General features: G+C 72.6%; 43 protein-coding genes, 1 tRNA gene and 1 other RNA gene (2 of these 45 running past the window's edge). 11 read left to right on the forward strand and 34 right to left on the reverse strand.

What is annotated here, in order from left to right; translation table 11 throughout:
* The 3 genes from ACGFNH_RS27935 to hppD all read right to left on the reverse strand — a co-directional run.
* On the reverse strand, positions 1–411 hold the 5' portion of the coding sequence (locus ACGFNH_RS27935) for a WS/DGAT domain-containing protein (protein ID WP_393658299.1). The gene continues 1047 nt to the left of window position 1, outside the view; the window shows 411 of its 1458 coding nt (coding positions 1–411); the start codon lies at positions 409–411; the stop codon falls past the left edge of the window.
* 151 nt (positions 412–562) lie between these two features.
* On the reverse strand, positions 563–1807 hold the full coding sequence (locus ACGFNH_RS27940) for a glycosyltransferase (RefSeq protein ID WP_393658301.1): 1245 nt from the start codon (positions 1805–1807) through the stop codon (positions 563–565).
* A 148-nt stretch (positions 1808–1955) separates the two neighbouring features.
* Positions 1956–3101 (reverse strand): 4-hydroxyphenylpyruvate dioxygenase, encoded by a 1146-nt coding sequence (gene hppD / locus ACGFNH_RS27945; RefSeq protein WP_393658303.1) that lies wholly within the window; start codon positions 3099–3101, stop codon positions 1956–1958.
* A 123-nt stretch (positions 3102–3224) separates the two neighbouring features.
* Here hppD and ACGFNH_RS27950 point away from each other — a divergent pair, with 123 nt between their 5' ends.
* Complete coding sequence (locus ACGFNH_RS27950; RefSeq protein WP_393658305.1) at positions 3225–3746, forward strand: Lrp/AsnC family transcriptional regulator; 522 nt, start codon at positions 3225–3227, stop codon at positions 3744–3746.
* A gap of 150 nt (positions 3747–3896) precedes the next feature.
* Here ACGFNH_RS27950 and ACGFNH_RS27955 read toward each other — a convergent pair whose 3' ends face one another.
* Positions 3897–4739 (reverse strand): PDZ domain-containing protein, encoded by an 843-nt coding sequence (locus ACGFNH_RS27955; RefSeq protein WP_393658307.1) that lies wholly within the window; start codon positions 4737–4739, stop codon positions 3897–3899.
* A 23-nt stretch (positions 4740–4762) separates the two neighbouring features.
* Positions 4763–5404: an IclR family transcriptional regulator gene (locus tag ACGFNH_RS27960; RefSeq protein ID WP_393658309.1), complete on the reverse strand. Its 642-nt coding sequence runs from the start codon at positions 5402–5404 to the stop codon at positions 4763–4765.
* Positions 5405–5763: 359 nt separating this feature from the next.
* Between ACGFNH_RS27960 and ACGFNH_RS27965 the strand changes: the two genes are divergently transcribed.
* Positions 5764–6570, forward strand: a complete 807-nt coding sequence (locus ACGFNH_RS27965) for an alpha/beta fold hydrolase (RefSeq protein ID WP_393658311.1) — start codon at positions 5764–5766, stop codon at positions 6568–6570.
* The gene (locus ACGFNH_RS27970) at positions 6567–7817 is read left to right on the forward strand and encodes a SpoIIE family protein phosphatase (protein ID WP_393658313.1); all 1251 of its coding nucleotides are present in this window, start codon (positions 6567–6569) and stop codon (positions 7815–7817) included. Before ACGFNH_RS27965 ends, ACGFNH_RS27970 begins: the two co-directional genes overlap by 4 nt.
* A gap of 30 nt (positions 7818–7847) precedes the next feature.
* On the opposite strand, the gene ACGFNH_RS27975 is transcribed toward ACGFNH_RS27970, so the two are convergent.
* From ACGFNH_RS27975 to ACGFNH_RS27995, 5 genes are all read right to left on the reverse strand, one after another.
* Positions 7848–9632 (reverse strand): DEAD/DEAH box helicase, encoded by a 1785-nt coding sequence (locus tag ACGFNH_RS27975; protein WP_393658315.1) that lies wholly within the window; start codon positions 9630–9632, stop codon positions 7848–7850.
* A 213-nt stretch (positions 9633–9845) separates the two neighbouring features.
* A complete protein-coding gene (locus ACGFNH_RS27980; RefSeq protein ID WP_393658317.1) occupies positions 9846–11513 on the reverse strand; it encodes an MFS transporter in 1668 nt (555 codons plus the stop codon).
* 358 nt (positions 11514–11871) lie between these two features.
* Positions 11872–12951, reverse strand: a complete 1080-nt coding sequence (locus ACGFNH_RS27985; RefSeq protein WP_393658319.1) for a YeiH family protein — start codon at positions 12949–12951, stop codon at positions 11872–11874.
* Positions 12951–13544: a cysteine dioxygenase gene (locus ACGFNH_RS27990; RefSeq protein WP_393658321.1), complete on the reverse strand. Its 594-nt coding sequence runs from the start codon at positions 13542–13544 to the stop codon at positions 12951–12953. The genes ACGFNH_RS27985 and ACGFNH_RS27990 overlap by 1 nt, the downstream gene beginning before the upstream one ends.
* Positions 13545–13644: 100 nt before the next feature.
* Positions 13645–14550, reverse strand: coding sequence for a LysR family transcriptional regulator (locus ACGFNH_RS27995; RefSeq protein ID WP_393658323.1), 906 nt, complete (start codon positions 14548–14550; stop codon positions 13645–13647).
* A 241-nt stretch (positions 14551–14791) separates the two neighbouring features.
* Here ACGFNH_RS27995 and ACGFNH_RS28000 point away from each other — a divergent pair.
* Positions 14792–14866: transfer RNA gene (locus tag ACGFNH_RS28000), tRNA-Cys, on the forward strand.
* Positions 14867–15330: 464 nt separating this feature from the next.
* On the forward strand, positions 15331–16311 hold the full coding sequence (locus ACGFNH_RS28005; protein ID WP_393658324.1) for an alpha/beta fold hydrolase: 981 nt from the start codon (positions 15331–15333) through the stop codon (positions 16309–16311).
* Between the two features lie 78 nt (positions 16312–16389).
* Here ACGFNH_RS28005 and ACGFNH_RS28010 read toward each other — a convergent pair whose 3' ends face one another.
* From ACGFNH_RS28010 to ACGFNH_RS28040, 7 genes are all read right to left on the reverse strand, one after another.
* Positions 16390–17283, reverse strand: a complete 894-nt coding sequence (locus ACGFNH_RS28010) for a hypothetical protein (protein ID WP_393658326.1) — start codon at positions 17281–17283, stop codon at positions 16390–16392.
* 302 nt (positions 17284–17585) lie between these two features.
* Positions 17586–19922, reverse strand: a complete 2337-nt coding sequence (locus tag ACGFNH_RS28015; protein WP_393658328.1) for a xanthine dehydrogenase family protein molybdopterin-binding subunit — start codon at positions 19920–19922, stop codon at positions 17586–17588.
* A gap of 193 nt (positions 19923–20115) precedes the next feature.
* Entirely contained in the window at positions 20116–22458 is a 2343-nt protein-coding gene (locus tag ACGFNH_RS28020) for a 2Fe-2S iron-sulfur cluster-binding protein (RefSeq protein ID WP_393658330.1), read from the reverse strand.
* A gap of 91 nt (positions 22459–22549) precedes the next feature.
* Positions 22550–23467, reverse strand: a complete 918-nt coding sequence (locus ACGFNH_RS28025) for an FAD binding domain-containing protein (protein WP_393658332.1) — start codon at positions 23465–23467, stop codon at positions 22550–22552.
* 263 nt (positions 23468–23730) lie between these two features.
* Positions 23731–25527 carry a beta-N-acetylhexosaminidase gene (locus ACGFNH_RS28030; RefSeq protein WP_393658334.1) on the reverse strand — a complete coding sequence of 599 codons (1797 nt, stop codon included), beginning with the start codon at positions 25525–25527 and terminating at the stop codon, positions 23731–23733.
* Between the two features lie 473 nt (positions 25528–26000).
* Entirely contained in the window at positions 26001–26309 is a 309-nt protein-coding gene (locus tag ACGFNH_RS28035; protein ID WP_393658336.1) for a DUF3039 domain-containing protein, read from the reverse strand.
* Positions 26310–26324: 15 nt separating this feature from the next.
* Positions 26325–27683: an MFS transporter gene (locus ACGFNH_RS28040; RefSeq protein WP_393658338.1), complete on the reverse strand. Its 1359-nt coding sequence runs from the start codon at positions 27681–27683 to the stop codon at positions 26325–26327.
* A 71-nt stretch (positions 27684–27754) separates the two neighbouring features.
* Between ACGFNH_RS28040 and ACGFNH_RS28045 the strand changes: the two genes are divergently transcribed.
* The gene (locus ACGFNH_RS28045; protein ID WP_393658340.1) at positions 27755–28882 is read left to right on the forward strand and encodes a GlxA family transcriptional regulator; all 1128 of its coding nucleotides are present in this window, start codon (positions 27755–27757) and stop codon (positions 28880–28882) included.
* On the opposite strand, the gene ACGFNH_RS28050 is transcribed toward ACGFNH_RS28045, so the two are convergent.
* Positions 28879–29457, reverse strand: coding sequence for a YqgE/AlgH family protein (locus ACGFNH_RS28050; RefSeq protein ID WP_393658342.1), 579 nt, complete (start codon positions 29455–29457; stop codon positions 28879–28881). The two genes, ACGFNH_RS28045 and ACGFNH_RS28050, sit on opposite strands and share 4 nt — an antisense overlap.
* 241 nt (positions 29458–29698) lie before the next feature.
* Here ACGFNH_RS28050 and murA point away from each other — a divergent pair, with 241 nt between their 5' ends.
* On the forward strand, positions 29699–31036 hold the full coding sequence (murA, locus tag ACGFNH_RS28055) for a UDP-N-acetylglucosamine 1-carboxyvinyltransferase (RefSeq protein ID WP_393658344.1): 1338 nt from the start codon (positions 29699–29701) through the stop codon (positions 31034–31036).
* A 224-nt stretch (positions 31037–31260) separates the two neighbouring features.
* Here the strand turns inward: murA and ACGFNH_RS28060 are convergent, their stop codons facing one another.
* The 7 genes from ACGFNH_RS28060 to ACGFNH_RS28090 all read right to left on the reverse strand — a co-directional run bounded on the left by ACGFNH_RS28060 (position 31261) and on the right by ACGFNH_RS28090 (position 40985).
* Positions 31261–31542, reverse strand: coding sequence for an HU family DNA-binding protein (locus ACGFNH_RS28060; protein ID WP_360849035.1), 282 nt, complete (start codon positions 31540–31542; stop codon positions 31261–31263).
* A gap of 323 nt (positions 31543–31865) precedes the next feature.
* Positions 31866–33299, reverse strand: a complete 1434-nt coding sequence (locus tag ACGFNH_RS28065) for an NAD-dependent malic enzyme (protein ID WP_393658347.1) — start codon at positions 33297–33299, stop codon at positions 31866–31868.
* 505 nt (positions 33300–33804) lie between these two features.
* Positions 33805–36135, reverse strand: a complete 2331-nt coding sequence (locus tag ACGFNH_RS28070) for a HelD family protein (protein ID WP_393658349.1) — start codon at positions 36133–36135, stop codon at positions 33805–33807.
* A gap of 178 nt (positions 36136–36313) precedes the next feature.
* A complete protein-coding gene (locus ACGFNH_RS28075) occupies positions 36314–37081 on the reverse strand; it encodes an anti-sigma factor family protein (RefSeq protein WP_393658351.1) in 768 nt (255 codons plus the stop codon).
* Positions 37078–37665, reverse strand: coding sequence for a sigma-70 family RNA polymerase sigma factor (locus tag ACGFNH_RS28080; RefSeq protein WP_393658353.1), 588 nt, complete (start codon positions 37663–37665; stop codon positions 37078–37080). The genes ACGFNH_RS28075 and ACGFNH_RS28080 overlap by 4 nt, the downstream gene beginning before the upstream one ends.
* 487 nt (positions 37666–38152) lie before the next feature.
* On the reverse strand, positions 38153–39343 hold the full coding sequence (locus ACGFNH_RS28085) for a uroporphyrinogen-III synthase (RefSeq protein ID WP_393658355.1): 1191 nt from the start codon (positions 39341–39343) through the stop codon (positions 38153–38155).
* A 259-nt stretch (positions 39344–39602) separates the two neighbouring features.
* Positions 39603–40985, reverse strand: coding sequence for a nitrate/nitrite transporter (locus ACGFNH_RS28090; RefSeq protein WP_393658357.1), 1383 nt, complete (start codon positions 40983–40985; stop codon positions 39603–39605).
* A gap of 205 nt (positions 40986–41190) precedes the next feature.
* Here ACGFNH_RS28090 and ACGFNH_RS28095 point away from each other — a divergent pair, with 205 nt between their 5' ends.
* The gene (locus ACGFNH_RS28095) at positions 41191–42444 is read left to right on the forward strand and encodes an MFS transporter (RefSeq protein WP_393658359.1); all 1254 of its coding nucleotides are present in this window, start codon (positions 41191–41193) and stop codon (positions 42442–42444) included.
* Positions 42445–42816: 372 nt separating this feature from the next.
* On the opposite strand, the gene ssrA is transcribed toward ACGFNH_RS28095, so the two are convergent.
* The 5 genes from ssrA to ftsE all read right to left on the reverse strand — a co-directional run bounded on the left by ssrA (position 42817) and on the right by ftsE (position 46796).
* Positions 42817–43203, reverse strand: a transfer-messenger RNA (tmRNA) gene (gene ssrA / locus ACGFNH_RS28100).
* Between the two features lie 178 nt (positions 43204–43381).
* Complete coding sequence (gene smpB / locus ACGFNH_RS28105; protein WP_393658361.1) at positions 43382–43861, reverse strand: SsrA-binding protein SmpB; 480 nt, start codon at positions 43859–43861, stop codon at positions 43382–43384.
* Positions 43862–43879: 18 nt separating this feature from the next.
* Positions 43880–45076 (reverse strand): S41 family peptidase, encoded by a 1197-nt coding sequence (locus tag ACGFNH_RS28110; RefSeq protein WP_393658363.1) that lies wholly within the window; start codon positions 45074–45076, stop codon positions 43880–43882.
* Positions 45077–45144: 68 nt separating this feature from the next.
* Positions 45145–46065: a permease-like cell division protein FtsX gene (gene ftsX, locus ACGFNH_RS28115; protein WP_393658365.1), complete on the reverse strand. Its 921-nt coding sequence runs from the start codon at positions 46063–46065 to the stop codon at positions 45145–45147.
* Between the two features lie 41 nt (positions 46066–46106).
* A complete protein-coding gene (gene ftsE / locus ACGFNH_RS28120; protein ID WP_393658367.1) occupies positions 46107–46796 on the reverse strand; it encodes a cell division ATP-binding protein FtsE in 690 nt (229 codons plus the stop codon).
* Positions 46797–47104: 308 nt separating this feature from the next.
* Between ftsE and ACGFNH_RS28125 the strand changes: the two genes are divergently transcribed.
* A complete protein-coding gene (locus ACGFNH_RS28125; RefSeq protein ID WP_393658369.1) occupies positions 47105–47305 on the forward strand; it encodes a hypothetical protein in 201 nt (66 codons plus the stop codon).
* Positions 47306–47431: 126 nt separating this feature from the next.
* Here the strand turns inward: ACGFNH_RS28125 and ACGFNH_RS28130 are convergent, their stop codons facing one another.
* On the reverse strand, positions 47432–48070 hold the full coding sequence (locus ACGFNH_RS28130; protein ID WP_393658371.1) for a hypothetical protein: 639 nt from the start codon (positions 48068–48070) through the stop codon (positions 47432–47434).
* A 321-nt stretch (positions 48071–48391) separates the two neighbouring features.
* Positions 48392–49498: a peptide chain release factor 2 gene (prfB, locus tag ACGFNH_RS28135; RefSeq protein WP_393658373.1), complete on the reverse strand. Its 1107-nt coding sequence runs from the start codon at positions 49496–49498 to the stop codon at positions 48392–48394.
* Between the two features lie 114 nt (positions 49499–49612).
* Between prfB and ACGFNH_RS28140 the strand changes: the two genes are divergently transcribed.
* The gene (locus ACGFNH_RS28140) at positions 49613–49807 is read left to right on the forward strand and encodes a hypothetical protein (protein WP_393658375.1); all 195 of its coding nucleotides are present in this window, start codon (positions 49613–49615) and stop codon (positions 49805–49807) included.
* Positions 49808–50140: 333 nt separating this feature from the next.
* On the opposite strand, the gene ACGFNH_RS28145 is transcribed toward ACGFNH_RS28140, so the two are convergent.
* Entirely contained in the window at positions 50141–51409 is a 1269-nt protein-coding gene (locus tag ACGFNH_RS28145; RefSeq protein WP_393658377.1) for a serine/threonine-protein kinase, read from the reverse strand.
* Between the two features lie 500 nt (positions 51410–51909).
* Complete coding sequence (locus ACGFNH_RS28150) at positions 51910–53622, reverse strand: serine/threonine-protein kinase (protein ID WP_393658379.1); 1713 nt, start codon at positions 53620–53622, stop codon at positions 51910–51912.
* 898 nt (positions 53623–54520) lie between these two features.
* Between ACGFNH_RS28150 and ACGFNH_RS28155 the strand changes: the two genes are divergently transcribed.
* Positions 54521–57671 carry the 5' portion of an FtsK/SpoIIIE domain-containing protein gene (locus tag ACGFNH_RS28155; protein WP_393658465.1) on the forward strand. Its footprint extends 737 nt past the window's final position, so only the first 3151 of its 3888 coding nucleotides appear in the window; the start codon lies at positions 54521–54523; the stop codon falls past the right edge of the window.

Genomic DNA, 57671 nt, shown 5'->3' on the forward strand with positions numbered 1-57671 from the left:
GGCGCCGTCAGGGGTGGCGCCGTCCGTCGCGGGGGCGGGCCGGGCGGGTGCGTGCTGCGCGGGGAGGCGGCACGGCACGGGGCCGGTGTGGTCGACCACATGGAGGCCGGGGTCGGGTGACCGCCGCGCGGACGTCCAGTGGGGCCAGGGGCGTTCGAGCGGAAGCGCGCGCAGCCGCGGGAGGCCGCACCAGCGCTCCCCTACGCGGGCGCGAAGCTCGCCGATCACGGGCGGCGGGCCGTGGAAGCGGGCGAGCATCCCGAAGGTCATGCAGATGGCGCCGTCGGCCTGGTGGCGGTACAGCCAGGCGTCGACGGGCGGCATGGGCAGGCCGGCGGTCCCCGGGCCGGCGTCCCGGTCCGCGTCACGGTCGGCGCTCCGATCGGCGCACCGGTCCGTGCTCCGGTCCATGCTCCGGTCCGTGCTCCGACCCCCGCCCTGAGCCGCGACGACCCCTTTCGCGCCTCGGTCCGCGTCCAGGTCCGCGCCCTTGGCCGCGGCTCCCCGGTGATCCGGCTCCCGCCCCGCATCCGGCGGCGCCGGACGGGCCGGGGCCGGGGGCTCAGCCGAGCCGGGCCGCGATCGCACGCGCCACCTGGCCGCTGCCGTCCTCGCGTCCGATCCGCGCCGCGAGGTCGGTGGCCCTCTCCCGGTACCCCGGATCGTCCGTCACCCGCCGCAGCGCGGCCGCCAGCCGCTCCGCGGAGAGCAGCGCATGGGGCAGGACGCCCGGGCTCACTCCGAGCCGTACGAGGCGCGAGGACCACCAGGGCTGATCGGTCAGGACCGGCACCGGGACCGCCGGGACTCCGGCCCGCAACCCGGCGGCCGTCGTCCCCGCCCCGGCGTGGTGCACGACGGCCGCCGTCCGCGGGAAGAGCCAACTGTGCGGCATGGCGCCGACCGTGATGACGTCGTCGTCGGCCACCGACAGCCCGGCCCGGCCCGACTGGACCACACCTCGCAGCCCCGCCCGCCGCATAGCGCGTACGGCGATGTCGCTCAACTCCTCGGCCGGTCGCGGCATCATGCTGCCGAAGCCGACGAACACCGGGGCGGGGCCGGCCTCGAGGAAGTCGGTGACCTCGGGCGGCGGGGTCCACTCGGGGCAGTCGTGGGGCCACCAGTAGCCGGTGACGTACAGCCCGGGCCGCCAGTCCGGCGGGCGCGGCACGACGGCGGGGCTGAAGCCGTGCCATACGGGCCACTGGATCCCGTTACGGCGCCGGCGGAGCTGCGCGGTGCCGCGGCGCGGCAACCCGAGCCGGGCGTGCAGGCGCCGGTTCGCCGCACCGTACAGGGCGTCGAAGCCCCGGTTGACCGCCGTGCCCAGGACGCGGTTGGCGCGGGATTCCGGGCGCAGACGCATCACGCAGGGCGGGAAGGCGGCCGTGGGCTCCTCCGGCTGGAGGAAGACCCCGGCGCTGGGGATGCGGTGGTAGTCGGCGACCACGGCGCCGATGGGGGCGGCGAGGGTGGAGAGCAGGATCAGGTCCGCCTTGTCGTCCACCGCCTCGATGATCCCGTCGACGAGGCCTGCCATGGCGCGGCGCGAGGCGTGGCCCATGTCGTACAGGCGCCGGGGCGAGGCGGGCGCCTGCCCCAACCGCCCGTGGGCGACCAGGAGTTCCTCGAACGGGTCGGCGGCCAGGGCGCGGGTGGCGAGGCCGCAGCAGCCGGCCGATTCGGTGTACCGGGCGTGGGTGACGAGCTCGACGCGGTGGCCCTCGGCGAGGAGGCGGTGACCGAGACCGGTGTAGGGCGCGACGGAGCCGTAGGTGCCCGCGGTGATGATCTGGATCCGCATACCGGGCCAACGACCCCGTACAGGCCCGGACACGATCGGTACGGCCCGACGGGTGTCGGGTCCCGTGCCGCGGCCCCGCGGCGTCCCGTCCCATGACGCGGCCCCACGGGAGATCCCGTGGGGCCGTGTCCGTGCGGGGCCGGGAGCCTCAGAGGTTGCCGCGCCGCTCCTGCTCGCGCTCGATGGCCTCGAAGAGCGCCTTGAAGTTGCCCTTGCCGAAGCCCATCGAGCCGTGCCTCTCGATCATCTCGAAGAAGACCGTCGGACGGTCCTGGACCGGCTTGGTGAAGATCTGCAGCAGATAGCCGTCCTCGTCGCGGTCGGCCAGGATCTTCAGCTCACGCAGCTCGTCGATCGGCACACGGGTGTCGCCGACCCACTCGCCGAGGGTGTCGTAGTACGAGTCGGGGACGTCGAGGAACTGGACGCCGGCGGCGCGCATCGCGCGGACCGTCGAGACGATGTCGTTGGTGGCGAGCGCGATGTGCTGTACGCCCGGTCCGCCGTAGAACTCCAGGTACTCGTCGATCTGCGACTTCTTCTTCGCGATCGCGGGCTCGTTGATCGGGAACTTCACCTTCTTGGTGCCGTCGGCGACGACCTTCGACATCAGCGCCGAGTACTCGGTCGCGATGTCGTCGCCCACGAACTCCTTCATGTTGGTGAAGCCCATGACCTTGTTGTAGAAGGCCACCCACTCGTTCATCTTCCCGAGCTCGACATTGCCCACGCAGTGGTCGATCGCCTGGAAGGTGCGCTTCTCACGCGGGGCCACCATCGGGGCGGCGGCCTGGAAGCCGGGGAGGTACGGGCCGTCGTAGCCGGAGCGCTCGACGAGGGTGTGCCGGGTCTGCCCGTACGTGGCGATGGCGGCGAGCACGACCGTGCCGTGCTCGTCGCCGACCTCGTGCGGCTCCTCCAGGCCGGTGGCGCCGTGCGCGGTGGCGTACGCGTACGCGGCCCGGGCGTCCGGGACCTCCAGGGCCAGGTCGACGACGCCGTCGCCGTGCTCGGCCACATGACCGGCGAGGAACCGGCCGCGCTCGCTCACGGGCTTGATGACGGAGGTCAGGACGAAGCGCGCGGAGCCGGACTCCAGCACGTAACTCGCGGTCTCCCGGCTGCCGTTCTCCGGTCCGGAGTAGGCGACGACCCGCATGCCGAACGCGGTGGAGTAGAAGTGGGCTGCCTGCTTGGCATTGCCGACGGCGAAGACGACCGCGTCCATCCCCTTGACCGGGAAGGGGTCGGCCTGCCGTGCGGTGTCCGGGGTGTGATGGATGGTCTCAGTCATGAAGCAAGGCTCCCCCCGGCTCACAAGGTGCGCAATAGTTGCGGGAAATGCTGCGCACTCTGCATAGCAATAACCCGTACGGTCGGGTCGTTCTGTACAGGATGACCATCGGAAGGCGGAAGCATGGGCATCGACGGGCTCGACGGGCGGCTGATCGAGCTGCTGGCGCGCGAACCGCGCATCGGCGTACTGGAGGCCTCACGGCGCCTCGGCGTCGCGCGCGGCACGGTGCAGGCGCGGCTGGACCGTCTCCAGGCGGGCGGGGTGATCCGCGGTTTCGGGCCGGACGTGGACCCGGCAGCGATCGGCTACCCGGTGACGGCGTTCGCGACGCTGGAGATCAAACAGGGCCAGGGCGCCGACGTCCGCTCACATCTGGCGGGCGTGCCCGAGGTGCTGGAGCTGCACACCACGACCGGCCACGGCGACATGCTGTGCCGCCTGGTGGCGCGCTCGAACGCCGATCTGCAGCGGGTGATCGACCGCGTCGTGGGGTTCGAGGGCATCGTGCGGGCCTCGACGGCGATCGTGATGGAGAACCCGGTGCCGCTGCGGATCATCCCGCTGGTCCGGCAGGCGTCGCAGGAGGACGGGGAGGGCCCTGAGGCGGATGCCGCGAGTCGGGCAGTGGCGGGATCCCCGTGAGCCGGCCCGGACCCGGCGCGTACGCCGGTGCTTCGCGGGACGCCGCGCTCATCCAGGGGTTGAGGGACCGCGCCGAAGCCGACACCGAACGCCCTCTGCTCCGGATCTACTGGTTCGACGGCGCCCCCGGCTCCGGGAGAGGGCCCTTCGTCAGCAACGCGGCACCCGGCCACCGTTGTTGAGCGCCTTCAGGGCGTCCACCGCGCCGTCGAGCGTGGTGACCGGCACCAGCCGGAGGCCGTCGGGCAGCTCCGCCTTGGCGTCGGCGCACTCGGCCTTCGGGACGAGGAAGATGCTCGCCCCGTCCCGCTTGGCGGCCTGGGTCTTCAGCGGTACGCCGCCCACCGCGCCGACCTTCCCGTCCGGGGAGATCGTGCCCGTGCCCGCGATCGACCGGCCGCCGGTCAGATCCCCGCCCGAGCCGTCGCCGTCGAGCTTGTCGACGATGCCGAGGGAGAAGAGCAGCCCGGCGCTCGGCCCGCCGACGTCGGCGAGGCGCAGCGTGACCTTCACATCGTCGGGCGAGCGGTGCAGAAGGCGCAGTGCGGCGGAGGTGGCGGTGGACTGGGACTTCCGGAACTCGCCGGCGTTGTACCGCTCGATCTCCTTGGTGGTGTCGCCCACCGGGTAGACGGCCTCGCGGGGCAGCACGGCCCGGTCGGTGGAGAACCAGCCGTCCGCGACGTCGGCGAAGCGTACGTCCGCGTCGGGCCCGGTCGCGGCGATCGTCGTCATCCGGAGCTGCCCGGACGTGCGACGGGTCTCCGCGCCGGAGACGCTGATGACGGACCTGCCGTCGTGGGAGCCCAGCACATCGGCGGTCATGCCGGGCTGCGCGATCGAGAACGGCAGCGGGGCGAGGCACGCCACGGCGAACAGGGCGACGACGGGGACTGCGCACAGGGCGAGGACGCGCGTACGGCGGGAGGACCACCCTCGCGCCGGGCGTGGGGTATCCCCTCCGCCGGTAGCGGGGGACGAAACGGCTGGCATGGAAGTGAATCTAGTCGACCGTCCTACCGCAGTGCGTCGGAGACCTCCTGGGCCGCCTCCACGACGCGCGGGCCGACCCGCTCCGGTACGGACTCCGCGAGCATGACCACCCCGACGCTGCCCTCGACGCCGGTCACGCCGCGCAGCGCCGCCGCGGCACCGCAGGCGCCCGCTTCCAGCTCGCCGTGCGTCAGGGCGAAGCCCGGATCGTCCTCCCCGTTGCGGCGGGCGACCAGGATCGCGCGACCCGCGGCGCCCCGGTCCAGGGCGTGCCGGAAACCGGGCCGGTAGGCCACGTGGTAGTCGGTCCAGGTCGGCTCGACCACGGCCACGGCCAGCGCCTCCGAGCCGTCGACGAGCGTGAGGTGCGCGGTGGCGCCCAGGTCCTCGGCGAGGGAGCGGAGCGCGGGCAGCGCCGCCTCGCGTACGAGCGGGTGCACCTGACGCCCCAGTTGCAGCACGCCGAGCCCGACGCGTGCGCGGCCGCCGAGGTCCCGGCGTACGAGTGCGTGCTGCTCCAGGGTGGCGAGCAACCGGTAGACCACGGTGCGGTTGACGCCCAGCTTGTTGGCGAGCTCGGTCACGGTCAGCCCGTGGTCCGTGTCGGCGAGCAGCTTGAGGACCTTCAGCCCTCGGTCGAGCGTTTGAGACGTCTCGGCGGTCACGACGCCCCTCCTCGTCTGTTTGACGGGCGGCTTCCCGCGGCGGTGCGCTGCCGGTCCCGGCGGCAGCGCGCGGAGAAGCCGCCGGTCGCATGGCACCGGCTGCGCTCCGCGGCGGCTCTGCCACGGGGCGTGTGTGTGGGGTAACGGGGAGGCTAGCGAGCTGGTCCGCTCAGCGGAAGGCTTCGTCCAGAATCCGGGCAGGACAGGGCTGGTTTATCCGTATTGCATGGGACACCGGCCCACTCGTTCGAGTGAAAGCCCGATCAGGGCGGGCCGACCGGGGAGCGCGTCCCGCTCGGCCGGAGGAGTGCGTCCGGCCGCGGGTCGCCAGGCTGGGCGGCCGGTGCAAGGATATTCGCATGGATGTCCGCACCAGGAACAATGTCACCGTCACCGGACGCCATGACGGTCCCACGGTGATGCTGGCCCATGGCTTCGGGTGCGACCAAAACCTCTGGCACCTGGTGGCACCGGAGGTCGCGGCAGTGAGCCGCGTCGTCCTCTTCGACTTCGTGGGGTCGGGCAGGTCGGATCCCGACGCCTGGAGCGCCGAGCGCTACGCGACGCTCGACGGCTACGCCGAGGACGTCCTCGAGATCTGCCGCGAGCTGGATCTGCACGACGTGATCTTCGTCGGCCACTCGGTGAGCGCCATGATCGGCGTTCTGGCCGTGACACGCGAACCGAAGCGGTTCTCCAAGCTGCTCCTGCTGGTGCCCTCCCCCCGCTACATCGACGACGACGAGTACCGGGGCGGCTTCACGCGCGCGGACATCGACGAGCTGCTGGAGTCCCTGGACAGCAACTATCTGGGCTGGTCGGCGACCATGGCTCCGGTGATCATGAACAATCCCGAGCGCCCCGAGCTGGGTGACGAGCTGGGCGACAGCCTGGCCCGCGTGGACCCGAAGAAGGCGGCCGTCTTCGCCCGCGCCACCTTCCTCTCCGACAACCGCGCCGACCTGGCCGGGGTCACCATCCCCACGCTCGTCGTCGAGAGCGCCATCGATGTCATCGCGCCGCGGGAAGTGGGGGCGTTCGTCCACGCCTCCATCCCGGGCAGCCGACTGGTGACCCTGGACTCCATGGGCCACTGCCCCCAGCTCAGCGATCCCGAGCAGACCGCCGAGGCGATCACATCCTTCGTCACCGAACCAGGCGAATGAGGCACTCAGAGCAACCCCCGGAACCGGAGAGCGCCGCGACGGGCGCGGCGGACGGTGCGAGTTCCGGCCACCGCCCCGACCTGCAAGAGGACCCCGCCGAGGAGTTGTACGAACACGCGCCGTGCGGCTTCCTCTCCACCGATCGGGACTGGCGGATCATCAAGGTCAACACGACCCTGCTCGACTGGCTCGGCTACGACCGCACCCAACTGGTGCGCCACCGCCGCTTTCCCGACCTGCTGACCGTCGGCGGCAAGCTCTACCACGAGACCCACTACGCGCCCCTGCTGCGGCTGCAGGGGCGGATCAGCGGGGTGGCCCTGGAGTTGCAGCGGGCCGACGGTACCCGGCTGCCGGTTCTGGCGACCTCGGTGGCCAAGACCGACGAGGAAGGCCGCCCCCTGCTGGTGCGCACGACGCTCTTCGAGGCCCACGACCGCCGGGGCTACGAACAGGAGTTGCTACGCGCCCGCCAGGAGGCAGAAGAAGAACGCGAGCGGTTGTTCCGCCTGGTCTCCACCCTGCAGAGCAGCCTGCTGCCCCCGGCCCTCCCCCGTGTCGCGGGTCTGGAGTCCGGCGCCCACTACCGGAACGCCTCCAGGGACCAGGTCGGAGGCGACTTCTACGACCTCTTCCCGCTCGGCGACAGCAGGTGGGGCTTCTTCCTCGGAGACGTCTCCGGCAAGGGCCCCGAAGCGGCGACCCTGACCTCCCTGATCCGCTACACCCTGCGTACAGCGGCCGTCTACGCGCCCGATGGGGTCAGTGTGCTCTCCTACCTCAACACCGTCCTGTACCAGGAGGACCGGGGCGATGAAAGCCCCAGCCACTGCACCGTGATCTACGGCGAACTCACGCAGGACGGCGACGGGTTCAGCATCGAACTCGCCAGTGGCGGGCACCCGCCCGCGCTGCTGCTGTGTGCCGACGGCACCGCCTCGTACCAATGGACCCCCGGCGGGCTGCTGGTGGGCGCCCTCCCGACAGCCGAGTTCTCCACCGCCCGCCTGCGCCTCGGGCCCGGGGACTGCCTCCTGCTGTACACGGACGGGCTGACCGAGGCCCGCACGGACCAGCGGGGTGCGCGCTACGGCGACGAAGCGCTCCTCTCGTTCGCCAGGGATCTGGCGCCCGCCCATGCGAAGTCGGCCATCGACGCGGTGTCCGATCTGCTCACGGCCTTCGGGAGCGGTCTGCAGGACGACTCGGCGGTGATGGCGCTGAGCGTCCCGCCGGACGTGCGGTGAGCCCTCGGGCGAAGTGCCCGCCGCCCCGCGTCACTTCATGCGCGTGGCCCACTCCTGGACCTTGGCGATCCGCTGGCGGAGCTGGCCCGCCGTCGCCTCCGCGCTGGGCGGGCCGCCGCAGACCCGGCGCAGCTCGGTGTGGATCACGCCGTGCGGCTTGCCGCTCTGGTGAACATAGGCGCCCACCAGGGAGTTGAGCTGTTTGCGCAGCTCCAGCAGCTCCTTGTGTGTGACCACCGGCCGCCGCTCCGCCGGCAGTTCGAGCAGATCGGCCTCCGTGTCCGGCTTCTTGCGGCTGTGCGCGATCTGCCGGGCCTGGCGCTTCTGCAGCAGCATCTGCACCTGGTCCGGTTCGAGGAGGCCCGGGATGCCGAGGTAGTCCTGCTCCTCCTCGCTGCCGGGGTGGGCCTGCATCCCGAACTCGGCGCCGTCGTACAGCACCCGGTCGAAGACCGCGTCCGACTCCAGCGCCTCGAAGGGCAGGGCGTCCTGCTCACCGGTGTCCTCGTCCTGCTGCTTCTCGGCCTCGGCGAGCTCCTTCTCGGACTCCGCGTACGGGTCCTCCTCCCCGTCCTTCTTCGGCTTGTCGAGGACGTGGTCGCGCTCGACCTCCATCTCGTTCGCGAAACCGAGCAGCATCGGGATGGTGGGGACGAAGACGGACGCGGTCTCACCGCGGCGCCGGGACCGTACGAAACGGCCCACCGCCTGCGCGAAGAACAGCGGTGTGGAGATGGTCGTGGCGTAGACGCCGACGGCGAGGCGCGGCACGTCCACGCCCTCCGACACCATCCGGACCGCGACCATCCACCGGTCCTCCGAGTGGCTGAAGTCGTCGATGCGCTGCGAGGCGCCGGTGTCGTCGGAGAGCACCACCGTCGGACCGGTGCCGGTGATCTCGCGGAGCAGCTTGGCGTACGCGCGGGCCGAGTCCTGGTCGGAGGCGATGACCAGGCCGCCCGCGTCCGGGATCGACTTGCGCACCTCGCCGAGACGCCGGTCGGCGGCGCGCAGCACATTGGGCATCCAGTCGCCGCGCGGGTCGAGGGCGGTGCGCCACGCCTGCGAGACGGCGTCCTTCGTCATCGGCTCGCCGAGCCGCGCCTCCAACTCGTCGCCCGCCTTGGTCCGCCAGCGCATGCTGCCGCTGTAGGAGAGAAAGATGACGGGCCGGACGACGCCGTCGGCGAGCGCGTTCCCGTAGCCGTACGTGTAGTCGGCGGCGGAGCGGCGGATGCCGTCGTTGCCCTCCTCGTACGCGACGAACGGGATCGGGTTGGTGTCCGAGCGGAAGGGCGTGCCGGTGAGGGCGAGACGGCGGGTCGCCGGCTCGAACGCCTCCAGGCACGCCTCGCCCCAGGACTTGGAGTCACCGGCGTGATGGATCTCGTCGAGGATGACGAGGGTCTTGCGCTGCTCGACGCGATTGCGGTGCAGCATCGGCCGTACGCCCACGCCCGCGTAGGTGACCGCGACACCGTGGTACTCGCGGCCCAGCGGCCCCGCGCTGTATTCCGGATCCAGCTTGATCCCTATCCGTGCCGCCGCCTCGGCCCACTGCTTCTTCAGATGCTCGGTCGGCGCGACGACGGTGACCTGCTGCACCACGTGGTGGTGCAGCAGCCAGGAGGCGAGGGTCAGCGCGAACGTGGTCTTGCCCGCGCCGGGCGTCGCCACCGCGAGGAAGTCCCGCGGCTGCTGCTCGATGTAGCGGTCCATCGCGCCCTGCTGCCAGGCACGCAGCTTGCCCGCCGTACCCCAGGGGGCACGGCCGGGGAAGGCGGGAGAGAGATGGTGCGAGGTGGTGGTACTCACGGTCTCCGGTCAGCACGGTCGGGAATCGGGGCCGCGTCAGCCTACCGGGGGTGGCCTTCACACCTGAGGGGTACGCCCCGGGACCACCCGTGGGTGCGATCGACCTCACACGACCAGGTACGACCTCGCAGGCCCTCGTACGAAATTCGCGGGGCCTCGTACCAAATCCGCGGGGCCTCGTACCAAATCCGCGGGGCGTGCGCACCGGCGCTGTCACGCGGCGGGCTGTTCGGCGGCCTTCCCCTGCCCGCCCGGCCGCAGCCTGGTGGTGACGAAGACACCGACCAGCCCCGTCAGCGCCATCGCGGCGAACACCGCCGCGAACGCGACCGGCCGGCCCCCCGCCGACGACGCCACCGCGTGCCCGCCTTCGGCGACCGAGCCGCCCCCGAGAGCCGCGAAGAGCACCCCGCTCCCGCCGACGAGGACGATGTTGCCGAGGGAGTCGGAGACCTGGAGCGCGGCCGAGTTGGTGCCCGCCTCCTCGGGACGCGACAGCCTCAGCAGCAGCACCGTGGCGCTGGCGATGGTCAGCCCCATGCCGAAGCCGCCGACCACCCACCACGGCGCGACGATCCACGCCGGGACCCCGTCGACGAGCGCGAGCGACACCCCGCCGACGGCGACCGCCGACAGGCTCGCCCCGAGCGTCATCAGCCGCTCCCGGTACGGCTCCAGGCGCGGCCTGCTCTGCACGTACGAGCCGCAGGACCACGCCAGTCCGGCACTGGTGAGCGAGAGCCCGGCCAGCGTCGCCGACAGCCCGCGCTCGGTGACCAGCATCAGCGGGACGAACGCCTGCGCGCCGAAGAACGATCCCGCGGCGATCCCGCGCAGCAGCACCACGGCCGGCAACCCGCGCCCCGCCCGGAAGGTGCCCGGCGGGAGGAGGCGTACGGCGCAGGGCACGAGCAGGGCGAGCCCGGCGGCGGCCGGGACGAGAGCGAGGAGGGCCACGTCCTGGCCCGCGTACTGCAACAGGCCCGCGCCGGCGGCGACACCGAGCGCCAGAAGGATGCGGCGGCGGTCCATCGCGGGGGTACGGACATCGGCCGGCAGCTTGCGCAGCGCGGGCAGCATCACGGCGAGCGGCGGGAGGACGAACACCGGAATCGCGAGGAACACCCAGCGCCAGCCGAGCTGTTCGGTGACCGTACCGGCGACGAGGGGGCCGACGATCAGCGGCAGCACCCAGGCCGCGCTGAACGCCGCCATGACCGAGGGCCGCAGCCGTTCGGGAAAACCGCGGCCGACGACCACGTACAGGGCGACGATGACCAGGCCCCCGCCCGCACCCTGGACGGCGCGGCCCGCGACGAAGGCCGGCATGGTCGGCGCGGCACCCGCTATCAGCAGGCCTGCCGTGAAGGCGCCGATGCCGGTGAACAGCGGGGCCAGGGGGCCGCTGCGGTCGCACCACTCGCCGGAGAGCGTCATGGCGAAGAGGCTGGCGGTGAAGAACGCGGAGAAGGCGAAACCGTAGGACTCGATGCCGTGGAGGGCCTGCGCGGCGACGGGCATGGCGGTGCCGATCGCGCTGGCCTCGAAGGCGATGAGGGAGACGACGGAGATGATGCCGAGCGTCAGCGCGCGGAAGCGCCGGCTCAGGACGCCGCCGTCGCCGTCGTCTTCGGCGTACGGGGCTGTGGTGGCGGCTGCGGTCGGGGGCTCGCCTCGCACGGCTTCGCGCCCGGTGTCGCGCCCTGTGTCGTAGGCGGTGTCGTAGGCGGTGTCGCGGCCGACTTCGGGGCCGGTGTCGTGGGCGGCAGCATCGCGGGCCGCGGGACCGGAGGCGGCGGTGCCGGGGATACCGGGCCCGTCGGTCAGCGGGGAGCCGGGAGAGGAACCGGGGCCGGCATCACACGGCTCGGGAGCGGTCATTGCGCCAGGGTAAGGGGCTTGGCGGGCCCTGGCACCTGTCGGGGGACAGAGCTGGACTCGTCCCTTGGTCCTGGTCCCGGAGACGGACCTCCTGGGTGCGGATGCCCGGGGGCCGGTGGGTGGGGGCGTCGCCCGTGGCTCGGCAGCCCCGAAGCGCGGGGCCCCGGCGTCCCGTTGGCACCTCGTCCCGGCGTACCGGTGTCACCGCGCTGCGGTGTTCGCGCGTGCCGGTGTCCCGGCGCAACGGTGTCCCCGCGCGCCGGTGTCTCCGCGTTCCGACGTACCGCATCCAGGCCGTACCGGTGTCACCGGCCCCCCGGCGTCGCGCCGTCCCCGCCCACGGGGACGCCGGAGTCCGCTACGAGCCCGTCGTCAGCAGCACACCCGCGTAGGACAGTCCGGCGATGACCACCCACGCACCGAGCCCCAGCGCCGCGACACGCACGCCCGTACGCGCCAGCGTGGGCAGGTGGACGGCGCTGCCGAGGGCGAACAGGGCGCAGGCCAGCAGGAGTTCCTGGGACACGGCCGCGGCGTCGAGCGCCGCCATCGACAGCACGCCCGTACTGCGCAGAGCGGCCGCCGCCAGGAAGCCGATGACGAACAGCGGCACGATCGGCGGCCGCCGCCGCTCCCCCGTCTCCCCGCCGTCCGCGGTACGGCGGCGGCGCCGGACCGCCAGCACCGTCCCCGCGACGAGCGGGGCGAGCAGCATCACCCGCATCAGCTTCACGAGCACCGCCTCGCCGAGGGCGCCCGCCCCTGCGGTCTGCGCGGTGGCCACGACCTGCCCGACGTCGTGCACGCCCGCCCCGACCCACCGCCCGAACTCCGCGTCGGTGAGCCCCAACGGGTGCTGCAGCAGCGGCAGTACGGCGATGGCGAGCGTGCCGCACAGCGTCACCAGCGCCACCGAGGTGGCCGCCTCCTCCTTGTCGCTGCCCCGCACCTCGCTCACCGCACCGATGGCGGAGGCACCGCAGATGGCGTACCCGGTGGCGATCAGCAGCGGCTGGTCGCCCTTCAGACCCAGGCGGCGGCCGAGCCACCAGGTGGCGGGGAGCGTGGCCGCGACGACGGCGAGCACCATCGCGACCGTGCCCCAGCCCAGGCCGAGGACGTCGGCAAGGCTGAGCTTCAGGCCCAGCAGGACGATGCCCAGGCGCATCAGTCGCTTGGCGGCCAGGGAGAGACCTGTCCTGGCGGCTCCGTGCACGAGGGCGCGTACGCCCGGCAGATGCGCCGCGGCCACGCCCAGCACGATCGCGGCCGTCAGCATCGGCACGGCGGGCACGAGCCGGTGCACGCACCAGGCGGCAGCGGCCCCCAGCACGGCGAGGCCGAGACCGGCGGCGCGGCCGGGGGTTCCCGCCAACGGTCCGGAGGCGGGAGTCGACGTCGCGAGTACGGGCGGCGCGGGCGGGTGGCCGGCCGCCATCACTCGCCGTCCGGCGAGGGGTACACCCGGCGGACGCTGGAACCGAGGCGGACGACGTCGGCCCCGTAGACATGGATCGAAATCGCCGTCGTCGTACCGGCGTTGCGCACCCGGTGGATGTCTCCCGGCGGGGCGAACCCGCAGACGGCGCCCGTGGGGTTGAGGACGTCCTCGGTGGCGACCAGGTGCGCGGTGGTGCCGTCGGGGACGAGCCGGTACCGCCGCTCGCTCTCCTCGCCCTCGTGGACACCGGTCACGCACCAGGACACGTGGTCGTGCACGGGCGTGCACTGGCCGGGCCGCCACACCAGGGCGACGACGGAGAAGCTGCCGTCGGTCTCGGCGTGCAGGACGTGCTGGCGGTAGCGGTCGGGGTGGTCCTCGCGCTGCTCGGCGGTGAGCAGTCCGGCCGTGCCGAGGAAGGGGGCTATGCGCTCGGCGACCAGATAGGCCGTCAGGTCCGGTGGCAGACCGCGCCCGACGGCCTCGCGTACACCGTCGACGAGTGCGTCGAGCCGCGGAGTCGTACGGCCGCCGCGGGCTCCGGGCCCTTCGGCGGGGGCGGAGCGCGTGGGGGTGGCGGAGGTGTTCATACGGGCAGCGTGCGACCGCCGGATCCATCACGTCCAACGACAGTTCGTTCACCCACCCCCAACTTCCGCTAATAGGTCGGGGGGATGAGAGTGCCCGTCGTCAGCAGCCCGTCCTGGCCGCCGCCACTGCTTTCAGTTCGTCGAGCACCAGCGCGGTGGCCGGGATCCTCAAGTGGTCGCGGAGCACGTACGCCGACACCTGCCGCCGGGTGTGCGGCTCCACCGCCCGCCCGGTGACCTTCTCGTGGCAGAGGAACGACAGCACCAGCGCCGGCATCATGGCGACACCGACACCCGCCGCGACCAGGCTCTGCACGACCAGGTTGTCGTCGGTGGTGAACGCGATGTCCGGGACGAAGCCCTCCTCCGCGCACGCGTGGAGGAAGTTGGCGCTGCAGCGCGGGCACCCCGCGATCCAGCGCTCCTCCCTCAGGTCCCGCAGATGGACCGACCGCCGCCGGGCCAGCGGGTGGCCTGTCGGCAGCAGCACCGTCAGCAGGTCCTCCATCAGCGGGATCTCGGCCAGTTCCTCGGGCACCTCCGCGTGCAGCCCGGGATAGGTGAAGGCCAGCGCGATGTCGCACTCCCCGCGCACCACCCGCCGCAGCGAGGCGGGCGGCTCGCCCTCCTGGAGCTCCAGATGTACCCCGGGGTGCTCGGCCGACAGCCGGGCCATGGCCTCCGGTATGAGGGTGGCGCCGGCGCTGGGAAACGCGCAGACCCGTACGCGCCCGGAGCGCAGCCGGGCGATCGCGCCCAGCTGGGCCTGCGCGGTGGCCAGGTTCTCGAGGATCACCTCGGCGTGCCGGGACAGCGCCTCCCCGGCCTCGGTGAGCTGCATCCGGCGGCCGACCCTGGTGAACAGCGGGGTGCCGACGGACCGTTCGAGCGCCTTCATCTGCTGGGTGATGGCCGGCTGTGTGTACCCGAGCGACCGCGCCGCCGCCGAGTACGATCCGGCCCGGACCACCTCGTGGAAGGTCTTGAGATGCCGGGAGTCGAACACCCTTGCATCATAAGCAGATTTTCGCGTACTCCAAGAATCCCTGTACCAGTGCTTTTGGGTCAGGTCCGGAAAGCGCTCCGTGCCCGTCTCCGGCACACCCCGTGCCCGTCCTCGGCCCGCATCCCCGGCCCCCGCGACGGGCGTTCGTGAACGGCGTATGGCAGTCGTATGGCGGCCCGGCCAGGCCTGTTGATGCCCGGCGCGCGGCCCGCTTACGGTCGGGGGAACGACGCAGCACCCCGGCCGTGTGCCCGAGTGGTTGAGGGACTCGCCTGCAAAGCGAGTTACGCGGGTTCGATTCCCGCCCCGGCCTCCAGCGCCTGGCTGGGCGGAACGACAGGAGCGGCATCCTGGTGGATGCCGCCTCTGTTGTGCATCCGTCTCAGTTCCCGTCCCGGTTCCCGTCTCGGTGCGGGGCCTCATCACCCAGCTCCCTGCGAACCTCTCGAAACGCTCCTGAGTGCCCTTTGCCCGAGCCCCCACGACACAGTTCAGTGGGGATTCGATGCAGGACAAGGCCCTGTCTCTTCCGGCCGATCCGCCCCAATCCCCTTCTGCGGGCTCCTTGATGGAGAGTCCTCAGCCCTGCCTCGCTCCGGTTCGTTGTGGGGGAAACCAGAGGGGCCGGATCTGTGCGGGTGTTGCGGATCGGCAAGGGATTTCGCGTGTGTCGTGCCGTCCGCCGCATGATTGCTGTTGCCGCTCTTTGCGTGGGGAGACTCCAACCGGTCCCGGCTGCTCGTCCGCACCGGCTCCACGCTCGATGCCCCAGGAGGATCCATGCCGCAGACATCCGCCGACCCGACCCACCGACTGGTGTCCTCACCGGCCGGCCGAACTCACCTGGTGGAGCAGGGCAGCGGGCCGCTGGTCCTGCTGGTGCACGGGTTTCCGGAGTCCTGGTATGCGTGGCGTCACCAGCTGCCGGTGCTGGCCGCCGCCGGCTACCGCGCGGTGGCCATCGATGTCCGCGGCTACGGGCGCTCCTCCAAGCCCCAGGCGATGGACGCCTACCGGATGTTCGACCTGGTGGAGGACAACGTCGCCGTAGTGCATGCCCTGGGCGAGGAATCCGCGACGGTCGTCGGGCACGACTGGGGCGCGACCATCGCCGCCACCTCCGCTCTGGTTCGGCCCGATGTGTTCCGCGCGGTCGGGCTCTTGAGCGTGCCCTACACCCCGCCCGGCGGCCCCAAGCCCAGTGACGTCTTCGCGCAGATGGGCGGCACGGAGGAGTTCTACGTCTCGTACTTCCAGCAGCCGGCTCGCGCCGAGGCGGAGATCGAGCCCGACGTCCGCGGCTGGCTCGCGGGCTTCTTCGCTGCCCTGTCCGCCGACACCATGCCCGGACCCGGTGCCCCGGACCCGCACTTCGTCAGCCGCGGCGGGGTGCTGCGCGACCGCTTCCCCACCGGCCGTCTGCCGGCTTGGCTCAGCGAGCATGACCTCGACGTCTATGCCGGGGAATTCGAACGGACCGGCATGACCGGGGCACTGAACCGCTACCGGAACATGGACCGGGACTGGGCGGACCTGGCCGACTTCGCCGGCGCCCCCATCACCCAGCCGTCGCTGTTCATCGGCGGCGGTCTGGATGCCTCCACCACGTGGCTGGAGGACGCGATCAAGGCTTACCCCACCACTCTGCCCGGCCTTGCCGCCTCGCACATCCTCGACGGCTGCGGCCACTTCATCCAGCAGGAACGCCCCGAGGAGACCAACCAGCTCCTGACCGACTGGCTCGCCTCCCTCACCACCTGACGCACGGCCGGGCGCGAAACGGGCCGTCCGGCCACGGACACACCGAAGAGGCGTCCTGCAAGGGGCCGCCCTGGGCGTTCACTTCGGGGTGCGGATGGAGTAGGTCGCGCCACCCGAAGCGCCCCGGTCACGGTCGAGCATCACGCGCAGGGTGGAGTCGGCGGCCGTCAGCCGGAAGCTGCCCGTACCGACCTCGCTCGCGCAGGGGATGCGTTCGGCCGCCTTCGCCGTGCCGGAAGCGCCGGAGATGGTCATGGTCCCCTTGCCCACGCAGGCGCCGTAGACAGTGATGAGCTGCCCCTTCTTCACATCGACGATCGAGCCGGGGATTCCCTCGCGCAGGCTGCCCCACGCCGTTCCCAGGCCCGACACGTCGTCCTCGTCCTCCGGGTCCGGCAGGACCGCATGCGCGCGGTCCGCCAGAAGGAGCTCCCGTGCCGTCGCGGCGTCGTCGCGGATCCCCTGGACGGCGAATCCCATGGCGCCCTTCGTACCGTGCGCGTCGGCGGTGATCTTCACACGGTTCCGTTGGACGGTGAAGACGAAGGGCTGCGGCCATGAGCCGTCGTCCGGGCAGCGCGTCTGCGCCGTCTCCGTCCGCCCGCCTCCGTCGACGGCCAGCGTGACCTTTCCGCCGCCGGTGCAGGCCACATCGACCTTCACGGACTGACCGGGCTTCACCTTGGCGTCGTACGCACCCCGCATCGTGCCCTGGCGCCGCGCGCCCACCTTCAGGCCGACCCGTTCCTCATCGGCGAAGACGCCCTCGGGATCCGGATTCCTGAGGACGGAGTCGACCAGTTCGACCTGCCGCTTCTCGAAGGCGGTGAGCTTCTTCGGCGGGCTGCTCGCCGGTGTCCCGCCATGGGGATCCTCGCTGCCGCTGCAGGCCGCCGCCCCGACCAGCATGCCGAGGGCGAGTGTTCCCGTGAGAAGGGCGGTACCCGCCCGCGAAGGCGTCTTGAGGTACACGGTTCGGTGTCTCCTTGATCCGCGGCCGCCTCCGCGATCCGCGGCCGCCCCGGAACACTAGGCGGGCCGGGGCCCCCACTTCATGGGCAACCCTTGCTCATCTTCCGGTCGGCACCGCACGAGGAGGGGTATGCGCAGGCGGGCGGTGCGGCTCCGGCTTCCGCCACGGGCTCCGGTTCACCCGAAGCTGTCCGCTTCCCGCCTCCGGACCGGCCGGTCCGGTGCCGTGCACGGGCCGAAGCTCGGCGCGCGCCGAGCGGCCGGTGCCCATGGGGCACCGGCCGGGATCGTCCTCTGCCCGCTCAGCGCGGAGGCATCGCCACCGCGGCCTGGGGCCGGATCGGGAGGCGGTTCACCGGACGTCCGGTGGCCGCGCGGACGGCAGCGGCGACCGCCGCCGGGGAGGTGACCACCGGCACCGCGCTCGCCGCCTTGGCTCCGAACGGCGCCACGACGTCGCGCTCCTCCACCAGCTTCACGATGCGGATGTCCGGTGCGTCCAGCGCGGTCGGCAGGGCGTAGCCGGTCAGGTCCGGGCGGCGGACCACGCCGCGCGAGGTCCTCAGGTTCTCGGTGAGGGCGGCGCCCAGCCCCTGGGTCACACCGGCTTCGATACGGGCGTTCAGCTGGCGCGGGTTGAGGACCCGGCCGACGTCCTGCGCCACGGCCATCTCCACCACGCGCACCGAGCCCAGTTCGATGTCGACGTCGACCACGGCCCGTACGGCGCAGAAGGCGAGGCCGACGAACGCGTCGCCCTGGCCCGTCTCGTCCAGCGGCTCGGTCGGGTGCGGCCGACACTGCGCCGTGGCCCACAGCTCCTTGCCGTCGAGCGTCTCGGCGACCGTCGTCGACAGCACCCCGTCGTACGAGGTGATCTTGCCGTCGGCGATCGACAGCAGCTCCGTGGACATCCCGAACTTGTGCGCCAGCGGCTGCAGCAGCTGCGTACGGACCATCTTGGCCGCGCGCTCCACCGCCCCGCCCGACACCCATGTGTGCCGCCCGTGGCAGGCCGGGCCCGCCGGGGGCTGGTCGGTGTCGACCGAGGCGACGTGCACCTCCTCGACGCCCAGCACGTCCTGGACGATCTGGCGGGCGAGGGTGGAGAAGCCCTGGCCGGTCTCGACGGCGGCACAGATCACCGTCGCCTCACCGCCGTTGACCTTCACCGTCGCCGTGGAGACCTCGTCCGCGCCCTCCGCGCCGAGCATGTGCACCATGCCGAGTGCGTAGCCGACGCCGCGCCGGACCGCGCCCGGGTCACCTGCTCCCTCGGGGCCACCGGGCAGCAGCCACTCCTCCTCGGGGGCGTCCTTGGGCAGCGGGGGCAGCGGCGCTTCCCGTACGGCGTCCAGGAGTTCGGCCACGGGCGCGGGGCAGGTCACGGTCTGGCCGGTGGGCAGCAGATCGCCGGTGGCCAGGACGTTGCGCCGCCGCAACTCCACCGGGTCCAGGCCCAGTTTGGCCGCCAGCTTGTCCATCTGGCCCTCGTACGCCGCGCACACCTGCAGTGCGCCCTCGCCGCGGACATGGCCGGAGGGCGGGTTGTTGGTACGCACCGCCCAGCCCTCGACGAAGGCGTGCGGCACGACATACGGGCCGGCGGCGAAGGCGACGGCGGCGGCGAGCGACTCGGCGGAGGAGTCCGCGTACGCGCCCGCGTCCAGCAGGATCTGCGCCTCCACCTTGACCAGGCGGCCCTCGGAGTCGGCGTGGTGGCGGTAGCGGAGCAGCGTCGGGTGGCGGTGCGCGTGGCCGAGGAAGGACTCCTCGCGGGTCGCGGCCAGCTTCACCGGGCAGCCGGTGCGCAGGGCCAGCAGCCCCAGCGGCAGTTGCATGCCCGCGTCCTCGCGGTCGGCCATGGCACCGGGCACACCGGTGACGACGACCTTGACGCGGTCGGGTTCGAGGCCGAAGCAGGCGGCGGCGAGGTCGCGGTCGGCATGCGGGTCGGTGGAGGCGGTGTAGATCTCGACGCCGCCGTCGGGGCGCGGCACGGCGAGTCCGGCTTCGGCGCCGATCGGCGCCGGGTCCTGGCGGCCGACGCGGTACAGCCCCTCGACCACGACCTCCCCGGTGATCTCGGGGTCGCCGTAGCTGAGCGGGATGTGGCGGATGACATTGCCGTCGGGATGCAACGGATCGGCGCCGAACGCCTTCTCGGGGTCGGTGACCGGCTCCAGCACCTCGTACTCGACCGCGATGGCGGCGGCGGCCAGGCGCGCGGTGTCGGGGTGGTCGGCGGCGACCGCGGCGATGGGCTCGCCGTGGTGGCGGACCATGTCCTTGGCGAACACCGGGCGGTCGCAGACCGTCCCCTCGCCGGTGCTGCGGCCGTGGCTGGCGTCGCCCGGCACGTCCTCATGGGTCACCACGGCCCGTACGCCCGGCATTTCGGCCGCCTGGCCGGTGTCGATCGACACGATGCGGGCGTGCGGGTGCGGCGAGCGCAGTATGGCCGCCCACAGCAGGCCCTCGGCCCACAGGTCGGCCGCGTACGGGAAGGTGCCCGTGGTCTTCGCGAGCGCGTCGGCGGGGGCGAGCGACGCCCCGAGCCCGTGGGACGGGGCCTCCTCGGCGGGTGCCGGGCCCTCCCCGACGGCCGGGGTCGCGGTGGCCGCGTCTGGACCGGTCATCACGCTGCCTTTCCGCTACCGCTGGGTGCTGGGAGTCTGCGGGGCGCCACCGGTCGGTGGCCGCGTACGGGACGGGGCCGCCGGGGGCGGCACGCCGGGTCGGTGTACGGGACGGACACTCTGGTCCGCTCCGCCTGCGGGGGATGCGGCTCCGCGGCCGGGGTGCGCCGGTCCGGCCTGCCGGCACGGGCGGTCATGCGGGACCTCCCGGGGCGGCACCGCCGTCGTAGGGGCCCGCCTGGTGGGGGATGCGCGGGGCGCCCGCCCCCTCCTCGTCCTCCGGATCGGCCGGGTCGACCCGGCTCTCGACGACCTCGCGCACGGCGTCGAGCACGCCGCGGTAGCCGGAGCAGCGGCACAGATTGCCGCAGATGGCCTGGCGGGTCTCGAGGTCGGTCGGCGCGTGGTTGCCCTCGAGGAGGTCGTGCACGGTCATCGCGAGTCCGGGCACGCAGAAGCCGCACTGGACGGCTCCGCTCGCCGCGAGGGCACGCTGCACGTCCGAGGGCACGCCGTCGGCGGCGAGCCCCTCGACCGTACGGACCTCGCTGCCCGCCGCGGTCGCCGCGGGCACGAGGCATGACGCCACGAGCCGTCCGTCGACCTGGACGGAGCACGCACCGCACTCGCCCTGCGAGCAGCCGTCCTTCGCCCCGGCAAGTCCCAGGCGTTCCCGCAGGACGTACAGAAGGGACTCGCCGATCCACGCGTCGGTGACGGGGCGGTCGGTGCCGTTGACGCTCAGGACGTACGAGGCGTGGGGGTGTTCGCTGTGCTCGTCGGCCGCGTCGTCCTGGCCGGGCGCCGCCTCCGCCGCGTCGTGGTCGTGCGCCTCGGCCGCCTCGTCCTGTGCGAGCGGTGCCGGTGCGGTGGTGGCGGCGGGGCGGCCGGGCGTATCGCCGCCGGCTTCCCCGGTGCCGTCGCCCCCGCCTGGGGCCGGGCCCGGGCGTGTGCCGTTGCGGCGGCCGTCGCCGGGCCGGGTCCGGGAGTCCTCGTCACCCGCGGGGCGGGGAGCGACGCCGTTGGGCGCGCCGTTGCTGGAGGCGGGCGCGCTCACGCCGGGCGCGGTCACGAAGCCGTTGGCCGCCGTGGAGACCGACCCCGTCAGCCGGTTGATGATGTCCTCGGCCGCGCGGCCCGGCAGCGACCCGCCGTCGGGCGGACGCGGGGCGGCGGGGCGCGGTGCGGTGGGGCGCGGTGCGGCGTCGGCACCGGCACCGGCACCGGCGTACGACGTGGCGCCGGGTGAACCGGCCGCGCCGGAGGCCCCGTGGGCGCCGGTGTCCTCGGCGCGCTGCTTCTGCCGGCCCTGCTCCGCCGATGACCGTTCACCCGCGGGGCCCTCGGCCGCTCCGGAGCCGTTGCCGATCTTCCGCCGGGTGGTCTCCCCGCCTGCGCGGCCCGGGACTTCGGTTCCGCCGGTAGGGGTCGGCCAGGGGCCTGAGGCGTGCTGCCCGCCGCCGCGCGTGTCCGGCTCCGGTGCGTCGGTACGGCCTTCCGCCGTCCCGCCCGGTCCGGAGGCAAGCTTGCGCCGGGCGCCGCCGCGCGCGGGGCGTTGCTGCTCGGGCCCGCCCGCGGGCCTCTGTTCGGTGGTCCACCCGCCGGAGGTGCTGCCGGTGGAGCCCCCGGCCGGTCCGCGGGTTCCGGTGCCGGGGCCAACGGCCGTCCCGCCGGCGCTCTGCTGCCACGGCGAGGATCCGGTGTCGCCGCCGGGGGGTTGGTGGCCCGCCGGTGCGCTCTCGTCGAGGCGGTACGTGCCGGACTCGTCGGTGCCCGGCGCGTCGGTGGTGGGGACGGACCACTGGCCGGTCGGCGCGGACGGCGCGTTCCAGTCGCCCTGCGGTACGTGCCCGCCCCGGGTGTCCTGTCCGCCCCGGGTGTCCTGCGCTCCCGGGCCCGCGGTGTGGGGCGGGGGGGGCGTCGACTGCACTGCGGAATCGGGCAGTTGCTCCCCTGCCGGGGGAAATGTCCATTGCTGGGTGAGGCCGGTCGGCCCCTGGCCGCTCTCCTGGCCCTGCCCGTACCACTGCGGGTCGGGCCCCGACGGGCCGCCGCCGTAAGGCGCGGCGGGGCGCGCACGGTTGTCGACCAGATACTCGCCCGACTCCCCCACGGGGTCGTCCGGCGCTATGGGCACACTCCACTGTCCATGGGCAGCCGCGCCGCCGGCGTCACCCCAGCCGCCACCGCCCTGTCCCGCGCCGGTGTCGGCGAACGGCATCGTCCACTGCCCCGTCGCATGGGGGTCGGCCGGTGCGGAGGGATCCGAACCGTGGCCGCCGGAGGGCCCCGAGGACCCGGCCGCACCGGATTCGGGTGTCAGCGGCGGCGGTACGTAGCCATGGCCCGGCGCCGCGAGCGGGTCGGCCCCGGGGGGTACGGCGGAGGGGTCGAGCAGGCCGTCGGGCAGACGCACGAAGGCCGTGGTGTCCGAGTCGTACTCACCCTGCGGCAGGGGCTCCCAGCCATGCGGCCCGCGCGGCGCCCCAGGGTGCGGCCCCTGCGAACCCGATGGCGGCTGCTGATCGGAACTCATGCGAGCCCCCTCCCCGCGCGGCGGCGAGCCGCCGCCGCGACCGTACCCCCGGCGTGTGGCACGACGGTCGGGCCGGCGGACGGTTCTGCACTCATGCGAGCGCCCTCCCCAGTGCTCGGCGGGCCAATGCCGCAACCGTACGCCGTAGATGCAGGACGGCGGGCGGCAAGGGCTGCGCCTCGCCCCCCTGGCCGTCCGGCGCCTGGGACCCGTCCGCGGGCTGCGGGTCCGGGATGCAGGCGGCCGCGACGTACTCGCCGAACGCCGCGCAGGCCTCCGGCGCGAGGCTGCGTTCGCCGTCCCAGTCGATGAGTCCCGCGACCCAGCGCTCGGCCTCCAGCGGGCGCAGCGGCATGGGGGCCACCGCCCCCACGGCGCAGCGCACATTGCGCCGGGCGGGGTCGAGCACGAGGGCGACGGAGGCGCCGGCGCGGCCGGGGCCGGTGCGGCCCGTGGCCTTCAGATAGGTCTGCGGTGCATGCAGCAGCGGTACGCGCACGAAGCCCACGACCTCGCCGGGGCGCAGCATCTCCATGCTCGCGAGCAGATGGCTGACCGGGATCTCGCGGCGGGAGCCCTCGGGCCCGGCGATGATCAACGTGGCTTCGAGGGCGGCGAGTACGGGCAGCGCGTCGCCGGTGGGCGCCGCGGTGACGATGTTGCCGCCGAGGGTTCCGGCGTTGCGGATCTGCGGTGGGCCCGCGGCGCGGGCGGCGGCGGCCAGCGCCGGAATGAGGGCCGCGAAGTCGGGCCGTCCCATCCGGGCGTGGGTGAGACCGGCTCCGAGCAGCGCGTGTCCGTCCTGGTACTGCCAGCCGCGGATCTCGCTGATCCGGCCGAGTCCGACGAGCCCCGCGGGCCGCAGCAGGCCGGAGTTGACCGAGGCCATGAGGTCGGTCCCGCCCGCGACGGGCACAGCGGCCGGCATGGCGGTGAGCGCCGCCACGGCCTCGTCGAGCGAGACCGGCAACGTCACCGTCTGCGCTGCCTGCGGTGCGTGCGTGGTCAACCCAGCCCCTTCCCGATGTCCCGCCTGTTCGCCGTACGGTACGTGCTCGCAGCCCGGACGTGGCAACTCTGGCACATCTTCACCGGCCCCCGGTGCGAGGGTCCACGAAGGGCTACTACGTCCCGAATTGGCGTTTGGTCCACTTTCACTCCGTGTTGGCCGTGAGTGCGGATTGCCATGTTTCGGGGAGCCTTGTGTGCGTTCTGCGTACGGGAGTCACGCTTCCAGGGGCGCGGCTCGAACGGTCCGCCTTTGCCTACGGCTCACACGATCGGGGGCGCCCCCTCGATCGGACGTCCGAGGCCGACACCTTCGGGTGCGGGCCGCCGCTGCCACGGGCGGGGCCCGTCCGGCGGCCGGTAGCCGACACCGAGCGCGTCCAGGCGCGCGTAGTGGGAGGTCATACGCGACGCGAAACCGGCGAAGTCCCGCTCGGCGGGCGGGGGGAGAGCGGACCAGGCGACCTCGGCGAAGGCGGCGAGGCGCGGGAAGACCTGGTAGTCCACGCGGCCACGGTCCTCCGTCACCTCGGTCCAGATGTTCGCCTGCGCCCCGAGTACGCGGGCGGCTTCGGCGGGGGTGAGCTGCGGCGGCACCGGCTCAAAGCGGTAGACGTCCTCGAGCGTGCGGACGTAGCCGATGGGCATCGGCTCGTCGTCGCCCGCGGCCTGGCGGTGGTCCAGATACACCTGCTGTTCGGGGCACATGACGACATCGTGGCCCGCGCGCGCGGCCGCGATCCCGCCCGCGTACCCGCGCCATGACGCGATCGCCGCTCCTTCCGCAAGGCCGGAATCCGCCGTTCCCGCAGCGCCCGCCCCAGCACCTTCCAGGATCTCGTCCCAGCCGATGAGGCGGCGCCCGCGCTCGGCGAGCCAGTCGGCGAAGTGCCGGACGAACCAGCCCTGCAGAGCGTCCTCGTCCGCCAGCCCCAGCTCCCGGATGCGCGCCTGGGCGGCCGGGGACGTCTTCCACTGGCCCTTCGGGCACTCGTCCCCGCCCAGATGCACGAACGGGGAGGGGAACAGCTCCAGGACCTCCTCCAGTACCTCCTCGTAGAAGCGCATGACGTGGTCCGCCGGGGCCAGCACATTCGGGCTGACGCCCCAGTCCGTCCAGACACCGAGAGCGGAGGTGTCGAGGACGTCGGTGTTGCCGAGCCGGGGGTAGGCGGCGATCGCCGCCTGCGAGTGGCCGGGAATGTCGATCTCCGGGACCACGGTGATGTGCCGCTGCGCCGCGTACGCGACGATCTCGCGGAGGTCGTCCCGCGTGTAGTGACCGCCGTGCGGGCGCTCGTCCCAGAGGGGCGAGGCCCGGTGCCCGTACCGGGTCCGCTCGCGCCACGCCCCGACCTCCATGAGGCGGGGGTGGCGGGCGATCTCGATGCGCCAGCCCTGGTCGTCGGTGAGGTGGAGGTGCAGGACGTTGAGCTTGTGGGCGGCGAGGAGGTCGAGATAGCGCAGCACGCCGTCCTTGGGCATGAAGTGGCGCGCCACGTCCAGCATCAGCCCGCGCCAGCGGAAGCGCGGCGCGTCCTGGATCCGACAGTGCGGCAGGCGCCAGGACCGGCCGGGGAGCGGCGCCCGGCGGTACGCGTCCGGGCCGAGGAGCTGCCGCAGGGTCTGCGCCGCCCAGAACAGCCCGGCCCGGCCGCCGCCGTCGAGGCGTACGCCCGTGGGGCCGATGCCGATCCGGTAGCCCTCCTCACCCAGTTCGGCGGTCACGTCCGGGTCGAGGGCGAGACGGACGGCGCCCCCTTCGCACCCGCCCGCCGCGCCCGCCGCGCCCGCCGGAGGCAGGGACAGGCCGGTGGCGGCGCCGAGTTCGGCCCGCAGCCAGCGCTCGGCATCCTCGGCTCCGGCACCGCCCGCGAGGCACGTGCCGGGCCCGAGGACGAGGAAGTTCCCGCGCTCACCGCCTCTGCCGTGCGGATCCGCACCGGCGTCGCCGTAGGGATCCGCACCGCCCGTGCCGACGTACGGATCCGCGCCGTCGCTGTACGGATCCGGGTCGACGCCGTACACCCGCGCCGAGAGCGGGGCCGGAATGAGGTCCATGGCTGCCGTCCTTGTCAGTTCTTCACCGCGCCACCGAGACCGAGAACCGGGCGGCGCTGCACGAGGAAGAAGAGGAAGAGAGGACCGGGACGGGAAGCGCCACCACCGCTGATGCACCCGTCATGCCGCCCCTGCCGTTCTCGTCGGGCTTGCAGAAGACCAGCGTTGACATTGCGACATGCGCAACGCACATTTCGTACCGCACAACACGCAGGAAGCTATGGGGGGTTCGGCATACAGGGCAAGAGGTCCGCACCCCTCCGGGTCACGTCGACCGAGACCTCATCGGCGGCGAACGGCTGTCCGGGGGCGCCCTGTTGACAAACGGCGCGACAGCCGGGCGGCCGGGAGTCGACGGATACGGCTCGTGCCCCTGTCAGCGCAGAGCCCCGGCGTGCGTCGCACGCCGGGGCTCGCAGCACCGGTCACCATCGCGGGCCGCGGCTCGCGATGACGGAACGGAGGGGCCGGGGCTACTGCTTGTCGCCGCCCTTGCCGCCCTTGCCGCTCTTGTCCTTGTCGCCGCCCGCGCCCATGGACTCGTAGATCTCCTTGCACATAGGGCAGACGGGGTACTTCTTCGGGTCGCGGCCCGGGACCCACACCTTGCCGCACAGCGCGACGACGGGCGTGCCGTCCAGCGCGCTCGCCATGATCTTGTCCTTCTGGACGTAGTGGGCGAAGCGCTCGTGGTCGCCGTCGCCATGCGACACCTGCGGCGTCGGCTCTACCAGGGTTCCGGTGCCTGCCCCGCGCTCGGGCTCGGGCTCGAGAGTGCTCATGTCTGCCAAGGGTACTCACGCCCGCGGAAAGCAGGGAGCAGTGGCACTGCCCGTCCTCGGGCCACCGTCGACCGCCCCAGGACCGCCCCCCGTCACCGGCCGGGAACCGGGGCGCCGCAGCACGAGAGCAAGGAGCGCGGCCGCCGCGCACAGCGCCCCGACGGCGATCCACACCACGTCGTACGAGCCCGAGGCATCCCGTGCCACGCCGCCGAGGAAGGCCACCAGACCGGCGCCGAGCTGATGCGCGGCGTTCGCCCAGCCGAAGACGATGGCGCCGTCCTCGCCGTAGTACTCCCGGGCCAGCGCGATCGTCGGCGGCACGGTGGCCACGTCCAGCAGGCCGAAGACGACGACGAAGAGGACCAGGGGTGTGCGGACCGCGGGGGCCAGCAGCAGCGGCAGGAACATCAGCGACAGCCCGCGCAGCGCGTAGTACGAGGCGAGCAGCCGCCGGGGGTCGGTGCGATCGGTGAGCCAGCCGGAGCCGACGGTGCCGGCGACGTTGAAGACCCCGATCAGGGCCAGCAGGGACGCGGCGACGGTCGTGGGCATGCCGTGGTCGTGCGCTGCGGGGGTGAAGTGGGTCCACATGATGCCGTTCGTGGACGCCCCGCAGATCGCGAAGGTCCCGGCGAGCAGCCAGAACGGGCCGGTACGGGCCGCGCGCACGAGCACCCGCAGCGCCCGCCGCGCAGCCCCCGGGACGGCGGGCGGCTTCGCCACGAACACGGCGCTCCCGTACGGCGGCACACCCGCGTCCGCCGGGTGGTCCCGCATCAGCAGCCGTACGAGCACCATGACGACGAGCGCGGCCAGCGCGGGCGCCAGGACGGCGAGGCGCCAGCCGTGGTGGTCGGCCGTCCAGGACAGGACCGGGAGGAACACGAACTGGCCGACGACACCGGCGGCGGTGAGGACGCCGAGGACCAGGCCGCGGCGCCGGACGAACCAGCGGCCGACGACGGTCGCGGCGAAGGCCATGGCCAGCGATCCGGTACCCAGGCCCACGAGGACGCCCCACACCAGGACCAACTGCCAGGTCCGCGTCACCGCGGTCGTCAGCACACCGCCGGCGGCCACCGCCGTCAGCGCGCCGAGGACGACACGGCGCATCCCGAAGCGGTCCATCAGCGCGGCGGCGAACGGGGCGGTCAGCCCGTAGAGCGCCATGTTCACCGAGACGGCGAGGCCGATGGTGGAGCGCGACCAGCCGAACTCCGCGCGCAGCGGGCCGACCAGCAGGCCCGACATCGTGGTGAAGGCGCCCGCGGCGACGATCGCCAGACCGGAGACGGCGGCGACCCACCAGGCGCGGTGCGGTGACCTTCGGATCGCGGGGGCCGGTGCTGCGTTCTCGGTGTTCTCCGTCATGTGCCCGAGCCTGCGAGTCCCGGCGTCGCGCGACGAGTGGCCAGATGGACAGCATGTGAAAGAATCTCGCCATGAGGAGTTCGACGACCCGATCGACGACCCGATCGGCCACCGGATCGACGACCGGATCGGCCACCGGGTCGCCCATCGGACGGGTGGAGGGACCGAGCGCCCCGGCGGCGTTCCGGCACCCCGGCCGCCACCGCGTGGCCGTCCTCGCCCGCCACGGGCTGCTGCCGATCGAGGTCGGAATCGTCCACCAGCTCTTCGGCCAGGCCGCCCGGACTCACGGCGGCGCACCGCTCTACGAGGTCGTCACCTGCGCCCTCACCCCCGGCCCCGTCCGTACCAGCGCCGACTTCACCGTCGGCGTGGAGCACGGCCCCGAGGCCCTGGCCGGGGCCGATACCGTCGTCGTCCCCTCGGCCCAGGTGGACTACGAGCCCCAGACCGGCCGCCTCGACGGCTCGCTCGCGGACGCGTTCGCCCTCATCCGGCCCGGTACGCGTATCGCCTCGATCTGCACCGGCGCCTTCGTCCTGGCCGCCGCCGGGCTGCTCGACGGCCGCCGCGCGACCACCCACTGGCGTTCCTGCGACCACCTGCGGGAGGTCCATCCGGCGGTGAAGGTCGACCCCGGCGTCCTCTACACCGACGACGGGCGCATCCTCACCTCGGCGGGCGTCGCCTCCGGCATCGACCTGTGCCTGCACATGATCCGGTGCGACCACGGCTCGGCGGTCGCCAACGAGGTGGCGCGCTCCACGGTCGTCGCCCCGCACCGGGAGGGCGGCCAGGCCCAGTTCATCCAGCGGCCCGTCCCCGAACCGCGCCTCTCCTCCACCGGCGCGGCGCGCGCCTGGGCCCTGGGGCACCTCGACCGGCCGCTCACCCTCAGCGAGTTGGCCGGCCGGGAGGCGATGAGCGTACGGACCTTCAGCCGCCGCTTCCGGGAGGAGGTGGGGATCACCCCGATGCAGTGGCTCGCCCAGCAGCGCATCGAGCGGGCACGGCATTTGCTGGAGGAGACCGACCTGCCGGTCGACCGGGTCGCGGCCGACGCGGGCTTCGGCACGGGGGCTTCGCTGCGCCAGCATCTGCAGGCGGCGCTCGGCGTCTCCCCGAGCGCGTACCGCGGGACGTTCCGGGGCCCGGACCGCGCCGCGGCGCGGAGTGAGGGTCCGGGCGGGAGCGACTAGTTCAGGCTCGGGTCGTCCGGATACGTGGCGACCATCGCCAGCTCGTTGCGCTGGCGCCGCAGGACCGAGCGCCATAGCTGCTCGGGGTCGGGCGAGGAGACGTCACCGGGCTCGGACTCCACCACGTACCACGCACCCTCGACCAGTTCGTCCTCCAGCTGGCCGGGCCCCCAGCCCGCGTAGCCCGCGAAGATGCGCAGCGAGCCAAGCGCCGCCGCGAGCAACTCGGGCGGCGCCTCCAGGTCGACGAGGCCGATCGCGCCGTGCACCCGCCGCCAGCCCAGTGGCCCCTCCCCCACGGGGGTGCCGGGCTCGCCCGGGACGACGGCCACGCCCAGCGCCGAGTCCAGCGACACCGGGCCGCCCTGGAAGACGACACCGGGCTCCCCGGTCAGTCCGGCCCAGGATTCGAGGATGTCCCCTACGCCGACCGGGGTGGGCCGGTTGAGGACGACGCCCAGCGACCCCTCGTCGTCATGGTCGAGAAGGAGTACCACCGCACGGTCGAAGTTCGGGTCGGCCAGCGCCGGTGTCGCGACTAGCAGACGTCCTGTGAGGGACGACACCTCGGTCATGACGACATGATCCCGCACGATCGCCCCGCGCGGGGAGTCAACGGGGCTACGCGGCTGGCGGGAGGGCGGGGCGTACGGCGGCAGCGGGGGCGCGCCGCGGTGACGCGGCGGCGCACGGGGCATACGGAACGTGAGGGCGCGCCTCCGGGGCGTGTTCGTTCGCGCCTCGCCCTTACGAAGGGGGGCCGAACGGCCCTTACCATTTCACTGGTCCCTGCCCAACTCCAGGAACGCGAGATCCATGACCGACGACGTCCTGCTTGTCCACGGCGGCACACCGCTCGAGGGCGAGATCCATGTCCGCGGCGCGAAGAACCTCGTACCCAAGGCCATGGTGGCCGCCCTCCTCGGCAGCGAACCGAGCCGACTGCGCAATGTGCCCGACATCCGTGACGTCCGCGTCGTACGCGGTCTGCTGCAACTGCACGGCGTCACGGTCCGCCCCGGTGACGAGTCGGGAGAGCTGGTGCTCGACCCCTCGCGTGTGGAGAGCGCCAACGTCGCCGACATCGATGCCCACGCGGGCTCCTCGCGCATCCCGATCCTCTTCTGCGGCCCGCTGCTGCACCGCCTCGGGCATGCCTTCATTCCGGGCCTGGGCGGCTGCGACATCGGCGGCCGGCCGATCGACTTCCACTTCGACGTACTGCGCCAGTTCGGCGCGGTCATCGAGAAGCGTCCGGAGGGGCAGTACCTGGAGGCCCCGCACCGGCTGCGCGGCACCAGGATCGAACTGCCGTACCCGTCCGTGGGTGCGACCGAACAGGTGCTGCTGACGGCCGTCCTGGCCGAGGGCATCACCGAGCTGCGCAACGCCGCGATCGAGCCGGAGATCGAGGACCTCATCTGCGTCCTGCAGAAGATGGGCGCCATCATCACGATGGGCACCAACCGCACCATCCAGATCACCGGTGTGGAGAAGCTCGGTGGCTACAACCACCGCGCCGTCCCGGATCGCCTGGAGGGCGCCTCCTGGGCCTGCGCGGCGCTCGCGACCGAGGGCAATGTCTACGTACGCGGCGCCAGCCAGCGCGAGATGATGACGTTCCTCAATGTCTTCCGGAAGGTCGGCGGCGCGTTCGAGGTCGGCGACGACGGCATCCGCTTCTGGCACCCCGGCGGCCCGCTGAACGCGATCGCCCTGGAGACGGATGTCCACCCGGGCTTCCAGACCGACTGGCAGCAGCCTCTGGTGGTCGCCCTGACCCAGGCGTCGGGCCTGTCCATCGTGCACGAGACGGTGTACGAATCGCGGCTCGGCTTCACCAGTGCGCTGAACCAGATGGGCGCGCACATCCAGCTCTACCGCGAGTGCCTCGGCGGTACGCCCTGCCGCTTCGGGCAGCGCAACTTCCTCCACTCCGCGGTCGTGAGCGGGCCGACCAAGCTCCAGGGATCCGATCTGGTGATCCCGGACCTCCGGGGCGGCTTCTCGTACCTCATCGCCGCGCTGGCGGCCCAGGGCACCTCCCGGGTCCACGGCATCGACCTGATCAACCGCGGCTACGAGAACTTCATGGACAAGCTGGAGGGACTCGGCGGCAAGGTCGAGCTCCCCAAGGCCGCCAAGAAGGCCTGAATCCCCGCTGCAGCGCCTCCGTGACGTTCTCCCGTCGCGGAGGCGTTCCGCGTCTCGGAGGCGTTCCGCGTCTCGGAGGCGTTCTGCGTCGTCCTCGGCGTCGTCCGCTCACCCGGGGACGTCGTATGCGGCGGACGCGGATGCCCCAGGCGGCGGCGCGGGTTTTTGCGGACATACTGAAGGGCGGCCACTCCTCGTGGGAGTGGCCGCCCTTCGGTCGTTGCTTACTTGCCCTTGGCGGCTTCCTTGAGCTTGGAGCCCGCGGAGACCTTCACGCTGTAGCCGGCCGGGATCTCGATCGGGTCGCCGGTCTGCGGGTTGCGCGCGGTGCGAGCGGCACGGTGGGTGCGCTCGAAGGTCAGGAAGCCGGGGATGGTGACCTTCTCATCGCCCTTGGCGACGATCTCACCGACGGTCTCGGCGAGCGCGTTCAGGACGGCGTCAGCGTCCTTACGGGTCACCTGGGCACGCTCGGAAAGAGCGGCCACCAGCTCACTGCGGTTCATAGTTACTCCCGTGTTCAACTTGCCATTGAGGCGTGAGATCGAAGCCGATGCTGCCAGGGCCCTCGGACAGTCCCCGGACCCGGGTCTGGTCACAGACCCTCGCGCCCGGTTACGCATCCTGCCCCCACCCGTGGCGGGAAAGCCAATCCGGCACCCCCGAGAGTCACACGAAAAGCGCCATGGGCTCGTTCTGGTGACGCTCTGTCCGCTCCTGGCAGCTCATCGCAGGGTTCGCTACCGGGTTGCGGCGGGGTTCGCGGCCGTATTTCTGCCCGTCACCCTATGGGGCCAAGTGGGGGCCCGAGTCTCGCGACGCGCCGTGGTCAGCCCGTCGTGGCGGCCGTCACAGCCGGTCCGGCCGCTTTTGCCGCCTCACTGACGGCTCCGGCGACCGCTCCGGCGACCCGGTCGTTGAAGACACTGGGGATGATGTAGTTCGGGTTGAGCTCGTCCTCGGTCACCACATCGGCGAGTGCGGCCGCGGCGGCCAGCATCATCTCGGTGTTCACCGTGCGTGACTGCGCGTCGAGCAGACCGCGGAAGACACCCGGGAAGACCAGCACGTTGTTGATCTGGTTGGGGAAGTCGCTGCGGCCGGTCGCCACGACCGCGGCGGACTGGCGGGCCACCGCGGGGTCCACCTCGGGGTCGGGGTTGGCGAGCGCGAAGACGATCGCGCCGTCCGCCATGGCGGCGACGTCGTCGCCGTCCAGGACGTTGGGGGCGGAGACGCCGATGAAGACGTCGGCGCCCGCCACGGCCTCCTTGAGCGTCCCGGTGCTGCCTTCGGGGTTGGTGTTCTGGCCGATCCAGCACAACGCCGAATCCGGGTCGGCGGAGACGAGGTCCTCGCGGCCCTGGTGGACGACACCGTGGATGTCGGCGACGACCGCGTGCTTCACCCCGGCCGCGATGAGCAGCTTCAGGATGGCCGTACCGGCCGCACCCGCACCGGACATGACGACCCGTACGTCACCGATGGCCTTGTCCACCACGCGCAGGGCGTTGGTGAGGGCCGCCAGGACGACGATCGCCGTGCCGTGCTGGTCGTCGTGGAAGACCGGGATGTCCAGCGCCTCGCGCAGCCGGGCCTCGATCTCGAAGCAGCGCGGTGCCGAGATGTCCTCGAGGTTGATGCCGGCGAAGCCCGGGGCGATGGCCTTGACGATCTCCACGATGGCGTCGGTGTCCTGGGTGTCCAGGCACAGCGGCCAGGCGTCGATGCCCGCGAAGCGTTTGAAGAGGGCCGCCTTGCCCTCCATCACGGGCAGCGCGGCCTTGGGACCGATGTTGCCCAGGCCCAGCACCGCGGAGCCGTCGGTGACGACGGCGACGCTGTTGCGCTTGATGGTCAGACGGCGGGCGTCCTCGGGGTTCTGGGCGATCGCCATGCAGACGCGGGCGACACCCGGTGTGTAGACCATGGAGAGGTCGTCACGGTTGCGGATCGGGTGCTTCGACGCCATCTCGATCTTGCCGCCGAGGTGCATGAGGAACGTACGGTCGGAGACCTTGCCCAGCGTGACGCCCTCGATGGTCCGCAGCTTGCCGACGATCTCCTCGGCGTGCGAGGTCGAGGAGGCGGCGACGGTGACGTCGATGCGCAGCTTCTCGTGGCCGGATGCGGTGACGTCGAGGCCGGTCACCGACCCCCCGGAGGACTCCACGGCGGTGGTGAGCTGGCTGACGGCGGTGCCGCCGGCCGGTACCTCCAGCCGGACCGTCATCGAGTAGGAGACGCTGGGCGCCGTTGCCATGGCCGACTTCCTCTGCTTTCTTCCGCGTGATGCGCGGCCCCGAGGTCGGCGGTCGCGCCGTCCGATCGTCGCACCTACCTGCCAGTACGCGTTAGTCGCGTCCGGGTTTCGGAAATATTGTTCCGCCGCCTCGGTCCCGCACAACGAGACGGGCGCCCCTCCGCCGGAGGGGCGCCCGTCTCGCACGTTCAAGGTGGCACCGACCCGCCATGCTCGCCTCGCGGCAAGTGGTCGCTCGTAGCGACGAAGGTTGGGCCCGGGGGCTTGGATCGGGCCGGTGCCACACTCAGGCTAACAAACGGGTCCGAGAAGTCATTCCTGGACGGGCAGTTGACGCAAAACCGTCCCCGACCGGCCCTCTCGGGAGCGCCACCCGGGGGACCTCCGCGACCGGCCCCCGGCGTCCGCCGCCCCTTCCTGAGCAGCCCAGTTCCTGAGCACGTCGGTTCCTGATCGAATCGAGCCACGAACAGATCAGGTCCGAACAGTTCAGGCCCCGAACGGGTCAGTTTCTGAGCAGGCTCGGGATTCCGTCCCCGTCCGGGGCATCCCGCTCCCCCGAGAGGACCGTGAGCCGCTGCGTGGCCCGGGTCAGCGCCACGTACAGCACCCGCAACCCCGCCGGGAACTCGCCCGCGGCCACCTCCGCCGGGGTGGTGCCGCCCGCGATCTCGGCGGGTGAGACCACGACGGTCGCGTCGTACTCCAGCCCCTTGGCCTCCAGGCTGCCCAGCGGCACCACCCGGTCGCCCAGGCCCTCCACCCACCTACGCGCCTCCTCGCGGCGGTCCATGGACACGACCACGCCGACCGTGCCGTCCACCTCCGCCAGCAAGCGCCGCGCCTCCTCCCGTACGGCCTCCCCCAGTCCGTCCCGGGCCACCGCGAACCGCGGCTCGGCCCCGGTGGAGCGGACCGCCTCCGGGGGTTCCATGCCCGGCATGGCCAGAGCGAGGACGCGGGAGGCGACGCGGGCGATCTCCGCGGGGTTGCGGTAGTTCACGGTGAGCGTGAACCGGCGGCGGGGGCGTCGGCCCAGGGCCTCGTCCCGCGCCGCGGCCGCCTCCTCCGGCTCCGGCCAGGAGCTCTGGGCCGGGTCGCCGACGACGGTCCAGGTGGCCTGCCGACCGCGACGGCCGACCATGCGCCACTGCATGGGCGTGAGGTCCTGCGCCTCGTCGACGATGACGTGGGCGTAGTCGAGGCGCTCCTCCTCCAGCCGCTCCTCGCGGCTGCGCCTGCCGCCGCCCGCGCGGTCGGCGAAGGTGGTGATCTCCTCCAGGCCGGTGAGCTGGTCGAGCGGGTCGGCCTCGCGCCTACGGGGCCGGGCTGGCGTACCGAGCAGAAGCTGCAACTCGTCCAGCAGCGCGACGTCGTGGACCGACAGCGGCCCGCGGCCCTCGGCGCCCACCCGCCGCAGGGACCGCGCGAGCAGCCGCACCTCGCGCGGGGTCAGCACCCGCCGCGACCACCGGGACAGCCGCCGCTCGTCTGCCATGGCGGCGAGTACGCGGCGAGGCGTGAGCTCCGGCCACCAGGCGTCGAGGAAGTCGGTGAAGTACGTCTCGGTGGAGATGTCCTCGTCGAAAGCCGCCCGGGCCTCGGCGGCCAGCTCGGGGTCGGAGTAGCGCCTGCGGGATCCGGAGGAGTTCCACAGCGCGTCCAGGATCAGCCGGCGGGCGCGCGGGCGCAGCAGGTTCACCGGTGCCGTCCCGCCCAGCGCGGCCTGCCGGATGCCCCGCAGTTCCTCGGGGCCCAGCTCGACGCGCTCGCCGAAGGCGACGGCGCGGAGGCGGGCGCCGCCGGGCTGGGCCGATTCGAGGGTCCCGCGGGCCGCCCTGCGCAGCACCTTCACCATGCGGGAGGAGCCCTTGACGCGGGCGACGTGCGGCTCGTCGTAGGTGCCGGCCTCGGCTCCGTCCACGAGCGAGCCGACGGCGCGGATCGCGACCTGCCCCTCCTCGCCGAGCGAGGGCAGCACGCCTTCGGTGTACGCGACGAGCAGCGGGGTGGGGCTGACCACGAGGATGCCGCCCGCGTAGCGGCGCCGGTCCTGGTAGAGGAGGTAGGCGGCGCGGTGCAGGGCGACCGCGGTCTTGCCGGTCCCCGGGCCGCCGCCCACCTCGGCGACCGAGGCCGCGGGCGCGCGGATGACCAGGTCCTGCTCGGCCTGGATGGAGGAGACGATGTCGCGCATGGCGTGGCTGCGGGCCCGGCCGAGCGCGGCCATCAGGGCTCCGTCGCCGACCACGGGCAGTTCGGTGCCGTCCAGCGACGCGGTCAGTTCGGGACGCAGCAGGTCGTCCTCGACCCCGAGGACGCGGCGGCCCTTGCTGCGGATGACGCGGCGCCGGACCACCCGGCCCGGGTCCTTGGGGGTGGAGCGGTAGAAGGGGGCGGCGGCGGGGGCGCGCCAGTCGATGACCAGCGGGGAGTAGTCGGCGTCGAGGACGCCGAGCCGCCCGATGTGCAAGGTCTCGGCGATATCGGCCCGGCCGTCCCGTACGGCGTCGTCGGAGGGCTCGATGGAGGTGTACGCCCCGTCCGGGCCGCGCGCGCCGTCCTTGCCGTTCAGCAGATCGATCCTGCCGAACAGGAAGTCCTCGAACTCACTGTTCAGCCGGTTGAGGTGGACCCCGGCGCGGAAGACGTGGACGTCGCGCTCGGCGAGTGCCCCCGGTGTGCCGACCTGGCCGCGCCGGGCGGCGTCGTTCATCAGGAACTCCGCCTCGTGGATCTTCTCCTCGAGGCGCCGGTACACCCGGTCCAGGTGATCCTGTTCGGTGCCGATCTCCCGGTCGCGTACCGAGTCGACAGCGGCTTCCTGCGCGGCCACCCGCGGCCCCCTTCTGACGTGCTGGGCAGCCGTTAACCGTACGCGAATGGGGCCTACCGCGCATCTGTGATCAGGGAACTTCAGGGGTTCCGTCGTGCCCGGAACCCGTCCGGGTGACCCGGTCGCAGGGACCGGATCACCCATGGCCACGGCGGGCCGCCCGTGCCGGGAGCCCGGCTCAGGCGTCGACGGAGACCAGACGCTTGCCCTCGAAGGTGCGAACCTCGAAGTGGTCGATGTCGCCGCGGGCCATCGCCGCGCCGCCGTGTACGTACAGCGGGTGCTTGGCCTTCTCGTTGGTGGTGCCCGGGATGCCGTAGCCCCACTTGGGGACCGACCAGGAGGTGATGACCTCCTCGTCACCGCTCTTGGAGACGGCGATCAGGCTGCACTTGAGCGGGCCCTTGACGTTCTTCAGCTCCAGCACGGCGTGCGTGCCCCACATCTTCTCCTCGGTGCCCACGGTGGCCGTGGCCTTGCTGGCCGAGTCGGTGGCGTTGACCTTGCTGGTCATGTGGTTGAAGAAGGAATCCTCGGCGGGGCTGGTGGAGTGCGCGTGCGGCTGCGCGGTGTCCGTGCGCCCCTCGTCGGCCGTCACGACACCGGTGACCACCGGTCCGCCAATGATCAACGCAGCGGCGGCCGCGACCAGATAGAGACCGCGCCGGTGCTTCTGCCGCCGCTTCACCGCGACCTCGTCCACGAGCCGGTCCAGCATCTGCGGGCTGGGCTGGGCGTGGAGCGCGGCCGGGTCCGGGACGGCCGCGGGGGTCTCGGCGAGCGTGGCCAGCAGCGGCTCGAGGCCCATGAACTCCTCGAGTTGCTGCGCACACATGTCGCAGTACGCCAGGTGGTCTTCGAAGCGCGCCGCGTCCGCGGGGTCGAGCACACCGAGCGCGTAGGCCCCGACGGCCTCGTGCTCCGTAGAGCGCTCATGCGCTGTCATGCCGTGACTCCTCGTTCCTCGAGCGCGAGCTTCATGGAGCGCAGCGCGTAGAACACACGGGATCGTACGGTTCCACTGGGTATACCCAGTTTTTCGGCCGCTTCATTGACGGTACGCCCCTTGAAATACGTCTCGACGAGCGCCTCCCTGTGCGCCTCGCTGAGGTCGCTCAGGGCATCGGAGAGCGTCATGAGCGACAGCGCCTTGTCGATCTCGTCCTCCGCGGGCATCAGTTCCAGAGGCGAAGGGTCGACCTCCTGCGGACGCGCCTGCCTGCTGCGGTGGCCGTCGATCACGATGCGACGCGCGACGGTCACGAGCCAGGGACGAACGGAACCGGTGGCCCGGTTCAGTTGGTCGGCGTTGCGCCAGGCCCGGACCAGGGTCTCCTGCACGACATCCTCGGCGCGGTGGCGGTCTCCGGCCACCAAGCGGAGGACGTAGGCCAGCAAGGGACCCGCGTGCTCTCGGTAGAGGACTCGCATGAGTTCCTCGTCCGGCACGTCGCCGCCGGCCCGGGGCTTTTCGGCCCTGTGCCGCGTTCTGGAAGGACGGTGTTCGACCACGGCCGCATCCTTGCGCACCCGAACCTCCTGGTCGAGTCCCCGCTTGAACGAAGGCCGGGGACGGTCTTGGGACGAAATGGCAGGAGTGGGGCGGAAGTCCGCAGCCCTCGTCTGCTGCGGACTCCCGCCCGTCCCTCGGACCCACTGGCGTGGGGGACAGTCAGCGGCCCGAGGAGCCGCGTCCCCCCTGAGTACGGGCTTGGGCGCGGAGTTGCTCAACAGCTCGCGAAAAAGTTCTGAAATCCCCGGTGAGCTGCGGCGGGAACGGGATGAAGTCGCCTGCCGTTCACAGGACTTGGTGTGATCTATTTCGCATGGACGCGGCCTGTCACCGGCTCCGTGCGGCGCCGTGCGGCGCCGTGCGGCGCCGTGCGGCAGACGGTCCGGGCAGGCCGAAGCCACGGCCGTACCCCTACAGATCAGGATGTACCGGCGCCTTGGACAACAGAGTTGATAAACAGGGGCAATTCACCGCACACACCCCTGAAGGCGCGGGGACGTGGGGCTAGTCACTCCCGTACTTGGTCTCCGCGGCCTGGTCCAGCGCCAGCCGGTAGCCCCGCTTGACCACCGTCTGGATCAGCTTCGGTGCACCCAGAGCCGTACGGAGACGGGCCATCGCCGTCTCCACCGCGTGCTCGTCACTGCCCGCACCCGGCAGTGCCCGCAGCAGTTCGGCGCGCGACACCACCCAGCCGGGCCGCCGGGCCAGGGACCGCAGGAGGGCCATGCCCGCGGGCGGCACGGTCCGCAGCTCCCCGTCCACGAGAGCCGCGTGCCCGCGGATCTCCAGCCTCCGTCCCGCGACAGGCAGCGGCCGCACCCTCCCGGGGAGCTCGACGCACAGGATCTGCACGAGCGGCCCGAGCCGGAACCGTTCGGGCTGGGCGGTGGCGATGTCGTACGCCTCCAGGGGCATGGCGGTCACCGGGCCGACGCAGGCGGGCAGCACGTCGTGCCGCAGGGCGTCCAGCACCTCGTCCAGCATGCCGCGCTCCTTGGCCCGCTCCAGCAGCGAGGCCGCGGCCGGGGCGCTGGTGAAGGTGACGGCGTCGAGCGAGCGCGTGACCGTGGCGTCCAGCAGCCGGTCGACCGGCCCGATGTCCTCCGGGGGCATCCAGCGGTACACCGGCACGCCGATGACCTCGCCCCCTCCCTCACGCAGCGCCTCCACGAAACCGGGCAGCGGTTCGCCGTGGAGCTGGACCGCGATCCTCCGGCCGTCGACGCCCTCTTCCAGCAGCCGGTCGAGCACCTCGGCCATCGACTCGGAGGCGGGCGACCACTCCTCGGTCAGGCCCGCGGCCCGGATGGCGCCGCGCACCTTGGGACCGCGGGCCAGCAGCTCCACCCCGCGCAGCCGCTCCAGCAGCGCCTCGCCCAGCCCCCAGCCGTCGGCCGCCTCGACCCAGCCGCGGAAGCCGATCGCGGTGGTGGCGACGACGACGTCCGGCGCGTGCTCGATCAAATCCCGGGTGACGGCGAAGAGTTCGGTGTCATCGGGGAGCGGCACGATACGGAGCGCCGGCGCGTGCTGCACGACGGCGCCGCGGCGCCGTAGCAGCGCCCCGAGCTCCTCGGCGCGCCGCGCGGCGGTGACGCCCACGGTGAACCCGGCCAGTGGCTGCGGGGCGGCGCGCCCGTCGGGGGCGGCCGCCGGGGTCGCGGCCCGGGCTGTCTTCTGCTCTCCGTACATGGCTCTCGTCCCGCTTCGCGTAGGTGGTGCGCATGCGCCCGGGCGTCCTGGACCTGGATGGTGACCGATGCTGGCAACACCCGGTGACGTACACGGTTCGCCCGCATTACCCCAGTGTTACGGCACGTGGGGCCGGGGCCGCCCCGGACCGCACGTGTCCCCGACCACGGACGCTGTCCCCGGGCGGCTGCCCACGCCCCCAGCCCGCGGACCGCAGCCGGCGGACCGCAGCCCCCGGACCGCAGTGCACCGGCCGCGCTCAGACCTCCGCGTAGACGGGCGCGGGCCGCTCGGCCGCCATCTGGCGACCGGTGGGCCGGGCGCGCGGGGCGGACCGCAGGTATACGGCCCAGGTGACCGCGAAACAGGCGGCGTAGAAGGCCAGGAAGGCGACGAAGGCCGCGGTGCCGGTGCCGGCGGTCAGGAAGGACTGGCGGAAGGCGAGGTTGATGCCCAGCCCGCCGATCGCCCCGACCGCACCGATCAGCCCCATCGAGGCGCCGGACAGCCGCCGTCCGTACGCGGCCGCCTCCTCGCCGCCCAGCCCACGGGCGACCGCCTTCGCCTGGAAGATCCCGGGGATCATCTTGTACGTGGAGCCGTTGCCGAGCCCGGACAGGACGAAGAGGGCGATGAACCCGGCCAGGAAGACCGGCAGCGACTTCTGCACGGACGCGTAGAGCACCACGCCGGAGGCCGCTGCCATGGCCGCGAAGTTCCACAGCGTGATGCGGGCACCGCCGAACCGGTCCGCGAGCGAGCCGCCGACCGGCCGGATCAGCGACCCGAGCAGCGGGCCGATGAAGGTGAGAGACGCGGCCTGGAGGGGCGTACGGCCGAACTGGGTCTGCAGCACCAGGCCGAAGGCGAAGCTGTAGCCGATGAAGGACCCGAAGGTGCCGATGTAGAGGAAGGACATGATCCAGGTGTGCGGGTCCTTCACGGCCTCCCGGGCGGCGCCGGTGTCGTTCCGCACGGGTGCGAGGTTGTCCATGAACAGCGCGGCGCACACCGCCGAGACCACGATCAGCGGGATGTAGACGCCGAGCACGATCCGCGGATGGGCGGCACCCGCCGTACCGATGACGAGCAGCCCGACGAGCTGCACCACGGGGACGCCGACGTTGCCGCCACCCGCGTTCAGCCCCAGCGCCCACCCCTTCTTCCGCAGCGGGAAGAAGGCGTTGATGTTCGTCATGGAGGAGGCGAAGTTGCCACCGCCGACCCCGGTGGCGACCGCGACCAGCACGAAAGTGGTGTACGAGGTGCCCGGCTCCATCACGAACGCCGCGGCGATCGTGGGCAGGAGCAGCATCGACGCGCTGAGGACCGTCCAGTTCCGGCCGCCGAAGCGCGCGACGGCGAAGGTGTACGGGACCCGGACGATGCCGCCGACCAGGGTGGCCACGGCGATCAGGGAGAACTTCCCGGCCGGGTCGATGCCGTACTCGGGGCCCATGAAGAGCACCATCACCGACCACAGCGTCCAGACCGAGAAGCCGATGTGCTCGGAGAGGACCGAGAACAGCAGATTGCGGCGTGCGACCTTCTCCCCGCTCTCGCGCCAGAACGTCTCGTCCTCCGGATCCCACCGCTCGATCCAGCGGCCTCCCTTGCGGGCTGCGGTCGTCGGGGCAGTCATCACGCCTCCAGAGGTGTCGGGCCGAGGTCGGAAGTGCGTCGTACGGCCGACGCTAGAGACACCGGGTTTCGGTTCCGTGGCGCCAGGTGACGCGGACGAAACCGTGCACTCACGGGGGCGGGGCGGGGTGTGAGAGGGGGCGGCCGCCGGGCCGCCCCGGGAAAACCGCTGGCCCGCGGCCGTACCGGACGGCCAGGGTGATCACGTGATCCGCTTCCTGGCCCCGTACGGCCATGTCATCGCCCCGCGGGGCGCCCTCTCCTTCACCGTTGCCGGTTTCCTCGCGCGCCTGCCGGTCTCGATGCTCGGCGTGAGCAACGTGGTGATGATCGCCGGAGTGCGGGACTCGTACGCGCTGGCCGGTGCGGTCTCGGCCACCGGGATCGCGGTCACGGCCCTCACCGCGCCGCTGCTGGGCAGGCTCGTGGACCGGCACGGTCAGGCGCGGGTGGCCGTCCCCGCGGTCGTGGTGTTCGCGGCGGGCGCGGCGGCGATGCTGCTGTGCCTACGCCTCGGTGCCCCGGACTGGGCGCTGTTCCTGGCGTGTGCGGGCTCCTCGGGAGTGCCGAGCGTAGGTGCGATGACCCGTGCCCGCTGGGCCGAACTCCACCGGGACAGCGCCGAGTTGCAACACTCCGCCAACTCACTGGAGCAGGTCCTCGACGAGATCTGCTTCATGCTCGGGCCGGTGCTCGCCCTGCTTCTGTGCACGCTCGTGGCCCCGGAGGCCGGTCTGTTCACCGCGGCCGTGCTGCTCACGACCGGCACGCTGCTCTTCGCCGCCCAGCGCACCACCGAGCCCGCGGTACGGCCCCGGCCGGCGGGACGCACCACGGCGGCCCTGCGCATCCCCGGGCTCGCGGTCGTCCTGACCACCTTCCTGGCGACGGGCGCCCTGTTCGGCTCGATGGAAGTGGCCACGGTCGCCACCGTGGACGCTCTGGGCGGCGGTCCGGCGAGCAGCGCCGTCCTGGCGCTCCAGGCCGCGGGCTCGTGCGTGGCCGGTCTCGTCTTCGGAGCCCTGCCGCTCAAGGGAGCACCGGCGGGCCGCTTCACCCTGGGCGTGGCGGCCATGGCCCTGGCCGTCCTTCCGCTGACGGCGGCCGACAGCCTGCCCGCCCTGTCGGTGCTTCTCTTCCTGGCGGGCATGGCCACGGCCCCGACGATGGTGACCGGCATGACCCTCGTCCAGGCGCTGGTCCCGGCGGGCAGGCTCAACGAGGGCATGACGACGGTCTTTACGGGCCTGCTCATCGGTATCTCGGCGGGCGCGGCGGCGGCCGGCCGCACCGTGGAACACGCAGGTGTGGACGCGGCGTACTGGCCCCCGGTCGCCGCGGGCGCCCTGGCCTTCCTCATGGCGCTCGCGGGCTCACCGCGTCTGCGCCCCGCACCGGCCTGGCACCGGCCCGGCAGCCGCTGCGCGGGGTCTGCCGGTCTTCGCCGTGGACGTCTGTGAGGGCCCGTGCCGATGAGCCGGGGCCTGCGCGGACACACCACTCCCGCCCGCGACCCCGTTCACCGCCGGTCGGCGCGAACCCGCCCACAGGGGGTCCCCGGCGGCCGTCGGGACACCACACCAGTTGCCGGAGGGGGCCTGCCGCCGCCCGGCAAGCCCGTCACCGACGAGGTCGGCGCCCACGCCCAGGAGCCGGTGCACACGGACGGCGAGCATGTCGACGACACCCCGGTCGCGCACGTCCCGGCCGATCCGAGCGGCGGGCTCGCCTCCTTCGGCTCCGCGCAGCGGAGTCGGGGTGCGGGGCCGTCAGGGCACGCACAAAACAAGGACGGCCCCGCCTGCAGGCGGGGCCGTCCTCATACATGGGATGAGTGGAGATGGCGGGAATCGAACCCGCGTCCAACGGTGCGGAACCAGGGCTTCTCCGAGCGCAGTCTGCTGTGCTTTTCTCAGCCCCGGCAGTCACGCAGACAAGCTGCCGACGGGCTCAGCCACTGTTCGGTGTTCCACTGACCCCCGTGGCCGGGGTCAGTGGTTGAGTTCCCTAGCTGATGCCAGGATCCGGGTCGGGAACAGCCCCGGGCTGACACTCCGCAGAGTCTTCGCTAGCTGCTAATTAGGCAGCAAGGGCGAAGGCGGAGGAATCGCGCTTGGTGTTGGCGATTATTTTTTGCGACATATGGTTAACGAGATCATTGCCGCTTCCTCGGCTCGCTTCCCCTGCCTCGACATCCGCTGTCGAAACCGATCATCCCCATGTGGTGTTTTCAAGGTGCACACCCCTTGAGGTGCACGTGCCATCGTACGCGATCAACCCGGACCCCTGCCAGCTCATTCCCGGCATCCCGGACCCAGGGCCGAGATACCCAGGGCCCCGGCCCTCTGGACGCTACGGCGTCCGGCCCCTACGGCGTCCGGGCCCGTACGGCGTCCGTCAGGCCCGCTGCTTGCGGCGGACCGCCGAGATCGCACGGTCGGCCTCGCGGCGGTCCTGCTTCTCCCGCAGCGTCTGCCGCTTGTCGAACTCCCGCTTTCCCTTGGCCAGGGCGATCTCGACCTTGGCCCGCCCATCCTTGAAGTACAGGGCCAGCGGAACGAGAGTGTTCCCGCTCTCCTGCGTCTTCACGATCAACTTGTCGATCTCGGCACGGTGCAGCAGCAGCTTCCGCTTGCGCCGGGCCGAGTGGTTGGTCCACGTCCCCTGGCTGTACTCGGGGATGTGCACGTTGTGCAGCCACGCCTCGCCGCCGTCGAGCTGGGCGAAGCCGTCCGCCAGCGACGCGCGGCCCTGGCGCAGCGACTTCACCTCGGTGCCGGTCAGCACCAGACCGCACTCGTAGGTGTCGAGGATGAGGTAATCGTGGCGCGCCTTCTTGTTCTGCGCGATCAGCTTGCGACCCGTCTCTTTTGCCATAGCGAGGTCATTCTCGCACTAGGCACCGCCACCGAGGCCACTCAATACTGTGCGCGCCCGCTCCTCGGCACCGCGCTGCACGGCCAGGTCGGGTGCGATGCCGTCGCCGTCCACACCGCGACCGGCGGGTGTTCTGTAGTGGCCCACGGTCAGTTCGGCGACCGAGCCGTCGGGCAGCTCGCTGGGCATCTGGACCGAGCCCTTGCCGAAGGTCCGGGAGCCGACCACCACGGCCCGGCCGCGGTCCTGGAGGGCGCCGGTCAGCAGCTCGGCCGCGCTCATGGTGCCTCCGTCGACGAGGACGACAAGAGGGCTGCGGTCGTCCCCGCCCTCCTTCGCGTAGAGGGCGCGCTGCTCGCCGCGAACGTCGTACGTGGCGACCAGGCCGCCGTCGAGGAAGGCGGACGCGGCCCTGACTGCTTCGGAGACCAGGCCGCCGGAGTTGCCGCGCAGATCGAGCAGGATGCCGTCGCCCTCGGGGACCTTCCGTACCGCGCGCCGTACCGCCTCGCCGGTGCCCTTGGCGAAGGACTCGACCTTGATGTGCGTGGTGCGGTCGGCGGCGGTCCGCTCCGCGGTGACGGTCTCCGCGACCAGCTTGGCCCGGCGCAGCCTCTTGTCCCAGGTCCTGCTGCCCCTCTCCAGACCGAGCCGGACCGGGGTGCCGGCGCGCGCCGGGCGGCCCTCGGGGGCCTGCGGAGGCCCGGCGCCGCGCAGCCGGGAGACCACATCGGTGACGGGCTCGCCCGTGATGCCCTCGCCGTCGATGGTCCGCAGCCGGTCGCCCGGCGTGATGCCGGCCCGGTCGGCGGGGCTCCCGGGCTGGACGCGGACGACCTCGATCCTCCCGCCCTGGCGGCATCGCACCCACAGGCCGACGCCGACGTACTCGCCGTCCAGAGCGAGCTGGACGCCCTCGTACTCGCCCGCGCTGTAGACGGCGCTCCAGCGGTCGCCGCTGCGGCTGACCACCTCTTCGGCGGCCTCCGAGCCGGACTTGCCCTCGGCCATGGCGGCCGCGGCGGCCTCGGCGACCTCGCTGCGTCTGTCGGCGGCGGCGGCCGAACGGGCGTCCGCTCCGGCGGAGTTGGCGGTGCCTGCGCCGAAGGAACCGGCCGCCGCGGCACCCCCCGCCAGCACGGTCGCGCAGACGAATGTCAGGGCCGCCCCTCGGCGAATGCTGCGGGGGCGGACGAACATCGACGGTCCCGACATGCCGGTGAGTCTAGGACAACGCCACGGCGCCGTACGGCAGGTTGACCGTACGGCGCACGGGGTATACGTCACACCTTGAGGTACTTGCGGAGCGCGAAGAAGGCGGCAAGCGCGGGCATGAGCAGGCCGATGGCGAGCACCAGCGGCAGGACGGAGAGCACCGCGTCCCAGCCGATGAAGTTGATCAACTGCATCTTCTCGGACAGCGCCAGTCCGTGGTCGATCAGGAAATAGCGCCCGACGAGCAACATCAGACAGGCGCCGAACGCGCCCAGCAGACCGGCGAACGCCGCCTCCATGATGAACGGCATCTGGATGTAGAAGCTGGACGCGCCGACCAGCCGCATGATCCCGGTCTCACGGCGGCGGCTGAACGCCGAGACGCGGACCGTGTTGACGATCAGCATCAGCGCGACCACCAGCATCAGCGCCATCACGCCCAGCGCCGCGTAGTTCATGCCGTTGAGCAGGTTGAACAGATTCTCCAGCAGGCCCTTCTGGTCCTGCACTTCCTGCACACCCGGGCGGCTGTCGAAGGCGCTCGTGATGACCTCGAACTTCTCCGGGTCCTTGAGCTTGATCCGGAAGGACTCCTGCATCTGGTCCGGCGTGAGGGAGTCGGCGAGCGGCGAGTCGCCGAACTGCTCCTTGTAGTGCGTGTACGCCTCGTCGGCCGTCTCGAACTGCACCTTGTCGACGATCGGCATCTTGTCGAGATCCGCCTTGATCTCGTCCTTCTGGTCCGTCGTCACGGCGCCCTTGGCACAGTTGCTGGGGTCGCTCTCCGCGTCGTTCTTGTTGCAGAGGAAGACGGAGACGTTGACCTTGTCGTACCAGTAGCCCTTCATCGTGTTGACCTGTTCCCGCATCAGCAGGGAACCCCCGAACAGGGCCAACGACAGGGCGACGGAGACGATGACCGCGAAGGTCATCGTGAGATTGCGACGGAGACCGACGCTGATCTCCGACAGGACGAACTGGGCGCGCATGATGTCCTTTCAGGGTGGCGGCAGCGGCTACGGGCGATCGCTCAGTGCTGGTAGCCGTACACACCGCGCGACTGGTCGCGCACCAGTCGGCCCTTTTCGAGTTCGATGACGCGCTTGCGCATCTGGTCGACGATCTGCTGGTCGTGCGTCGCCATCACGACGGTCGTGCCGGTCCGGTTGATCCGGTCCAGCAGCTTCATGATGCCGACGGAGGTCTGGGGGTCGAGGTTGCCGGTCGGCTCGTCGGCGATCAGCAGCATGGGCCGGTTGACGAAGGCCCGCGCGATGGCCACGCGCTGCTGCTCACCACCGGAGAGCTCGCCGGGCATACGGTCGTCCTTGCCGCCCAGACCGACGAGGTCGAGGACCTCGGGGACGGTCTTGCGGATCTGACCGCGCGGCTTGCCGATCACCTCGAGGGCGAAGGCGACGTTCTCGCCGACCGTCTTGTTGGGCAGCAGCCGGAAGTCCTGGAAGACGGTCCCCAACTGGCGGCGCATCTGCGGCACCTTCCAGTTGGAGAGCTTGCCCAGGTCCTTGCCCAGCACATGCACCGCGCCGTGGCTGGACCGCTCCTCGCGCAGCAGCAGCCGCAGGAAGGTGGACTTGCCCGACCCCGAGGAGCCGACGAGGAAGACGAACTCGCCCCTCTCGATCTCGAGCGAGACGTCCCGCAGTGCGGGGCGCGTCTGCCTGGGGTAGGTCTTGGAGACGTTGTCGAATCGGATCACGGAGGCACCAGGGTCGACCTGAACGGGAGTGCGGGACGCCCGGAGCCCGGGATCCCGCCAGTGAGCGTGACCATACGCGAACCGGGAGGGACCGCGCAGTTGTCGGTCCGGGTTGAGCGTTTATTCACGGCACCATCAGGTACAAACCAGGCATTGGTCTCCGAGGCCCCCATGAGGCCCTCCGCGGGCCGGATGCGCGGGCCTGCGGCCGGGACGAGCCGAATCGTACGGAAGCTGGCACAGTGGTAGGGGGACGGTGGAACCGAATGGCCCCTCCCCGCGTTGGGCACCGTAGAGGAGGAGATCGCATGACATGCGACCGTCTGGTGTGCGCCAACTGCGCGGCCCCCGTGAGCGAGGGCCGCTGCCCGGTGTGCCGGGCCAGCAGGGAGCGGCTCCACCAGGAAGGCGGCCTGGCCGGGCTGTTCTCCGGACTCTCCCCCGTGGCGCTCCTGGCCCTGCTGATCGTCCTGATCGCCGTGTCCGTGCTCGCCCATCAAGCGGCGTAGGCGCCGCTCCCAGCACCCACCCACCGCCTCCTGCCGTGGCACCAGCACGGCACCGGACGCACAAGGCCCCGGAACGCATAGCGCTCCGGGGCCTTTCGCTCACTCAGCGTGAGGACGGCGCGCCACTCAGGCGGCCGCGCCACCGCCACGGCCGATCATGCGGGGCATCAGGCGGAAGCCGATGCCACCGGCGATCATCGTCGCGGCGCCGACCAGCAGGAACGCGGTCTCGGAGGCACCGGTCTCAGCCAGCTCCTCCTTGGACTCGCCCTGCTGGACCGGGGTGGAACCGACGGCGTCGGTGTCGGTCTCGCTGCCCGTGCCGGTCTCACCGTCGGGGCCCGGGTTGTTGCCGCCGCCCGTGCCGTCGGTGGGCTCAGCGGTGTCGCTGGGCTCCTCGGTCGGCTCGGTCGGCTCGTCCGTGGGCTCGGTCGGCTCCTCGGTGGGCTCCGTCGGTTCCTCGGTCGGCTCGGTCGGCTCCTCGGTGGGCTCCGTCGGCTCGTCCGTGGGCTCCGTCGGAATGTCCGTCGGCTCCCCGGTGGGATCCGTCGGAATGTCCGTCGGCTCGCCGGTCGGGTCGTCGTCGCCGACGCTGACACCCGCGCCGATGCCGTTCTTGTCCGCGTTCGCCTTGACGCCGATACCGCCGACCTCGACGTCGACGCCGACGGCCTGAGCGGCACCTGCGGCGGTCAGCGACGCACCGGCGGCGATCACCGCGCCGGCGGCTATCCGCGCGACACGCAGCCGCATCTTCTTCGTCATTTGCTTGCTACCCCCAGTAGCTGTTCGTTGGTGAGCAGCCATGCACCGAGCGGCGGCCGCTTGGGGGAGATCGCAATGCCGGGACCAACGCCCCGCCCCGCCCCGTTCGCACGCATCACAGTCATGGGCATGCCGCGCTTCACCTTTCCCATAATTCGCAGCAGCGTCAAGGTCATTGCGCGCGATATGCCGGAATTAGGGGCCCTTGACCGGGGGTTAAACCCAAGACTGTGACGAATTTTGCAAAAGAAAAGGCAACTACCGCTCAGCGCACGGTAGTTGCCTTGTCCGTCCTTGTCCGGAATCGGACGCGGGGAAGTGTTACTTCTCCTGCTGCTTCCGCCAGCGGATTCCCGCCTCCAGGAAACCGTCGATGTCGCCGTCGAGCACCCCGTCCGGGTTGCCGACCTCGTGCTCCGTCCGCAGGTCCTTGACCATCTGGTACGGGTGCAGGACGTACGAACGCATCTGGTTGCCCCAGGAGTTGCCGCCGTCGCCCTTGAGCGCGTCCATCTTCGCCTGCTCCTCCTGACGGCGCCGCTCGAGCAGCTTGGCCTGGAGGACGTTCATCGCGGTCGCCTTGTTCTGGATCTGCGAGCGCTCGTTCTGACAGGAGACGACGATGCCGGTCGGGATGTGCGTGATGCGCACGGCCGAGTCGGTGGTGTTCACGCCCTGGCCGCCGGGGCCGGAGGAGCGGTAGACGTCGATGCGCAGATCGGATTCGTCGATCTCCACATGGTCGCTCTGCTCGACGACCGGCAGCACCTCGACGCCCGCGAACGACGTCTGGCGGCGGCCCTGGTTGTCGAACGGCGAGATGCGCACGAGCCTGTGCGTGCCCTGCTCGACGGAGAGCGTGCCGTAGGCGTACGGCGTCTGGACGGCGAAGGTGGTCGACTTGATGCCGGCCTCCTCCGCGTACGAGGTCTCGTAGACATCCGTCTTGTAGCCGTGCCGCTCCGCCCAGCGCAGATACATCCGCTGGAGCCGCTCGGCGAAGTCGGCGGCGTCCACACCGCCCGCCTCCGCACGGATGTTGACCACGGCCTCGCGGGAGTCGTACTCGCCGGAGAGGAGCGTGCGGACCTCCAGCTCCTCGACCGCCTTGCGCACCGAGACCAGCTCGGACTCCGCCTCGGCCCTGGCATCCTCGTCGGCCTCGGCATCGGCGAGCTCGAAGAGGACCTCGAGATCGTCGATACGGCCGCGCAGTTCCTCGGCGCGGCGGACCTGCCCCTGGAGATAGGACAGCTTGCTGGTGACCTTCTGGGCGTTCTCCGGATCGTCCCAGAGGGAGGGGGCCGCCGCCTGCTCCTCGAGTTCGGCGACATCGGCCCTCAGCTTGTCGAGGTCCAGCACGGCCTCGATCGACCCCATGGTCGAGGAGAGGGACTTCAGCTCTTCGGATACATCGACGACTGCCACGGGTCCAGCGTAACGGCTGCGCGCGGCGGCCCCGGACGTGCCGCACAATGGGGTCACAGGGAGCAGCGCTCCCCCGGCAGGGACCCGTGGTCACCCCGAACGAGGAGGGTCGCCGTGACGGACAACAACGAGGACGAGCAGCCGAACGCAGGCGAGCGCCTGCTCCAGCTCCGTACCGGGTCGGAATCGGCCGACGCGGAGGATCTGGTGCGGGTCTCCGGGCGCGATGTGACGCCCGAGCGGCTCGAATGGGCCGAACGTCTGCTCAAGGAGAAGGGGCCGGCCGCGGCCGAGCGCTATCTCCCCTGAGGACTCCCCGGGCCCCGGGACCCCGTTCCCCGTGAAGCCCGGACCCCTCCACCCTTTCCAGCCTTTCCAGCCCCAGTGGCTCGACTGAGCCGTCCCTGAGCCGGCGGCCCGGTCCGAGGGCTGCGCGCATGCGTCCCGTACCGGTCCGGCGGCCCTGCCTCGGGACCGCGGTCTCACGGCTGCGGTCCCGGGGCGGGCATTGTCCTCCTGGTGTGCCTGCTGTCCGGGGCGGCTGTCCCGGGCTGCTGTCCCGGGGCTGTGAGGTACGCGCCCCCGACGTCTCAGAGCCGCCGTCTCAGGCGCTGCGGACTCAGGGCTGCGGGAGCCGTCGTCTCAGGGCTGCGAGGACGCGCCGTCGGACTGGCCGTCCGACTGCTCGACGCCGGGCCGGCCCCCGTCCCCGTCGTCACCGCCGGCCACGAGCCATCCGCCGATTCCCACCACCGCCGCGAGCGCCACCGCCGCGACACCCAGCTTGATCCTGCGGCGCCGTACGGCCTCGGAGGCCGCGCGATGGCGGGCGGAGCCGGGCCGGTGACCGCCGGCGGGGCGCGGTACGCGGGCTGTGCCGCGGGCGCCGCCGGCCAGCTCGTCCGGAGCCGGGACGCGCATGCTGGTGTGGGTGTCCCGGCCCGAGTCGGGGGCCGAGCCATGCACCAGGGGCACGGCGCCGCGGCGCGGGGCGGCGGGTGCGATTCCGTACGGCTGCTCGTCGTACGCGTCCGGGTCCTCGTCGGCGTGCTCCGCGCCGGGCTCGTCCACGTCCAGTGGCGGCATGCCCACGAGGTCGGGCAGCATCTCACGCAGCCGGCCCGCCAGCTCGGCCGCCCGCAGCCGCGAGGCGGGCGACTTGGCCAGGCACTGGACCAGGAGCTGCCACAGCTCGTCGGGAATGCCGGGCAGCGGTGCCACGGTCTCGGTGACATGGCGGCGGAGGATCGCGCCCGGGTGGCCGCCGCCGAAGGGCGTGAAGCCCGCCATCAGCTCGTAGAGGACGGTCGCGAGCGCGTAGATGTCGACGGCGGCGCGGGGCGGCAGGCCCTCGACGATCTCCGGCGCGAGGTAGTCCGGCGTCCCGATGATCTTCGTCGCACGGGAGCGGCTGGGGGCGTCGACGAGGCGGGCGATGCCGAAGTCGGTCAGCAGGGCCGGGTGGGCTCCGCCCGGACCGAGGGGGCCCTGCATGTCCAGCAGGACGTTCTCCGGCTTGACGTCGCGGTGGACGATCCCGGCGGCGTGCGCGGCCGCGAGGCCGTCGGCGACGTCCGCGGCGATGGCGACGGCGGCCTCGGGCGCGAGGCGGCGCTCACGGTCGAGGCGGGTGCGCAGATCGGTGCCGCGGACGAGGTCCATGACGAGCGCGAGGTCGTTGCCGTCCACGACGAGGTCGCGGACGGCGACCACGTGCGGGTGCGAGAGCCCGAGCAGGGCCGTCCGCTCCTGGACGAACCGCCCGACCAACTCCTGGTCCGACGCCAGGTCCTCGCGCAGCAGCTTGATGGCGACGGGGCCGTCGGGCCCATCGCCGAGCCAGACCGTGCCGACGGACCCGCGTCCCAGGACCTGATGGGCGGTGAACCGACTGCCGATGTTCCGTGCCAAGACTGCTCCGACGTGTCGTGCCCCCGGCGCCGCCGGGGGCCTCCAGGGGCTGGCGTTGCCGACAAAACTACGCCCCGAGCGACGCCAACCGTCACTTCTGCGGGGGAAATCCCCCGTCAGAAGTCGACAAATCCCCAGACTGGCATGGGTTTTCGGGTTCTGCGGCCCCGGGGCGGGGAGTTGGGGACGGTGGCCCGACCTGCCCGGTGCTGGACGGGGCAGAGCAGGGCAGGGCGGGGCAGGGCAGAACGAGACGGGCAGGACGTACGGACTGCGGGTGCGGACGGCGCGGACGGCGGGCCACCGGACACGGGACGCCTCGGACGCGGATCGCCGCCTAGGACGCGCCTTGCCAGGGGGCCTGCACGCGGAACGGCCCGGGGCTGTACGCGCGACGGCCCGGGGGATTGCACGCGGGCGCGCGACAAGTCCTCCGGGCCGTACGGGTGTTGCTTCCGCGCTCCGGTGCGGGGCCGCCAACCGGCCAGGACGGGCCGCCTCTACTGACCGGTGCCCGAGCCGCCGGTGCCGCTGCTGCCCGAGTCGCCGATCTCGGAGACCCAGTCCTTGACGTTGACGAACCAGTCGGACATCTGGTCCCAGAAGCTCTTGCCGTCCGCGACCCAGCCCTGCAGCGGCGTCAGCTCCCAGATGAGCCAGGCGGCCACGATCAGTATCACGATCGAGAACAGGCAGCCCTTCAGGCAGCCCAGCCCCGGGATCCGCATCGGGTTGGCGCTGCGGCGCGGCTCCCGGCGTGGGGTCGGCTCCGGCTGGGGCGGCGGTGCGTAGCGCTGCGGCGGACGCTCGGCCTGACGGCGCCGGGGCCGCTGCGGGGGCGGCGGGGCCTGCGGCTCGGCGTACCCGCCGTAGCCGCCCTGGGCCCCGTACTGCTGCTGCCCGTACGGCTGTTGGGGCGGGGGTGCCTGGCGGTGGGGGCGGCGGCGCAGCGGGTCCTGGCTCGGGTCGAGGTACTGGACCTGGGTCTGGTCGTTGCGGTCGCGGGCCGCTCGGAGCTGGTTCTGCCAGGGGTGATTTGCGTCACCCGGCGGCGGGGAGCCCGGGACGGGCGGCATCGCGCGCGTGGCGTCGGCGTCGGGGCCGCCGCCGGCACCGCCGCCGTGCTGCATGACCTGGGTGGCATCGGCGTTCGGGCCGCCGGAACCCGGGGCGCCGGTCGGGGGCATCATGCTCGTCGCGGCGTTCGGGTCGTAGGAACCGGCGCCGGACGGGAGCACCTGGGTCGGGTCGCCGCTCCCCGCGGGGCCGCCGCCCATACCGGTGTCCGGGACGGGCGCGGGTGCCGGGTCGGGGGCGAGCAGCGCCGCGACGCCGAGCGCGGCCTCGGCCTGTGCGCCCGTGGCGTGGACGCCGACACCGGCCGCGACGACGCGGAGGGAGCGGGCGAGGTTCTCGGAGCTGGGGCGCTCGGCCGGGTTCTTGCGCAGACAGCGCTCCATGACCGTCCAGAGCGGCTCCGGGACGGTGGTGGGGCGGCGGGGCTCCTCGCTGAGGTGCCGGTGGAGCACCTCGAGTGCGGTGGCACCGGCGAACGGCGGACGGCCGGTGACCAGCTCGTACATCAGGATGCCTGCGCCGTAGACGTCGACGGCCGAGGTCTGCGGACGGCCCTCGGCGGACTCCGGCGCGACATACGCGGGCGTGCCGACGAACTCCTGCGTGCGCGTCAGCCCGGGGGAGTCCGCCAGCCGGGCGATGCCGAAGTCGGTGAGCATCGGGTGCAGCTCGTCGTTCGTGCCGGCGAGCAGGACGTTGGCGGGCTTCAGGTCGCGGTGCACCACGCCGTCGGCGTGGCTGGCGGCGAGGGCGTCCGCGATCTGGGCCGTGAGGAGCGCGGCGGCGACCGGCGTGAACGGCCCGTTGTCGCGCAGATGGCGGTGCAGATCCGGGCCCTCGATCAGGTCCATGACCAAGGCCAGGAGGTCGCCCTCGACGACCAGGTCGCGGGTCCGCACGATGTTCGGGTGGGTGAGCCGCAGGAGTACGGACCGCTCGCGCAGGAAGCGCATCACGACGTCCGGATCGCTCGCCAGCTCCTCCTTGAGGACCTTGATCGCGACGGTCTCGCCCGGCTGGCCCTGAACGGCCGCCTCGGCGCCCGCGGCCTCGCGCTGGCGAGCCCGCCACACGGTGCCTGTGGCTCCTCGTCCGAGCGGCTCCTCGAGGAGGTACTTGCTGCCTACCGGCCGCACGTCATGCGCTCCCTGATCGTGGTCCTGGTGTGCCTGGGCCGCCGGAAGGACGCGGACCCGTCCGACCCACTGTAGTGCGGACGCTCGGCGACCACCGGGTCGACGGCTGACGAGGAGCGCCCCGCGGCTCGTGGGGAAGACGCGCGCCGGGGGCGGATGGTTGCCGTGGCACGGGCGCGGAGAGTGAACCGCGGCGGTGGGGCGGCGGGGGTGTGACGGCACGGCCGTTCGGGGCAGCGCAGCGGGATCGCAGCGTTCACGCGGTATGGCCAGGGTCACATCCGAGGAGCTACCGGCCCTCTGACGGGGCGGCGGGTCTCACAGCGGGCACCCTTGTCCCCGGGGTGTCCGCTGTGGTGCGCGCTGCCTTTCATCGTGTGCGCCGCCCCTCCGTCATGATCGTGTGCGCCGCCCCTCCGTCATGTCCGTCGTATGCGCTGCCCTCCGCCATGCGGTGACGCCCTTTCCGACGTCGTGAGGTGACGCCTTTTCCGACGTCGTGAGGTGACGCCTTTTCCGATGCGGCTTCCGACACGGAGGAGGGCGAGGGCGGTGCGACAGGGCTTCCTCTCAGGGCGGGCTCGCGGGCTCCGTCGCGCGACTTACTCGATCGAGGGATACGGACCTGCCGGAACTGCGGACCTGTCGGAACACGGTCGTCCACAGCAAGTTTCCCGTCTTTATTCATGCCGTTACCGGTCCAATCAAGATCAATGGGCTGTGGTTTCCCGGCGAAGTGTCAGCCGCAGGTGCGAGGATGCTTGCCAGCACGGAAGCGGCCGGGGCGGGGACTCCCCGCGCGACGTGCTGACCTGTACGTGCCGAAGTGCCCGTACACGGCGGGGGATTGACGGCATCTCTCACCGCGTAGCCGGGGCAGAAGGGACCGTTGACGGCGATGCAGATCCGGCTGACCGTCCTCGGGCCGCGCGGCGGGCACGCCGCGCGCGCCTGCGACGTACTGGTCACGGCCCCGGTCGGGACCGCGCTCGCCGCGGTCGCGAGCGGGCTGGCCGCTGCCGTCGCCGCGGCGTCGGGAGCGTCCGCGGGCGCGGGGTCCGCCTCGGCGGGACCCTCCTCCTCCGGGCCGGGCGCCGCATCCGGTTCCCCGGGAGGGGACCCGGGCTCGGGCGGGTCCGGCGGTTCCACGGGACCCGTGGTGCTCTACGCGGGCGGCGAGCGGCTCGACCCGCAGCGATGCGCGCTGGGCGAACCACCGCTGACCGACGGGGCCGTGCTGTCCCTCAACTCCCCGGCCGATCCCGGCCGTCACCCCGGCGTACCTCAGGAAGCGCCGTCCGACGCATCGGCCCAACTGCACGTCGTCTCGGGCCCGGACGCGGGCGGGGTCCATCTGCTGCACAGCGGCCGTATCCGGATCGGACGCTCCGCCGAGGCCGACGTCCCCCTCGACGACCCGGACGTCTCGCGCCTGCACTGCGCGGTGACGGTCGCCGACGACGGCCAGGTGACGATCGCCGACCTCGGCTCCACGAACGGCACGTCCCTCGACGGCGCCCCGCTCGGTACGGGGCCTCTTCCCTTTCATCCGGGCTCACTGCTCCGGCTGGGCGAATCGGCGCTGCGGTTGGTGGGCGCGGAAGAGCCCCTGCCCGGGGCTGCCCCGTCCGGGGCCGCAGCGGGTGCCGGTGCGCGGTCCGGCGGGAGTCGGACTCCGCTGCACGACGTGCTGCCGACCGCCCCGGACGGCGAGGGCCATCTGCGCGTGGCCCTTCCGGCCCGGCCTGCCACGAGGAACACCGGGGCTGCGGCGGGCACTCCCGCCTCCGCGGACCCGGCGGCCTCCACAGGCCCCATGGCTCCCATGGCCCCCGTGGGCTCCCCGGCTTCCACCGGCCCGGCGGGCGCCGCCGCGGGCGGGCTCGGCGCGATCGTCGCGGGTGACGATCCCCCTGTCGGCCCCGGCCCGTACGACGCCGGGCCCGCCGCCAACGGCTGGGGCCCCGGGGCACCGGCCGGTCCGGCCGGTGCCCCGGGCACCGGGCACGGCGGGTCCGGCGCGCCCCGCCGGCCGTCGTGGGCCACGGGCCCGTACGACGACGAGGACTGCTCCGTCCCGTCCCCCGCCCCCGCGCGGCAGCCCGATGACGAGTACGACGGCCGGCCCCGTACGCCGGGATCCGTACCGCCGCCGCGCACCGCCGGTGTCTGCGACGCGAACCCAGACGACCGGTCCGCGTTCCGGCTGCCGCATCAAGCCCCGGCTCCTGAAGGGCAGTTCCCCGGGCCGTTCCCCGGGGCGGGCTCGGGGGCCGTGACACACGGCGCCGGTCACCGCACCCGGCATCCCTCCTCGCCGGCGCCTGTGAGTGAGGTCCGGGAAACCGGAGGCGTTCCGGGCGCGCAGGAGCCCGGCGACCCCGAGGACGACATGCCCCGCCGTCCCACACGGTGGGGACGCGGCATAGGCGCATGGGCGCGACGGTTCGCCGCGGGACGGGACGCCGAGGCTCCGGACGGCCCCGCGGCGGGTCACCGCTCTGCCGCGCCGCAGCCTTCCCCCGATGCCGCGCGCGCTGCCGCCACAGCCTTCGAACGATGGCCGGATCCGGCCGACATACTGCTGACCGCGCTCGGTCCGGGCCCCCGCCTGTGGGAGCGCGGCCCCGGCCACCCGGACGGCCTGGTCGTCCGGCTCGGCACGACGGACCGGTCCGACGCCCCCGCCACCCCCGTCACCGTCGCCCTGCGCGAGGCGGGTTCGCTGGGGCTCGCCGGTCCGCGACCGCGACTGGCCGGTCTCACGCGCGCGATCGTGGCTCAACTCGCCGCGCTGCACGCGCCCCCCGGCTCCGGGGGCGGAGCGGACGGTCTCGAGATCGTGCTGATCAGTACGGACCGGTCGCGCAGCGCCGCCGACCGGCTCGCCGAGTGGTCCTGGCTCGGCTGGCTCCCGCACGCGCGCCCGGCCCATGGCCAGGACTGCCGCCTGCTGCTCGCCCACGACCGGGATCAGGCCACCGCCCGTACCGACGAACTCGTGCGCCGGCTGGACGACGGTCCGCTCGGGCCGGGCTGGGTCACCGCGGACCGGGCGGCCGTGGCCGCCGCCGCTCAGCGGTACGACGGTCCGCACACCCTGGTGATCGTCGACGGCGACCCGGGTTCCTCGGCGCTGCGCGGAACGGCGGCGCGGCTCGCTGCGGGCGGGGCGGCAGCCGGTGTCCACCTCCTGTGTCTGGCCGAGGCCCCCGCGGCAACTCCCGCGTCCCCGCTCGCCGCGACCTTCGGCGCCGCGTGCACGGCGTCCCCGCCGTTCTCCGAGTGCGGCGCCGCGGGACTGCTCAGCGGTGATGTGGCGACCGCGCTCCGGGTGGTGCCGCTGTCCCCGTCGGGCCCGGTGGGCATGGGCGTGGTGGCGAATGTTGACGCCGTGTCGGCCGCCTGGGCGGAGCGCTTCGCGCGGGCCCTGGCCCCGCTGCGCGCCGCGGGCGTCCCCGGCGCGGGGTCGGCGGCCGGTTCCCGCCGGATCGCCACGCCCCTGCCCCGTACGGCCCGGCTGCTGGACGAGTTGGGCCTCGCCCGCGCCACGCCCGCTTCTCTGACGGCCCGTTGGGCCGCGGCGGCGGACTCGGACGGATCGGCGGGCGGGGCGGCGAGCGCCGTGCTGGGCGCCGGGCAGCACGGACCCCTCTCCGTGGACCTCACGCTCGAGGGGCCGCATCTGCTGCTCGAAGGCGGTCGCGGGACGGGAAAGACCGAGCTGCTGCGGTCGCTCGCCGCGTCCCTGGCCGCGGCCGACCGCCCGGACCGGTTGTCCCTGGCGCTCGTCGACGGCGGTGGCACCGAGCGCGGCGAAGGGCTGCGCATCTGTACGGACCTGCCCCATGTCTCGACGTATCTGGCCGCCGCGGACCCGGTCCGCATGCGGGAGTTCGCCCAGGCCCTCAGCACGGAGCTGAAGCGGCGGGCCGAGCTGCTCGGCGAGCTGGACTTCACCGAGTGGCACAGGCGGCGGGCTGTCGCGGGGCGGCTGGTCGCCCCCCGGCGCTCTGCCGAGCGCTCCACCGGCCCGTACGGCGAGCAGG

The organism is Streptomyces sp. NPDC048639 (assembly GCF_043199075.1).
Lineage (GTDB): Bacteria > Actinomycetota > Actinomycetes > Streptomycetales > Streptomycetaceae > Streptomyces.

What these genes read in the sequence shown, in the direction of transcription:
- ACGFNH_RS27940 (WP_393658301.1), bottom strand. Translation starts at nt 1,807, where the DNA reads ATGCGGATCCAGATCATCACCGCGGGCACCTACGGCTCCGTCGCGCCC.
- hppD (WP_393658303.1), bottom strand. Translation starts at nt 3,101, where the DNA reads ATGACTGAGACCATCCATCACACCCCGGACACCGCACGGCAGGCCGAC.
- ACGFNH_RS27950 (WP_393658305.1), top strand. Translation starts at nt 3,225, where the DNA reads ATGGGCATCGACGGGCTCGACGGGCGGCTGATCGAGCTGCTGGCGCGC.
- ACGFNH_RS27955 (WP_393658307.1), bottom strand. Translation starts at nt 4,739, where the DNA reads ATGCCAGCCGTTTCGTCCCCCGCTACCGGCGGAGGGGATACCCCACGC.
- ACGFNH_RS27965 (WP_393658311.1), top strand. Translation starts at nt 5,764, where the DNA reads ATGGATGTCCGCACCAGGAACAATGTCACCGTCACCGGACGCCATGAC.
- ACGFNH_RS27970 (WP_393658313.1), top strand. Translation starts at nt 6,567, where the DNA reads ATGAGGCACTCAGAGCAACCCCCGGAACCGGAGAGCGCCGCGACGGGC.
- ACGFNH_RS27980 (WP_393658317.1), bottom strand. Translation starts at nt 11,513, where the DNA reads ATGACCGCTCCCGAGCCGTGTGATGCCGGCCCCGGTTCCTCTCCCGGC.
- ACGFNH_RS27985 (WP_393658319.1), bottom strand. Translation starts at nt 12,951, where the DNA reads ATGGCGGCCGGCCACCCGCCCGCGCCGCCCGTACTCGCGACGTCGACT.
- ACGFNH_RS27990 (WP_393658321.1), bottom strand. Translation starts at nt 13,544, where the DNA reads ATGAACACCTCCGCCACCCCCACGCGCTCCGCCCCCGCCGAAGGGCCC.
- ACGFNH_RS28005 (WP_393658324.1), top strand. Translation starts at nt 15,331, where the DNA reads ATGCCGCAGACATCCGCCGACCCGACCCACCGACTGGTGTCCTCACCG.
- ACGFNH_RS28015 (WP_393658328.1), bottom strand. Translation starts at nt 19,922, where the DNA reads ATGACCGGTCCAGACGCGGCCACCGCGACCCCGGCCGTCGGGGAGGGC.
- ACGFNH_RS28020 (WP_393658330.1), bottom strand. Translation starts at nt 22,458, where the DNA reads ATGAGTTCCGATCAGCAGCCGCCATCGGGTTCGCAGGGGCCGCACCCT.
- ACGFNH_RS28030 (WP_393658334.1), bottom strand. Translation starts at nt 25,527, where the DNA reads ATGGACCTCATTCCGGCCCCGCTCTCGGCGCGGGTGTACGGCGTCGAC.
- ACGFNH_RS28035 (WP_393658336.1), bottom strand. Translation starts at nt 26,309, where the DNA reads ATGAGCACTCTCGAGCCCGAGCCCGAGCGCGGGGCAGGCACCGGAACC.
- ACGFNH_RS28040 (WP_393658338.1), bottom strand. Translation starts at nt 27,683, where the DNA reads ATGACGGAGAACACCGAGAACGCAGCACCGGCCCCCGCGATCCGAAGG.
- ACGFNH_RS28045 (WP_393658340.1), top strand. Translation starts at nt 27,755, where the DNA reads ATGAGGAGTTCGACGACCCGATCGACGACCCGATCGGCCACCGGATCG.
- ACGFNH_RS28050 (WP_393658342.1), bottom strand. Translation starts at nt 29,457, where the DNA reads ATGACCGAGGTGTCGTCCCTCACAGGACGTCTGCTAGTCGCGACACCG.
- murA (WP_393658344.1), top strand. Translation starts at nt 29,699, where the DNA reads ATGACCGACGACGTCCTGCTTGTCCACGGCGGCACACCGCTCGAGGGC.
- ACGFNH_RS28060 (WP_360849035.1), bottom strand. Translation starts at nt 31,542, where the DNA reads ATGAACCGCAGTGAGCTGGTGGCCGCTCTTTCCGAGCGTGCCCAGGTG.
- ACGFNH_RS28065 (WP_393658347.1), bottom strand. Translation starts at nt 33,299, where the DNA reads ATGGCAACGGCGCCCAGCGTCTCCTACTCGATGACGGTCCGGCTGGAG.
- ACGFNH_RS28075 (WP_393658351.1), bottom strand. Translation starts at nt 37,081, where the DNA reads ATGACAGCGCATGAGCGCTCTACGGAGCACGAGGCCGTCGGGGCCTAC.
- ACGFNH_RS28085 (WP_393658355.1), bottom strand. Translation starts at nt 39,343, where the DNA reads ATGTACGGAGAGCAGAAGACAGCCCGGGCCGCGACCCCGGCGGCCGCC.
- ACGFNH_RS28090 (WP_393658357.1), bottom strand. Translation starts at nt 40,985, where the DNA reads ATGACTGCCCCGACGACCGCAGCCCGCAAGGGAGGCCGCTGGATCGAG.
- smpB (WP_393658361.1), bottom strand. Translation starts at nt 43,861, where the DNA reads ATGGCAAAAGAGACGGGTCGCAAGCTGATCGCGCAGAACAAGAAGGCG.
- ACGFNH_RS28110 (WP_393658363.1), bottom strand. Translation starts at nt 45,076, where the DNA reads ATGTCGGGACCGTCGATGTTCGTCCGCCCCCGCAGCATTCGCCGAGGG.
- ftsX (WP_393658365.1), bottom strand. Translation starts at nt 46,065, where the DNA reads ATGCGCGCCCAGTTCGTCCTGTCGGAGATCAGCGTCGGTCTCCGTCGC.
- ACGFNH_RS28125 (WP_393658369.1), top strand. Translation starts at nt 47,105, where the DNA reads ATGACATGCGACCGTCTGGTGTGCGCCAACTGCGCGGCCCCCGTGAGC.
- ACGFNH_RS28130 (WP_393658371.1), bottom strand. Translation starts at nt 48,070, where the DNA reads ATGACGAAGAAGATGCGGCTGCGTGTCGCGCGGATAGCCGCCGGCGCG.